The organism is Brachybacterium sp. NPDC056505 (genome assembly GCF_042794925.1).
Taxonomy (GTDB): domain Bacteria; phylum Actinomycetota; class Actinomycetes; order Actinomycetales; family Dermabacteraceae; genus Brachybacterium; species Brachybacterium kimchii.
Map to the genome: position 1 here is coordinate 1 of NZ_JBHTSV010000022.1, position 55,703 is coordinate 55,703.

53 protein-coding genes are annotated in these 55,703 nt (G+C 71.6%); 32 read left to right on the top strand and 21 right to left on the bottom strand.

Annotated features, from left to right (window positions below; genetic code table 11):
- Positions 1-270 precede the first annotated feature (270 nt).
- From ACFQ53_RS11585 to ACFQ53_RS11600, 4 genes are all read left to right on the top strand, one after another.
- Positions 271-1,410, top strand: a complete 1,140-nt coding sequence (locus ACFQ53_RS11585; protein ID WP_377859879.1) for a trans-sulfuration enzyme family protein — start codon at positions 271-273, stop codon at positions 1,408-1,410.
- 70 nt (positions 1,411-1,480) lie between these two features.
- Positions 1,481-2,365 carry a transporter substrate-binding domain-containing protein gene (locus ACFQ53_RS11590; RefSeq protein WP_377859776.1) on the top strand — a complete coding sequence of 295 codons (885 nt, stop codon included), beginning with the start codon at positions 1,481-1,483 and terminating at the stop codon, positions 2,363-2,365.
- 9 nt (positions 2,366-2,374) lie between these two features.
- Complete coding sequence (locus tag ACFQ53_RS11595) at positions 2,375-3,040, top strand: amino acid ABC transporter permease (protein ID WP_249478834.1); 666 nt, start codon at positions 2,375-2,377, stop codon at positions 3,038-3,040.
- On the top strand, positions 3,024-3,821 hold the full coding sequence (locus ACFQ53_RS11600; RefSeq protein ID WP_377859779.1) for an amino acid ABC transporter ATP-binding protein: 798 nt from the start codon (positions 3,024-3,026) through the stop codon (positions 3,819-3,821). Before ACFQ53_RS11595 ends, ACFQ53_RS11600 begins: the two co-directional genes overlap by 17 nt.
- Before the next feature lie 43 nt (positions 3,822-3,864).
- Here the strand turns inward: ACFQ53_RS11600 and ACFQ53_RS11605 are convergent, their stop codons facing one another.
- Complete coding sequence (locus tag ACFQ53_RS11605; protein WP_377859781.1) at positions 3,865-4,338, bottom strand: GNAT family N-acetyltransferase; 474 nt, start codon at positions 4,336-4,338, stop codon at positions 3,865-3,867.
- 40 nt (positions 4,339-4,378) lie between these two features.
- Positions 4,379-4,933: a hypothetical protein gene (locus tag ACFQ53_RS11610; RefSeq protein ID WP_377859783.1), complete on the bottom strand. Its 555-nt coding sequence runs from the start codon at positions 4,931-4,933 to the stop codon at positions 4,379-4,381.
- 235 nt (positions 4,934-5,168) lie between these two features.
- Here ACFQ53_RS11610 and ACFQ53_RS11615 point away from each other — a divergent pair, with 235 nt between their 5' ends.
- A complete protein-coding gene (locus ACFQ53_RS11615; RefSeq protein WP_377859785.1) occupies positions 5,169-6,071 on the top strand; it encodes a Bax inhibitor-1/YccA family protein in 903 nt (300 codons plus the stop codon).
- Between the two features lie 79 nt (positions 6,072-6,150).
- Positions 6,151-7,635 carry a cardiolipin synthase gene (gene cls / locus ACFQ53_RS11620; RefSeq protein WP_377859787.1) on the top strand — a complete coding sequence of 495 codons (1,485 nt, stop codon included), beginning with the start codon at positions 6,151-6,153 and terminating at the stop codon, positions 7,633-7,635.
- 16 nt (positions 7,636-7,651) lie between these two features.
- On the opposite strand, the gene ACFQ53_RS11625 is transcribed toward cls, so the two are convergent.
- From ACFQ53_RS11625 to ACFQ53_RS11635, 3 genes are all read right to left on the bottom strand, one after another.
- Positions 7,652-8,449 carry a hypothetical protein gene (locus ACFQ53_RS11625; RefSeq protein ID WP_377859789.1) on the bottom strand — a complete coding sequence of 266 codons (798 nt, stop codon included), beginning with the start codon at positions 8,447-8,449 and terminating at the stop codon, positions 7,652-7,654.
- Positions 8,450-8,465: 16 nt separating this feature from the next.
- Positions 8,466-9,392 (bottom strand): hypothetical protein, encoded by a 927-nt coding sequence (locus tag ACFQ53_RS11630; RefSeq protein ID WP_377859791.1) that lies wholly within the window; start codon positions 9,390-9,392, stop codon positions 8,466-8,468.
- Between the two features lie 83 nt (positions 9,393-9,475).
- Positions 9,476-10,726, bottom strand: coding sequence for a glycoside hydrolase family 3 N-terminal domain-containing protein (locus ACFQ53_RS11635; RefSeq protein WP_377859793.1), 1,251 nt, complete (start codon positions 10,724-10,726; stop codon positions 9,476-9,478).
- 57 nt (positions 10,727-10,783) lie between these two features.
- Here ACFQ53_RS11635 and ACFQ53_RS11640 point away from each other — a divergent pair, with 57 nt between their 5' ends.
- The 5 genes from ACFQ53_RS11640 to ACFQ53_RS11660 all read left to right on the top strand — a co-directional run bounded on the left by ACFQ53_RS11640 (position 10,784) and on the right by ACFQ53_RS11660 (position 16,898).
- Complete coding sequence (locus tag ACFQ53_RS11640; RefSeq protein WP_377859795.1) at positions 10,784-11,371, top strand: hypothetical protein; 588 nt, start codon at positions 10,784-10,786, stop codon at positions 11,369-11,371.
- On the top strand, positions 11,368-13,626 hold the full coding sequence (locus ACFQ53_RS11645) for a prolyl oligopeptidase family protein (protein WP_377859797.1): 2,259 nt from the start codon (positions 11,368-11,370) through the stop codon (positions 13,624-13,626). The genes ACFQ53_RS11640 and ACFQ53_RS11645 overlap by 4 nt, the downstream gene beginning before the upstream one ends.
- The gene (locus tag ACFQ53_RS11650) at positions 13,626-14,993 is read left to right on the top strand and encodes an alpha/beta fold hydrolase (protein WP_377859799.1); all 1,368 of its coding nucleotides are present in this window, start codon (positions 13,626-13,628) and stop codon (positions 14,991-14,993) included. Before ACFQ53_RS11645 ends, ACFQ53_RS11650 begins: the two co-directional genes overlap by 1 nt.
- Positions 14,994-15,740: 747 nt before the next feature.
- On the top strand, positions 15,741-16,028 hold the full coding sequence (locus tag ACFQ53_RS11655; RefSeq protein WP_377859801.1) for a hypothetical protein: 288 nt from the start codon (positions 15,741-15,743) through the stop codon (positions 16,026-16,028).
- A gap of 66 nt (positions 16,029-16,094) precedes the next feature.
- Positions 16,095-16,898: a hypothetical protein gene (locus tag ACFQ53_RS11660; protein ID WP_377859803.1), complete on the top strand. Its 804-nt coding sequence runs from the start codon at positions 16,095-16,097 to the stop codon at positions 16,896-16,898.
- 426 nt (positions 16,899-17,324) lie between these two features.
- Here the strand turns inward: ACFQ53_RS11660 and ACFQ53_RS11665 are convergent, their stop codons facing one another.
- Positions 17,325-18,788, bottom strand: a complete 1,464-nt coding sequence (locus ACFQ53_RS11665) for a DUF2079 domain-containing protein (RefSeq protein WP_377859805.1) — start codon at positions 18,786-18,788, stop codon at positions 17,325-17,327.
- A 155-nt stretch (positions 18,789-18,943) separates the two neighbouring features.
- On the opposite strand from ACFQ53_RS11665, the gene ACFQ53_RS11670 reads away from it, so the two are divergent.
- Positions 18,944-19,780, top strand: coding sequence for an ABC transporter ATP-binding protein (locus ACFQ53_RS11670; protein ID WP_377859807.1), 837 nt, complete (start codon positions 18,944-18,946; stop codon positions 19,778-19,780).
- Positions 19,781-19,808: 28 nt separating this feature from the next.
- On the opposite strand, the gene ACFQ53_RS11675 is transcribed toward ACFQ53_RS11670, so the two are convergent.
- Positions 19,809-20,387, bottom strand: coding sequence for an LURP-one-related/scramblase family protein (locus ACFQ53_RS11675; RefSeq protein WP_377859809.1), 579 nt, complete (start codon positions 20,385-20,387; stop codon positions 19,809-19,811).
- A gap of 41 nt (positions 20,388-20,428) precedes the next feature.
- On the opposite strand from ACFQ53_RS11675, the gene ACFQ53_RS11680 reads away from it, so the two are divergent.
- Positions 20,429-20,938: an arsenic metallochaperone ArsD family protein gene (locus ACFQ53_RS11680; RefSeq protein ID WP_377859812.1), complete on the top strand. Its 510-nt coding sequence runs from the start codon at positions 20,429-20,431 to the stop codon at positions 20,936-20,938.
- On the opposite strand, the gene msrA is transcribed toward ACFQ53_RS11680, so the two are convergent.
- The 9 genes from msrA to ACFQ53_RS11725 are packed head-to-tail and all read right to left on the bottom strand — an operon-like array spanning position 20,939 to position 28,368.
- Positions 20,939-21,622 carry a peptide-methionine (S)-S-oxide reductase MsrA gene (msrA, locus tag ACFQ53_RS11685; RefSeq protein ID WP_377859814.1) on the bottom strand — a complete coding sequence of 228 codons (684 nt, stop codon included), beginning with the start codon at positions 21,620-21,622 and terminating at the stop codon, positions 20,939-20,941.
- 20 nt (positions 21,623-21,642) lie between these two features.
- Positions 21,643-22,203 carry a hypothetical protein gene (locus ACFQ53_RS11690; RefSeq protein WP_377859816.1) on the bottom strand — a complete coding sequence of 187 codons (561 nt, stop codon included), beginning with the start codon at positions 22,201-22,203 and terminating at the stop codon, positions 21,643-21,645.
- Positions 22,203-23,549 (bottom strand): DUF58 domain-containing protein, encoded by a 1,347-nt coding sequence (locus tag ACFQ53_RS11695; protein WP_377859818.1) that lies wholly within the window; start codon positions 23,547-23,549, stop codon positions 22,203-22,205. Before ACFQ53_RS11695 ends, ACFQ53_RS11690 begins: the two co-directional genes overlap by 1 nt.
- Complete coding sequence (locus ACFQ53_RS11700; protein WP_377859820.1) at positions 23,546-24,559, bottom strand: AAA family ATPase; 1,014 nt, start codon at positions 24,557-24,559, stop codon at positions 23,546-23,548. Before ACFQ53_RS11700 ends, ACFQ53_RS11695 begins: the two co-directional genes overlap by 4 nt.
- On the bottom strand, positions 24,556-25,068 hold the full coding sequence (locus ACFQ53_RS11705) for a hypothetical protein (RefSeq protein WP_377859822.1): 513 nt from the start codon (positions 25,066-25,068) through the stop codon (positions 24,556-24,558). The genes ACFQ53_RS11700 and ACFQ53_RS11705 overlap by 4 nt, the downstream gene beginning before the upstream one ends.
- Complete coding sequence (locus ACFQ53_RS11710; protein WP_377859824.1) at positions 25,065-25,781, bottom strand: DUF4129 domain-containing protein; 717 nt, start codon at positions 25,779-25,781, stop codon at positions 25,065-25,067. The genes ACFQ53_RS11705 and ACFQ53_RS11710 overlap by 4 nt, the downstream gene beginning before the upstream one ends.
- 5 nt (positions 25,782-25,786) lie before the next feature.
- Positions 25,787-27,061: an SAM-dependent methyltransferase gene (locus ACFQ53_RS11715; RefSeq protein WP_377859827.1), complete on the bottom strand. Its 1,275-nt coding sequence runs from the start codon at positions 27,059-27,061 to the stop codon at positions 25,787-25,789.
- Entirely contained in the window at positions 27,058-28,038 is a 981-nt protein-coding gene (locus tag ACFQ53_RS11720; protein ID WP_377859829.1) for a zinc-binding alcohol dehydrogenase family protein, read from the bottom strand. The genes ACFQ53_RS11715 and ACFQ53_RS11720 overlap by 4 nt, the downstream gene beginning before the upstream one ends.
- Positions 28,039-28,053: 15 nt before the next feature.
- Entirely contained in the window at positions 28,054-28,368 is a 315-nt protein-coding gene (locus ACFQ53_RS11725) for a hypothetical protein (RefSeq protein WP_377859831.1), read from the bottom strand.
- Positions 28,369-28,616: 248 nt separating this feature from the next.
- Here ACFQ53_RS11725 and ACFQ53_RS11730 point away from each other — a divergent pair, with 248 nt between their 5' ends.
- The 10 genes from ACFQ53_RS11730 (at position 28,617) to ACFQ53_RS11775 (ending at position 40,369) form a co-directional block, all read left to right on the top strand.
- A complete protein-coding gene (locus ACFQ53_RS11730; RefSeq protein WP_377859833.1) occupies positions 28,617-29,603 on the top strand; it encodes an ABC transporter permease in 987 nt (328 codons plus the stop codon).
- Between the two features lie 7 nt (positions 29,604-29,610).
- The gene (locus ACFQ53_RS11735) at positions 29,611-30,615 is read left to right on the top strand and encodes an ABC transporter permease (RefSeq protein WP_377859835.1); all 1,005 of its coding nucleotides are present in this window, start codon (positions 29,611-29,613) and stop codon (positions 30,613-30,615) included.
- A 14-nt stretch (positions 30,616-30,629) separates the two neighbouring features.
- On the top strand, positions 30,630-32,396 hold the full coding sequence (locus ACFQ53_RS11740) for an ABC transporter ATP-binding protein (RefSeq protein WP_377859837.1): 1,767 nt from the start codon (positions 30,630-30,632) through the stop codon (positions 32,394-32,396).
- A 211-nt stretch (positions 32,397-32,607) separates the two neighbouring features.
- Positions 32,608-34,326: an ABC transporter family substrate-binding protein gene (locus ACFQ53_RS11745; protein WP_377859839.1), complete on the top strand. Its 1,719-nt coding sequence runs from the start codon at positions 32,608-32,610 to the stop codon at positions 34,324-34,326.
- A gap of 263 nt (positions 34,327-34,589) precedes the next feature.
- Complete coding sequence (locus tag ACFQ53_RS11750) at positions 34,590-35,498, top strand: metallophosphoesterase family protein (protein ID WP_377859841.1); 909 nt, start codon at positions 34,590-34,592, stop codon at positions 35,496-35,498.
- Between the two features lie 258 nt (positions 35,499-35,756).
- On the top strand, positions 35,757-36,053 hold the full coding sequence (gene groES, locus ACFQ53_RS11755) for a co-chaperone GroES (RefSeq protein ID WP_152351674.1): 297 nt from the start codon (positions 35,757-35,759) through the stop codon (positions 36,051-36,053).
- Positions 36,054-36,056: 3 nt separating this feature from the next.
- Positions 36,057-37,646, top strand: a complete 1,590-nt coding sequence (groL, locus tag ACFQ53_RS11760; protein ID WP_249478865.1) for a chaperonin GroEL — start codon at positions 36,057-36,059, stop codon at positions 37,644-37,646.
- Between the two features lie 259 nt (positions 37,647-37,905).
- A complete protein-coding gene (locus tag ACFQ53_RS11765) occupies positions 37,906-38,592 on the top strand; it encodes a hypothetical protein (RefSeq protein ID WP_377859844.1) in 687 nt (228 codons plus the stop codon).
- Positions 38,592-39,575 (top strand): pseudouridine synthase, encoded by a 984-nt coding sequence (locus ACFQ53_RS11770; RefSeq protein WP_377859846.1) that lies wholly within the window; start codon positions 38,592-38,594, stop codon positions 39,573-39,575. The genes ACFQ53_RS11765 and ACFQ53_RS11770 overlap by 1 nt, the downstream gene beginning before the upstream one ends.
- On the top strand, positions 39,572-40,369 hold the full coding sequence (locus ACFQ53_RS11775; RefSeq protein WP_377859848.1) for a hypothetical protein: 798 nt from the start codon (positions 39,572-39,574) through the stop codon (positions 40,367-40,369). Before ACFQ53_RS11770 ends, ACFQ53_RS11775 begins: the two co-directional genes overlap by 4 nt.
- A 16-nt stretch (positions 40,370-40,385) precedes the next feature.
- Here ACFQ53_RS11775 and ACFQ53_RS11780 read toward each other — a convergent pair whose 3' ends face one another.
- Entirely contained in the window at positions 40,386-40,994 is a 609-nt protein-coding gene (locus tag ACFQ53_RS11780) for a TetR/AcrR family transcriptional regulator (RefSeq protein ID WP_377859850.1), read from the bottom strand.
- A 76-nt stretch (positions 40,995-41,070) separates the two neighbouring features.
- Here ACFQ53_RS11780 and ACFQ53_RS11785 point away from each other — a divergent pair, with 76 nt between their 5' ends.
- From ACFQ53_RS11785 to guaB, 3 genes are all read left to right on the top strand, one after another.
- Positions 41,071-42,198, top strand: coding sequence for an ABC transporter permease (locus ACFQ53_RS11785; protein ID WP_377859852.1), 1,128 nt, complete (start codon positions 41,071-41,073; stop codon positions 42,196-42,198).
- Complete coding sequence (locus ACFQ53_RS11790; protein WP_377859854.1) at positions 42,195-43,397, top strand: hypothetical protein; 1,203 nt, start codon at positions 42,195-42,197, stop codon at positions 43,395-43,397. The genes ACFQ53_RS11785 and ACFQ53_RS11790 overlap by 4 nt, the downstream gene beginning before the upstream one ends.
- 103 nt (positions 43,398-43,500) lie before the next feature.
- Entirely contained in the window at positions 43,501-45,000 is a 1,500-nt protein-coding gene (gene guaB / locus ACFQ53_RS11795; RefSeq protein ID WP_377859856.1) for an IMP dehydrogenase, read from the top strand.
- Between the two features lie 37 nt (positions 45,001-45,037).
- Here the strand turns inward: guaB and ACFQ53_RS11800 are convergent, their stop codons facing one another.
- On the bottom strand, positions 45,038-45,463 hold the full coding sequence (locus tag ACFQ53_RS11800) for a VOC family protein (protein WP_377859858.1): 426 nt from the start codon (positions 45,461-45,463) through the stop codon (positions 45,038-45,040).
- 119 nt (positions 45,464-45,582) lie between these two features.
- Between ACFQ53_RS11800 and ACFQ53_RS11805 the strand changes: the two genes are divergently transcribed.
- From ACFQ53_RS11805 to ACFQ53_RS11815, 3 genes are all read left to right on the top strand, one after another.
- Positions 45,583-46,290, top strand: a complete 708-nt coding sequence (locus ACFQ53_RS11805; protein ID WP_377859860.1) for an exonuclease domain-containing protein — start codon at positions 45,583-45,585, stop codon at positions 46,288-46,290.
- Positions 46,291-46,315: 25 nt separating this feature from the next.
- A complete protein-coding gene (locus ACFQ53_RS11810; protein ID WP_377859863.1) occupies positions 46,316-47,425 on the top strand; it encodes a GuaB3 family IMP dehydrogenase-related protein in 1,110 nt (369 codons plus the stop codon).
- Between the two features lie 182 nt (positions 47,426-47,607).
- A complete protein-coding gene (locus tag ACFQ53_RS11815) occupies positions 47,608-48,258 on the top strand; it encodes a heme oxygenase (biliverdin-producing) (RefSeq protein WP_377859865.1) in 651 nt (216 codons plus the stop codon).
- A gap of 57 nt (positions 48,259-48,315) precedes the next feature.
- Here ACFQ53_RS11815 and ACFQ53_RS11820 read toward each other — a convergent pair whose 3' ends face one another.
- From ACFQ53_RS11820 to pta, 3 genes are read right to left on the bottom strand one after another with little or no spacing between them, the layout of a single operon-like run.
- Positions 48,316-48,951: a hypothetical protein gene (locus tag ACFQ53_RS11820; RefSeq protein WP_377859867.1), complete on the bottom strand. Its 636-nt coding sequence runs from the start codon at positions 48,949-48,951 to the stop codon at positions 48,316-48,318.
- 54 nt (positions 48,952-49,005) lie between these two features.
- Positions 49,006-50,283: an acetate kinase gene (locus tag ACFQ53_RS11825; protein ID WP_377859869.1), complete on the bottom strand. Its 1,278-nt coding sequence runs from the start codon at positions 50,281-50,283 to the stop codon at positions 49,006-49,008.
- Positions 50,280-52,439, bottom strand: a complete 2,160-nt coding sequence (gene pta / locus ACFQ53_RS11830) for a phosphate acetyltransferase (RefSeq protein WP_377859871.1) — start codon at positions 52,437-52,439, stop codon at positions 50,280-50,282. Before pta ends, ACFQ53_RS11825 begins: the two co-directional genes overlap by 4 nt.
- A 118-nt stretch (positions 52,440-52,557) precedes the next feature.
- On the opposite strand from pta, the gene ACFQ53_RS11835 reads away from it, so the two are divergent.
- The 3 genes from ACFQ53_RS11835 to guaA are packed head-to-tail and all read left to right on the top strand — an operon-like array spanning position 52,558 to position 55,552.
- Positions 52,558-53,484, top strand: coding sequence for an SURF1 family protein (locus ACFQ53_RS11835; RefSeq protein ID WP_377859873.1), 927 nt, complete (start codon positions 52,558-52,560; stop codon positions 53,482-53,484).
- A complete protein-coding gene (locus tag ACFQ53_RS11840; RefSeq protein WP_377859875.1) occupies positions 53,459-53,950 on the top strand; it encodes a DUF3817 domain-containing protein in 492 nt (163 codons plus the stop codon). Before ACFQ53_RS11835 ends, ACFQ53_RS11840 begins: the two co-directional genes overlap by 26 nt.
- A gap of 9 nt (positions 53,951-53,959) precedes the next feature.
- The gene (gene guaA / locus ACFQ53_RS11845) at positions 53,960-55,552 is read left to right on the top strand and encodes a glutamine-hydrolyzing GMP synthase (protein WP_377859877.1); all 1,593 of its coding nucleotides are present in this window, start codon (positions 53,960-53,962) and stop codon (positions 55,550-55,552) included.
- Positions 55,553-55,703 lie beyond the last annotated feature (151 nt).

The window sequence follows — 55,703 nt, forward strand, 5'->3', positions numbered from 1 at the left end:
CTCTCTGCCTTATTTGGCAGAGAGCGCCGCTATATGCCGCTGCGTGACATCGATCCGCCGCCTCGTCCCTCTCCGCCCCCGCCCCGCCCCCGGGCCCGGTGCTGCGCGGCGGTGCCACGCAGCCGCCCTTCTGACCCGGGACCGGGCCGCACGACGTAATCCCCCTAACTCCCGTTATGGCAGTCAAAACGTACGGCTCTAGGATGGGCGCATGCGTCGCCCCGCCGTCCTGGCGTGGCGCCCGTCGCCCCGTCCCAGGAGGTTTCCGTGGTGCACATCCAGACCGTCGCCGTCCAGGCGCTGCGCGAGAACGAGCAGGAGCACGGGGCCGTCGTCCCGCCCGTCCACCTCGCCTCGACCTTCGAGCTGGACCCGGCGACGTCCGACGGCACCTTCTCCTACCAGCGCGGAGGGAACCCCACGCGCGCCCAGCTCGAGCAGGTGCTCTCCGCGATCGAGGGTGGCGGCCGCGCCTTCGCCTTCGCGACCGGCATGGCGGCGACGTCCGCGGCCTTCTCCCTGCTCGGCGCGGGTGACGAGGTCATCCTCTCGGCGAGCGTCTACGGCGGCACGTACCGCCTGGTCACCGAGTACTTCCCGCATCAGGGCCTCGGCCACCGCTTCGTGGACGACCTCGGCGAGCTCGACGACGATTCCTTCACCGGGAGCACGCGCATGGTGTTCATCGAGACCCCCGCGAACCCGACCCTGCGCGTGACCGACCTGCGCCGCATCGTCGAGCTCGCCCATGCCCACGGCGCCCTCGTGGTCGTCGACAACACCTTCATGACCCCGGTCCTGCAGCGCCCGCTGGACCTGGGCGCCGATCTCGTCGTGCAGTCGGCCACGAAGTACCTCGCCGGCCACTCCGACCTCCTCGCAGGCGTGGCCACCACGCGCGACGACTCCCTGGCCGATCGGATCGGCCTGGCCCAGAAGGCCTACGGCGCCGTGCTCTCGCCCTTCGACTCCTACCGCCTCATCCAGGACGTGAAGACGCTTCCGCTGCGCCTCGAGCGCCAGCAGGCGAGCGCGGTCGCGATCGCCGAGCACCTGCGCGGCCACGACGCGATCGCCGCCGTCCTCACCCCCGGATCGCACAGCGCGGAGGAGGCCGCCATCCAAGCCTCGCAGGCCACGGGCCCTGGCGCGGTGCTCTCCTTCGAGCTCGATCCCGCCGTGGACCGGGTGCGGTTCCTGGAGGCGCTGCAGATCCCCGCCTTCGCGGTGAGCCTCGGCGGCGTCGAGTCCCTCATCTGCCACCCCGCGTCCATGACCCACGAGGCCATGACGGCGGAGGCCCGCGAGGTCGCCGGCATCAGCGACGAGCTGCTGCGCCTGTCCGTGGGCATCGAGGACGTCCGCGACCTCATCGCCGATCTCGACCAGGCCCTCGCCGCCGCCCGCTGAGCGTCGGCCGCTCGCACGCCCCGTCCATTCGCCCCATCGCATCTTCCCCGCGCTGACCAGGAGGTCCGCCATGAACCGTCCGCTCCCGCCCCGCACCCTCCATCCGACCCTCACCACGCGACGCACCCTGCTCACCGCCGGCGGCGGCCTGGGCCTGGCCGCTCTGCTCGCCGCCTGCGGCCCCTCGCAGACCCGCGGGGAGGACGGCTCGGTCTCCTCCGACGGCGGCGGGAAGGCGGCCGACGAGGACCTGCTCGAGCGCATCCAGTCCGGCAAGTCCATCCGCATCGGTCTCGAGGGCACCTACCGCCCCTACGCGTACCACGACGACAAGGGCGACCTGGTCGGCTTCGAGAAGGACATCGCCGACCAGATCGCGAAGGGCCTCGGCGCGACGGCGAAGTACGTCGAGACCGAGTGGGACTCGCTCATCGCGGGCCTGGACGTCGACAAGTTCGACATCGTCGTCAACAACGTGGGCATCACGCCCGAGCGCGAGAAGTCGTACCTGTTCTCCGAGCCCTACGCCCGCTCCATCGGCCGCGTCGCGGTGCCCGAGGACTCGAAGATCGAGTCCTTCGATGATCTGAAGGGCAGGCGCGCCGCCCAGTCCGCGACCAGCAACTGGGCCGCCCAGATGGAGAAGCTCGGCGCCGAGATCGTGCCCGTCCAGGGCTTTGCCGAGGCCATCGAGCTGCTCACCCAGGGCCGCGTCGACGCGACCGGCAACGACCTGGTCTCCTTCCAGACGTACCATAAGGAGAACCCCGACAAGAAGTTCCGCCTCCTGGAGGACGAGCTCCCGGACGACACCGAGGTCGGGGTCATCATGCCCAAGGGCCAGGAGCCGCTGCAGAAGAAGATCGACGAGGTCCTCGACGGCATGAAGTCCGACGGGTCCCTGAAGAAGATCTTCGAGAAGTGGGTGGGCCAGGACCTCACCCCGAAGAGCTGATCGAGCACCATGGACACGCTCCAGATGTGGGCCGACAACCTCCCGCGGCTGCTGCTCGCGGCCCTCGAGGTCACGGTCCCGCTCTCGCTCATCTCCTTCGCGATCGCCATGGTGCTCGCGGTGATCACCGCGCTGGGGAGGCTGTACCTCCCCGGTCCGCTGAAGGTGATCCCGTGGCTGTACGTGTGGATCTTCCGCGGCACCCCGATGGTGGTGCAGCTGTTCATCGTCTTCTTCGGGCTGCCGAACCTCGGCATCGTGCTGCCCGCGATGACCGCCGCCGTGGTCACTCTCGCGCTCAACACGGGCGCCTACGCCTCGGAGGCCGTGCGCGCCTCGATCCTCTCGATCCCGCGCGGCCAGTTCGAGGCGGCCCAGACGCTGAACCTCTCGCGGCGCACCACGTTCTCCAAGGTGGTCGCGCCGCAGGCGTTCCGCATCGCCCTGCCTCCGCTCATGAACGACTTCATCGACCTGGTGAAGGGCACGAGCCTCGTCTTCGCGATCACGATCACCGACCTCTTCCAGGTGGGCCGCCAGATCGCGGCGGCGAACTTCCAGCCGATGGCGATGTACACGCTGGTCGCGCTCATCTACCTGGTGATCGTCTCTGTGCTGAGCCTGCTCCAGATGGTCCTCGAGAAGAAGGTGTCCGCCCATGTCCGCACCAGCTGAGAACGAGTCGGCCGGGAAGCGCGGCCCCTCGCTGCTGGAGTCGCTGCGCCTGCGCGGCGTCCGCAAGACCTTCGGCTCCCTCACGGCGCTCGACGACGTGGACCTCGACATCCCGCGCCGCGGCACCACGGTGCTGCTGGGCCCCTCGGGGTCGGGCAAGTCGACCCTGCTGCGCTGCATCAACCTGCTCGAGCGGCCCGACGCGGGCTCGATCGACTTCGGCGACGGACCGCTCCGACTGGGCGGGCGCCTGAGCGCGCGCACCGTGCGCTCGGTCCGCTCCCGCTCGACCATGGTGTTCCAGCAGTTCAATCTGTTCCCGCACCTCACGGCCCTGGGCAACGTGACCCTCGCGCCGATCCACACGGAGGGCGTGCCGAAGGCGAAGGCGGAGGCGCGGGGCCGGGAGCTGCTGGAGAAGGTGGGGCTCGGCGCCAAGGCCGACGACTATCCGGACCGGCTCTCGGGCGGGCAGCAGCAGCGCGTCGCGATCGCGCGGGCGCTCGCCATGGAGCCCGACGTGCTCCTCTTCGACGAGCCCACCTCGGCGCTCGATCCGGAGCTCGCGGCGGAGGTCGTCGCCGTGCTCGCCGACCTCGCCCGCGAGGACCGCACGCTCGTGGTCGTCACCCACTCGCTCGCGTTCGCCCAGCGCGTGGCCGACAAGGTCGTGTTCCTCGAGGACGGGAAGGTCCTGCTCGACGGCCCGCCGAAGGACTTCTTCGAGAGCGAGGACGCCCGGCTGCGGCGCTTCCGGGAGATGGTCAGCTCGGCGGTGTGAGCCGCGGGCCGTCGCCCTCGTCGCCGCCGTCGTCGCGGTCCCTTCACAGCTCGAGCTTGTATCCCTCGTGGCTCGCGCGGTAGCCCAGGCGGTCGTAGAACCGATGCGCGTCGACGCGGCTCTTGTCGGTGGTGAGCTCCGCGAGGGCCGCCCCGTGGTGGCGGCCGTACTCGTGGGCCCAGGCGAAGAGGGCCGTCCCGAGACCGCGCCCCCTGGTCGCGCCGGCCAGTCGCACCGCCTCGATCTGCAGGCGGGTGGAGCCCCGTCGGGACAGACCCGGGACCAGGGTGAGCTGGAGTGTCCCGCAGACACCGCCGGAGGCGTCCTCGACCACGGCGAGGAACTGCCGCGGGTCGGCGTCGATCTCCGCGAACGCCGCGAGATACGGGGCGAGGTCCTCCTGCTCGCGTCCGGAGCCGATCATGTCGTCGGCCAGCAGGACGACGAGCGCCGGCACGTCCTCGGCCTCCGCGCGGCGCACGGTGAAGGTCTCTCCTGCGGCATCGATCGTGTCCATGCGCACAGCGTGCCAGACCCTCGACCGGAGGTGCCCCGGTTCAGCCGCGGATGCGGCCGTCCCGGCTCGTCGCCCTCTCGATGCGCCGACGATGGGCGCGGCGCCGACGCGCGCCGCCCACGACCCGCACGAGCATGCGCCGCGCACCGGTGAGGGAGTCCGCGACGAGGGCGACGCCCGTCGTCGAGACCAGAGAGATGAGGAAGACACCGCCCGCCGTGCCCAGCAGGCCCAGGTGGGCGGCCAGTGTCCACGCGCCCGCCGCCGTGCCCGCGCCCGTGACGAGCTCGCGCAGCGAGAGCGAGCGCACGGCGTGCTCGGTGCGCTCGGAGCGATCCGCGGCGCGCTCCGGCCGTCGGGCCACGTCCGACCCCGGCCCGGCGGAGGAGTCCCCGCCCTGCATCTGCGACCCCAGGTCCAGCGCCCTGGTGTCGATCGCGCGCAGGCGGGAGGTCGCCGTCGCGGTCCGACGGGGGCGGTGGCGGGCGGGCACTGCGGGCTGCGACGTGGAATCCGTGGAGGAAGACGCCGCGGAAGGAGACGTGGACGCGGACGTGCGCGTCGGCAGCGGGGTCTCGAGGGTGGCGGTCGGCATGGGATCCACCCTCGCGTGCGCGCGGCGTGCGCGGGCGGAGGAGCGGTGGATCGTTCGTGAAGGAATCGCAACACCGGCGCGATCGCCCCGTGCACGCCTCCTGTCGGCGCGGAGCGAACATCCATCCCGCGCCCAGGCGCGGGCCCTCGCCGCCCGGTAGGCTGGGCGGAAGCGTCCCCGGGCCTCCTCGCCTGCGTCGGACGTCCCGGCCATCACGCACTATCGGAGGAGCGCCATGGCACACCACAACATCGTCTTCGGCAAGGACAAGGCCCTCGCGCAGGGCCAGGGCCAGTACGCCCCCTCGCAGGACTTCAGGAGCGACTTCCCCGCGACGGGGCAGGGGACGCAGCAGACCCAGCAGGCGCAGCAGGCGCCGGGCCAGCAGGCACCGGACCTCGAGTCCCTCTACGCGCGCCCCGCCGCGACCGGCCACGACACCGGCCGCATGACCATGCGCGACGCCCTCAACGCGATCACCGCGACGCTCGGCGTCACGATCGTGCTCGGCGTCGTCTTCTGCCTGCTGCCCGTCGCCCTCGGCGTCGTCGGCGGCGCCGAGGGCGAGGACCTGGGGTACAAGATCACGATCGGCGCCATGGTCGTCGGCTTCCTCGGCGGCTTCGTCCTGGCCATGGTGAACTCCTTCAAGAAGAAGCCCTCGGCGGCGCTCGTGCTCGCCTACGCGGCGCTCGAGGGAGCGGCCCTGGGCGGATTCAGCGCCATGATGGAGCGGGTCTACCCGGGCATCGCCCTGCAGGCCGTGCTCGGGACGCTCGCGGTCGCCACCACGGTGCTGGTGCTGTTCCGCATCGGCGTGCTGCGCACCTCTCCGGTGCTCACCAAGATCTTCGCGGTCGCGATGGTCGCCTACCTGCTGTTCTGCCTGGTCAACATCGGGCTCATGCTGGTCACGGGCACCGACCTGCGCAGCGGCCTGCTCGGCCTCGTGATCGGCGCGCTCGCCGTCGTCATGGCGGCCTACTCCCTGGTCATGGACTTCGAGGACGTCCAGCGCGGCGTGCGCGCCGGGGTGGACCGCAGCTACGCCTGGCGCTGCGCCTTCGGCATCACCGTGACGCTCGTGTGGATGTACATCGAGATCCTGCGGATCCTCTCGATCCTGCGCAACAACTGACGATCTGAGGGGCGGACGGGTCGGGCCGGCGGCCCGGCCCGACCCGCCGACCCGGCCCGTCGGCCCACGAGGAGAGCGTGTGGAGACCTGGACCTGGCTCGTCGAGCACATCGTGCTCGTCGCGCCGTACGTCGCCCTCGTCCTCGACGTCATCCTGCGTGTGACCGCGGTGCTCGTGGTCCCGCGCAACCGCCGCCCCGCGAGCGCCTTCGCGTGGCTGCTGGCGATCATGGTCTTCCCGCTCGTCGGCTTCCCGCTGTTCCTGCTGCTGGGCAACACGCAGCTGCCCCGCAAGCGGCGCCGGAAGCAGGTCGTGGTCAACCGCCTCATGAAGGTGCGCGCGCACGACATCCCCGACAGCGACCTCGACGAGGACAGCCCGAGCTGGCTGCAGTCCGCCGTCGCCCTCAACCGCGAGCTCGGCGCGTACCCGCTGACGGGCAACAACTCCGCGGACCTCGAGATCGAGTACGAGGCATCGATCCGGCGCATGGCCGAGGACATCCGCACGGCGCGCGAGACCGTCCACGTGCTCTTCTACATCGCCGGCCTCGACGAGACCACGCGCCCCTTCTTCGACGCCGTCGCCGAGGCCGCCGACCGCGGCGTGAAGGTGCGCTTCCTCTACGACCACTACGGGTCCATGAAGTACTGGAGCGTCTACCGGCCGATGCGGCGCCTGCTGGACACCCACGGCATCGAGCACTACCCGATGATGCCGATCAAGCCGCTGCGCGACGGCGCCCTGCAGCGACCCGACCTGCGCAACCATCGCAAGCTGCTGATCGTCGACGGCGAGGTCGGCTGGATGGGCAGCCAGAACCTCATCGACTCGGCCTACGCGAGCGCGAAGGGCGCGCGCGAGGGCGTGCGCTGGCAGGAGACGATGATCCGCCTGCGCGGCCCGATCGTCTCCGAGGTCAACCTGCTGTTCGGGACCGACTGGTACCTCGAGTCCGGCGAGTCGATCCCCGAGGACCAGGTGGTCCGTCCCTCCCCGGACACCTCCGGGACCTACGAGTGCCAGATCGTGCCCAGCGGACCCGGCTTCGTGCTCGAGAACAACCTGCTGCTGTTCAACCAGCTCTTCTACAGCGCCGAGAAGCGCATCACCGCCGTCAGCCCGTACTTCGTGCCCGACGAGTCGATGCTGTACGCCCTGGTCACGGCCGCCAAGCGCGGCGTCGAGGTCGAGCTGTTCGTCTCCGAGAAGGGCGATCAGTTCCTCGTCGACCACGCCCAGTGCTCCTATTACACGGCGCTCCTCGAGGCCGGCGTGCGCATCCAGCGCTACGAGGCGCCGAAGATCCTGCACGCCAAGCACGTCACGGTCGACGACTCGGTGACGGTGCTGGGCTCCTCCAACATGGACATCCGCTCGTTCCTGCTGGACATGGAGAGCTCGCTCATGGTGGGTGGCACGGACTTCATGGAGAAGATGCACGAGGTGGAGGACGTCTACCGCTCGCGCAGCCGCGAGCTCACCCTCGAGGAGTGGCGCACCCGCCCCTTCTGGAAGCAGATCCTGGACAACACCTGCCGCCTGGCCTCCGCGATCGTCTGATCCCGATCCCTATCCTCTAGCCGACCCCGGCGAGGGAGTCCTCGGCCTCCTGTGCGGCCTTCACGTGCTCGTCGATGTCGATCGCGGCCTCCGAGGCGAAGAAGCTCGGCCCCTCGGGCGTGTCCACGACGATCATCGTGATCTTCTCGCCCGTCACCTTCTCGAGGTCGGACTGGCCGAACATCAGGTCCCCGGTGGTCCTGAAGCCCTCCATGCCGTCGATCGTGACCTTGGTGGTGCTGCGGTGCTCGAGCGTGCGCTGCGAGGTCCCGCCCCAGACCCCGCTGTTGGACAGCAGGCAGTCCATGAGGCGTCCGGAGGCCACCTCGGCGCCGGGGTACTCCACGCCGTCCTGCCACCGCAGCTTCCCGACGGTGATCGTGGAGTACCAGTTGCGCTCGACCGTGGCCAGCGCCATCTGGGTGTCCTCGCTGAAGGGCAGGGGCGTGGACGTCTGCCGCTGGTCGAAGCCGTCGGGCGCGGTGAACTCGAGGCCGCCGCCGCGCAGCGTGCTGCCCGAGTTCTGAGAGGTCCGCTTCGACTCGTCCGGGCTGTTCCAGCAGCGCTCGGGCTCCACGGAGGCCGAGGCGCTCGGGCTCTGCGAGCCGCCGCCGTCCGAGGAGCCGGCCGACGGGCTCGGCGACGGGTCGTCCGAGCCGCCGATCGCCGCCCGCACCCCGAGCGTCCCGCCCACGATGAGCACGAGCACTGCGAGGAAGGAGATCGCCCCCACGGTGACGGCGCGGCGCGACGAGGACGGGCCGGGCGGGGTCGAGGAGGACGGGGTCGAGGAGGGAGAGGACGACGGGTGCACGGGGCGGCTCCGGGGATCAGACGACCTTGAGGCTCTTGATGATCTGGTCGAGGGCTTCGGCGTGCTCGGGGACGTCGGCGGCGACGTCGGAGGCGACGGCCTGCGGGCCGTCGTCGGTGTCGACCACGATCGCGGTGACGATCGAGGCGCTCGTGTCCTGGAGCTGCGAGGGGTCCTCGAAATGATAGGTGGCCTGCACGATCCATGCGTCGTGGCCGTCCACAGTTGTCTCCTCGCTGCGGTAGTCGGTGACGGTCGGGTTCTCGCCGAACTCGGCGAGCACGCCGGCGGTGGTCGCGTAGCACTGGAAGATCGCGATCGCGGCCTTCTCGTCGCCCGGGTACTTCCCCTCGGACTCCGGCCACTCGACGCTGCCCACGTTCACGACGCTGTACCAGTTGTTCTCGACCAGGCGGCCGTACCCGTTCACGTTCGTCATGTACGGCAGGGCCTGGTCCGACCAGGGGTACGTCCAGCCGTCGGGCCGCGTGTACTCGAGGTGGCCCCCGCGGACGGTGCGCCCCGAGCTGCTCACGTCACCGCTGGAGCCGTCGGGGATCGAGCAGTCGGTGGTCGGCTTCTGCGTGAAGATCGGCGGGGGAGGGGCGAGGTCGGGATCCTTCGGATCGGGGACGTACTCGCCCTCGCCCGAGCTGCTGCGGGAGGCTGCGGCGGTCGGCGTGTGCGAGTCGTCCCCGGTCATCTGCTTGAAGACCGTCTGCGAGAGGATCAGCGCGATCACGGCGATGAGCACCACGGCGCAGACGATCACGGTGATGACGATGACGCGGGCACGGGAGCGGCCGGTCTCGTCGGGCCGCGCGTAGGGAGCGGAGACGTCCCGGCCCTGGGCGGAGTAGTCGGGCAGGGACTCGCGCTGCGAGGAGTCGGAGAGGTCGGGCAGGGAAGGGGTGTCCTCCTCCGGTCCCGGGCTCCCCGCCATGTGTGCTCCTCACGCTGCTGTGGTCCGCCGCAGGGATTCTCCCACAGCGGCCCGGCCCCGCACCGTGTCCGCCCAAGGACGGCTCAGGCCCCGTCGACGCCGCGGGACCGCTTGACGCGCAGCATCCGCGCCGCGGACTCGCGCACCCGGCGCTCGGCCTTCTCGGAGTCCTGCGCCCAGGCGACGATCGCGTCCACGAGGTCGCCGACGAGCGACGGGTCCGCGGTGAGCACCACGTCGCCCCCCGCCTCGAGGAGCCGGGTCGCGCGCTCGCCGAGCGGCACGTCCTGCACGGCCGCCGCGCTGCCCACGTCGTCGGAGACCACGAGCCCGTCGAATCCCAGCCTCCCGCGCAGCACGTCCGTCACGATCGCCGAGGAGAACATCGCGGGGCTGCCCGGATCCATCCGCGGGTACAGGGCGCTCGAGAGCATGACCATGTCGGCGCCGGCCTCGATGCCCGCGCGGAACGGCTCGAGGAAGGGGTCGTCCGCATCCGTCGTCTCGTCGGTGATGCCCGTCGCCGAGAAGTCGGTGTTCCCGCGCACCCGGCCCAGGCCGGGGAAGTGCTTGAGCGCGGAGGCGGTGTCCTGCGCGTCGAGCGCCTCGACGGCCGCGACCACGCAGTCGGAGACCGCGTCCGGATCGGTCCCGAAGCCGCGGTCGATCTTCCCGATGGGCGCGTTCGCCCGTCCCAGCTCCGGGTCGACGGTGTCGGCGACCGGCGCGAGGGCCGCGTGCAGGCCGAGGGCGTGCAGGTCCTCGCCGATGCTCCCGAACGCCGCGGTGACGGCGTCGGTCCCCTCGGCCCCGAGATCCGCGGCCGACGCGGTCCTGCGCGCGGCGTCCCCGCGGAGCATGCGGATCTGCCCGCCCTCCTGGTCCACGCTCAGCAGCGGGGCGACGCCTCCGTCGGCCACCTCCCCGTCGATGCCCTCGACCACGGAGCGCACGGCCGCGGCGCTGTCCCAGGTCCCCAGCAGGAAGAAGCCGCCGATGCCGAGCTCGGCGGTCAGCGAGCGCTTCGGGCTGGTGCCGGCGGGGATGCCCGCGAGCACGAGCTGCGCCGCCGCCTGCTGGATCGTGAGGTCCTGGGCGCGCTGCTCCGCGGGATCGGCCGTGGGCGACGGGGAGGCGGGGGAGGACGAGCCGGAACCACCGTCGGACGCGGAGCCGCCGTCGGACGCCGCGCCGCCGTCGGACCCTCCGGACCCGCTCGCGCCGCCGTCGGACGAGCCACCGCCGGAGCCCCCGCTCCCGGTGCACGCGGAGAGCGCGGCGACCGGGGGGAGCAGCACGAGCGGGGGAAGCAGCAGAGCGGTGCGTCGACGCATGCCATCGAGTCTGCCACGGCCGCCCGACGCACCCCGCCCGGCCGCTACTGTGGGGCCATGACCGACGAGGACGCCCGCCCCGCGCCCCCGCGGGCGCGCGCGATCGAGAACGCCACCGGCGTGCCCTTCGACGTCTGGACCGCGCGTCTCGAGGACGCCGGCGGTCGCGGCATGGACCACGCCGCTCTGGCCCGCACGATCCACGAGCGCTGGAACATCGAGGACTGGTGGGCCCAGGGCATCGCGATCGCCTTCGAGCAGTCGATCGGCCGCCGCGACGTGGGTCAGACCAGCACCGGCGACTTCGCCGTGAGCGCCTCGCGCACCGTGCCGAGCGCGCCCGACGCGGTGCTCGAGGCCTGGGACGCCTTCCAGGATGCCGCTCGCCGGGCGCGGCTCGGCCTCGGCGAGGTGCGGACGAGCAGCACGGAGGCCTGGCGCTACTGGCGTGTCGATGGGCCGGACGGCAGCCGCGTCAGCGTGAACCTGCGTGCGAAGGACGACGGCGCCGCGGGCGGCGCGCCCCGCAGCATCCTCGCGATCGAGCACAAGGGACTCGCCGACGCCGACGCCCGCGAGGCATGGAAGACCACCTGGAAGCACGTCCTGGACGCATTCGTCGCCACTCTCGAGGAGACCCGATGACCGCATCACTGCCCAGCCCCGAGACCGGCGACGACCCCTGGCTCTGGCTCGAGGACGTCACGGGCGAGGAGGCCCTCGCGCACGTGCGCGAGCGCAACGCCCGCGCCGAGGCCGAGATCGACGCGATCGCCGACCCCCGCGCCGGAGGGGCCGTCGATGGTGCCGCCGACGGCTCCCTCAGCGAGCACCTGCGCTCGAACATCCTCACGATCCTCGACGCGAGCGACCGCATCCCGATGGTCGTCAAGCGCGGAGAGTTCCTGTACAACCTGTGGACCGACGCCGAGCACGAGCGCGGCCTCTGGCGCCGCACCACCCTCGAGAGCTATCGCACCGACGACCCCGCATGGGACGTGCTGCTGGACGTCGACGCCCTGGGCCGCGAGGAGGGCGAGAACTGGGTGTGGCACGGCGCGCAGCTGCTCCGGCCCGCGGACGGCGAGCCGTACAGGCTGGCGCTGGTCTCCCTCTCACGCGGCGGCTCGGACGCCGACGTCACCCGCGAGTTCGACCTCGAGGAGCGACGCTTCGTGCCCGAGTCCGAGGGCGGATTCGTGCGGCCCGAGGCCAAGGGCGACGTGCACTGGATCGACGCGGACACCGTCTGGGCGTCGACCGACTTCGGGGAGGGCACGCTCACCACCTCCGGCTACGCGCGCCAGGCGCGGATCTGGACGCGCGGCACCGCGCTCTCCGACGCCGAGCTGGTCTTCGAGGCCGACGAGCGGGACATGGCCGTCTTCGCCTCCCACGACCAGACCCCCGGCTGGGAGCGCGACTGGATCGTGCAGATGCACGCCTTCTACGACACGACGCTCAGGATCGTCGACCGGGCGGGCGGCGCCGACGGGGCCGACGGGACTGAGGGGGTGGGACCCTCGCTGACCGTCGTCCCCGTCCCCCGGGACATGGAGGCCAACGCCCACCGCGACCTCGCGATCCTGCTCCCGCGCAGCGACTGGCAGGTCGGCGAGGACACCTTCGCGGCCGGCTCGCTCCTCGTCGCCGACGCCGACACCCTGCTCGCGAGCGCCCCGGAGGGGCCGTCGGCCTCGGACCTCCACGTGCTCTTCGAGCCGACGCCCAGCACCTCGCTCGCCGACCTCACCATCACCCGCGGCACCCTCGTGCTCACGATCCTCGAGGACGTCGTGCACCGCCTCGAGGTCCACCACCGCACCGAGGACGGCGCCTGGGTGCGCAGCGACCTCTATCCCGAGCTCACCGGGGCGATCGACGTGCGCGCGGTCGACGCCGACGAGTCCGACGAGATCTGGGTGACCGTCACCGACTTCCTCACCCCCACCACCCTGCTGCTGGGCGACCTCGGCGAGGTGCCCGACGGAGGCGAGCCGAGCGACCTCGAGATCGTGAAGGCCTCGCCCGCGCGCTTCGACGCGAGCGGCCTCGAGGTCACCCAGCACTTCGCGAGCAGCGAGGACGGCACCCGCGTGCCGTACTTCCAGATCGGGAGGACCGAGGCCGGCGGGTCCGAGGAGGCCCCGGGCGGAGCGCCCGCCGGCCCCGCCCCGACCCTGCTCTACGGGTACGGCGGCTTCGAGATCTCGATGACCCCCGCCTACCTCGGCACGATCGGCAAGGCATGGCTGGAGCGCGGCGGCACCTACGTGGTCGCGAACATACGCGGCGGCGGCGAGTACGGACCGGCCTGGCACCAGGCCGCCCTCAAGGAGCATCGCCACCGCGCCTACGAGGACTTCGCGGCCGTCGCGCGCGATCTCGTCGAGCGCGGCGTCACCGACCGCGACCATCTCGCCGTGCGCGGCGGCTCCAACGGCGGACTGCTCACGGGCAACATGCTCACCCAGTACCCCGAGCTGTTCGGGGCCGTCATCATCCAGGTGCCGCTGCTGGACATGAAGCGCTACTCGCACCTGCTCGCCGGCGCCTCCTGGATGGCCGAGTACGGCGACCCCGACACCTCGGACTGGGAGTTCATCCGCACCTTCAGCCCCTACCACCTGCTCGCCGAGGGCACCGAGTACCCGCCCGTCTTCCTGCTCACCTCCACGCGGGACGACCGCGTGCACCCGGGCCACGCGCGCAAGATGACCGCCGCGCTCGAATCGCTCGGGGCCGACGTCCGCTCGTGGGAGAACATCGAGGGCGGCCACGGCGGCGCCGCCACGAACGAGCAGGCCGCGCGCATGAACGCGCTCATGTACGCCTTCCTGTGGGGGCGGATCGGGGCCGACGGGGGCCGGGCGCGCGCCGTCGGGGGCGCTGGAGCCTGATGCGCTCGGTCCCCGAGCTCCTCCGCCGCACCGGTCAGGACGAGCTGCTCACGGTCCGCAACGACCTGATGACCGTGCAGCGGGAGATCTCGGCCGACGACCGCCGACTGTTCCCGCTGCGCTACGCCCGGGTGAACCCTCCGCGCACCGGCCGCCGCGCCGCCGCGGTGCACCGCGACCTCGCCACACCCGTGGTGACCGTGGTGCCCGACGGGCCGGGCGGCGCCTCCGTCGTCCCCTACGACCTGCTGCGACGCTCCCTCGCCTCCCGCGGGCTCGACGTCATCATGCCCGAGCACCGCGGCGTCGGCCTCTCCCGCCTGGACTCCGAGGGGCATGACCTGCCGCCCCACGCGATGGACATCGACGAGGCCGTCGAGGACCTGCGCGCGGCGCTCGATCATGCGCTCGTGGGCCGCACCGTGCTCTACGGCTGCGGCTACGGCGCCTACCTCGCGCTCACCTTCGCCGTCCGCCACCCCGAGCGAGTGGGCGCCCTGGTGCTCGACTCCCCGCTGCTCGCCCCCGACGACGAGCTGATCTCCCAGCGCGCCTTCCGCGCGCGCTACTGGGAGGGGACCGACCCGCGCACCGACACCATCGCCAGCACCCTGCGCCGCCTCGACGACCAGGCCGTGATCGATGCCCGCCGCGCGGGCCCGGTCATCCTCGCCGTCCACGAGTACGGCGGCACCGGGGACGTCCGCGAGCTCGTGGACCAGCTCGCGGTGGGCCGCGGGCAGCTGACCTGGACGAGCGTCTGGCAGGCCCTCACCCAGGAATGGCTCCAGTCCACGCGCTACGTGAGCGAGCCCGATCTGGTGGCCCGCATCGCCCACACGCAGCTCGGCATCGGCGCCCATGCCGACGGCGGGCCTCTGGACCCGCTCCTGATCTCCGGTGAGCAGGCACGTCAGGTCCCCTCGCCGAGCACGCGCTCCCTCGCCCCCGACCTGCGCGCCCTCGCCTCCGGCGTCACCGCGCCCACGCTCGTGCTGAGCGGCGAGGACGACCTCGTGACCCCTCCGCAGATCGCCCGCGAGGCCGCCGATCTCATCCCCGGCGCGCACCTCCTGAGCGTGCCCGGCACCGGCCACGGGATCCTCGACTCGCACTCGCAGCTCGCCCAGATCGCTATGTGGTGGAGCGCCGCAGGGGTGGGCGGCGACCTCCTGGAGCATCGCGAGCGCCTCGCCGCGCTCAAGCCCACACCCACCAGCCAGGTTCTCGCCCACGGCCTGCGCCTCGCGCTCGCCGCCGAGCGCTACTCGCCCTGGCGCATGCGCCTCGAGAGCGCCCGCGCGCGGCGTGCCGAGGCCCAGTTCGATCCGTCCTCGGGGAAGGCCGCGCGGGGGCCGCGGTTGTAGCCGTGGAGGAGTGACGGTCGCCGGGCCGGTCGCCGGGAGTGGCGACGGTCGCGGGGAGTACGTCTGGGGTTGCTGGGGCGGAGCCGGACGCAAGGCGGAACGTAGGTGCGCTGACCACGGCGCTCTCGATTCAGGTGTCCCCTTCGGCGTGCGCCCCTGGGGCCCGTGCACTGGGGCCGGCCCGCGCATGACCATGTGATTCGAGCGATCCGGGTGGTGGCCGTGACGATCGCCGGCGATCGTCGGCAGCTGAGTGCGGTGATCACGTGCCGTGGTGCCGTGGTGCCGTGGTGCGGTGCCCCCATGCCTGCTGCCGGGCTGCTCGTCACGGAGCGACGTCGCTCAGCATCGGGGTGGGACATTCAAGGCGTGGGGTGTGGGTGAGTGGTGTTTGTGGTGGGTGTGTTTGTGGAGAAGTGGGGGTTGTGGAGGAACGGATAAAGTTTTCCACAGATTCTTCGAGGCATCTTGTGATGTCCGTTTCGTCGGGTATTCTTGGGGTATAGAACTTCTGGTCCGATGGAGGGGAGGGGGGGAATCGTGCTCACGAATGGTGATGGGCTCGGTGGTGGCGATGATTCCCTCGCGCCTGAACATGATGAGTTTGTGTCGGAATCCGCGACCGCTGAGTACGCGTCTGATTGTTCGGGGTCGGGGTCGGGGTCGGGTCGTCCTCCGAAGGTGGCGTATGGTCCGCGTCCGGGGAGGCCTCTGTCGCGGGAGACTCTGGCTGAGCGGACGTTCGCGGTGGAGGGTCCGGATCTGTCGGAGGAGCTCGAGGGGATTTGGGATCTCGCGGTCCGGGAGTCGCAGTTGGCGGCGGAGTTGATGCGGCGTCTCGCGCCGTTGTGGGTGGGGCGGGATGCGGTGGGTGCGCTGGCGCATGAGGGTGATGTGGAGGATGCGCAGGCTGCGGTGGCGCTGCGCACGACGACCACGGTGTCTTATGGGCAGATCCGTGACGCCCACGAGGCCCTGACGTTGTTCCCGTTGTTGTTCGCGCGGGTGGAGGCGGGGGAGTTGCCGGTCGAGTGACTGCGTCGGGTGATCCACCGGTCCCGTGACCTTCCGGAGGAGGACCGGAGGGGTTTGGATCGGGTGATGGGTGGTTGGGAGTTCGGGGTGACTCCGGAGACGTTCCGGCGCCTGTTGGGCGAGTTGATCACCTGGTTCACGTCGTTGCTGGAGTTGTCGCCGGTGGAGCGTGCGCAGAAGCGTCGGCATATCGCGGCCCCGGTGGTGGGTGTGGATGGGACGGCGTCGTTGACGGTGACGGGTCCGGTCCCGGAGATCCTCGCGTTCGCCCAGTCCCTGGATGCCGCGGCGGAGACGTTGCAGGCTGCCCAGCGTCACGCCCTCGACGATGACGAAGAGGTTCCGTTCGATGAGGACGGGGCCGTGCGGGCGTCGGGGAAGACGATGACTCGTGGCCGCCTGCGGTATGAGGCGTTGCTGCGGGGTGAGGTGAACACGGACGGGCGCGAGGTGGCGGCGGCGCGGTTCGCGATCCTGGTGACGATCCCGTTCCTGACCCTGCTCGGCCAGAGCGAGGCGCCGGCACTGCTCGAGGGGGAGCATCCGATCCCCGCGGACATGGCACGCGAGTTGGCGGGAGACTGCCCGGAGTGGATGCGGATCCTGACCGATCCCGTCACGGGTGCTTTTCTGCCGTTGCCGCCGGAGCGGTATCGCCCGAGTGCGCAGATGGTGACTCATTTGCGGCTGCGGGGTCCGGAGTGTTCCGTTCCGGGGTGTGGGCGGGCGAGTTGTCGTGGGGTGGAGGTGGATCATATTGAGGAATTCGATCATGATCATCCCGGGCGGGGCGGGGCGGGGTGGGGTGACGGAGATCGAGAATCTTCATGTGTTGTGCTGGTCGCATCATCAGGTGAAGACCGCCCGTGATATCGACCCGGTCAGACTCCGCGACGACGGCAGTGAATCCGGTGAGGGTGTGGGACGCGGAATGCGGGACCTGTATGGCGGGAGTCCGTCGAGCCCAGTGGACCCGGGCATCCCTGTGTCCCGCACGCGGGGTCGCACGCACTGGTCCCTCGGGGGAGCGGTCGAGCTGACCGTGGAGGACGAGGGCGATCTGATGACTCCGCTCATCGTCCGCGAGCTCGAGACCGCCTGGCACCAACACCTCACCACCACCGCACACGCGCCAGATCTTCCGGTCAATGCCGCCCCGCCCAGACCGTCGGCCCCGACCACGAGAACGACCTGCGACCCGCCCTTCTGAGGGGCTCAGCGCGAGGGGGCCCGGGGCCAGCGCGACATCGACGCCGCGGTACAAGGACGCCCGCGATGTCACCGGCCATGTCCCGTCTACGCCACGCCTGGCTGGCACGCGACCTCGAAGCCGTCCTGCGCGTACCTGCTCTCGAACGCCGTGCCGTAGTTGCCGCTCGCCCAGCTCGCGGCGTCGCCCGGGTCCTGGCCGCCCCACGAGAACGCCTCCCGATCCACGAGCACGCACTCCGGCACGCGCGTGTTCGTGCCATGCACCCACTGCACGTCGTCCGACGGCACCACCCGAGCCATCAGCGTGATGTCCGACGCGACCACCACACCACGGGGCACCGCAGCCAGTGCCCCTTCGGCCGCAGCCGACCGCGCGCTCGGCTCCCACGCGCTCTCCCGCGTGAGGTTCGCGAGCGGCATGGCCGAGCCGAGCATCAGCGTCACCGCCGCGCTCGCCCCGACCGCGGTCCACCGCACCAGCCCACGCGCCGGACGGCGACCGCGGCGACGAGACGCCCGCGGCTGCGACTCGACCGGATCCCGCCGGTCCCGCCGATCCCCGAGCGCATCCAGCATCGCCGCCAGCGCGATCGGCATCAGCACCGCGTTGTAGTGCCAGTACCAGCCCCAGTAGAACTCGACGTTCCCCGCGAAGCGCCAGGCCAGCGTCGGCAGCATCGCCAGGATGAGGGGGGAGGGCGCGCCGATCACCCCCGCGGCGAGCAGCAGCATGAGCACCGTCAGCCACTTCTCCGCCGGCCCCAGCACATCCAGCGGCGACCCCAGGTTCCCGCCGTAGTCGTAGTGCCCGGCAGGGTTCAGCAGCGGCAGGATCACGAACGTCGACAGCACGAACCAGAGCGCGCCCCAGGCCGCGAGCGCCAGGCCGGCCCGTCGGACCCGCGGATCGCGCACCGCGATCACCAGCCCCAGCACCACCACCGTGAGGCCCAGATCCTCCTTCACCAGGACCAGCGTTGCCGCCCAGGCGATCGCCGCCGGCATCCGCCCCCGCACCAGGGCGCTCAGCGAGAACGAGAGCAGAGGCACCGCGAAGGCGATCTCGTGGAACTGGACGTCGGCCGCGGCCTGCAGACCGAAGCCGAACAGGTACGCCGCCCCCGCGATCAGTCCCGCGGCCCAGCCCAGGCGGTCGATGGCGAGGCGCGTGAGCGGCACCGCCGAGACGCCGAACAGCACGGCCTGCGTCCACAGCAGCGCGAGCGGCGAGGGCCACGCGGCCCAGATCGGGCCCAGAAGCACCAGGATCGGATGGAAGTGATCGCCCAGGAGGTTGAAGCCGTCGCCCTTGATCGGCACGATCGGCGCGCGCAGCTCCGAGTACGCCCGCGCGAGCTGCGAGAAGATCGCCAGATCCCACGAGCTCGCCTCGAGCCCGCGCCACTGCTGGACCCCGCGCAGCCCGTAGGCCGCGGCGCCGAGGGCGCCCAGCAGCAGCGCTGCGACGAGGCGTGCGGGGCGGCGCGCCGGGCGGTCACTCGGGGCAGGGGCCAGGTCGCTCGGGGCCGGGTCGGGGCTGCGGGTCACCGTGCGAGCGTAACGGCCGACGTCGGACGCCCGCCGTGTGATCCGCGCCCGTCCGTCGGGCCCGCACGGACCATCGACTGCCCGCCCGGTTAGGCTGTCCTTCGCGCCCGTCCTCACCCGTCCGAGTCCGGGGCGCACGAGAGGAGGGCGACGCCATGTCCGCCGCACCCGCATCCGCCGCCGCATCCGCCGCGCCCGTCGACGCCGACGCATCCGCCGACGCGCCCCTGCGCGCCGTCGACGTCACCCTCGGGTACGGCGAGCACACCGTCAGCAGCGGCCTGGACGTCGGGATCCCCGAGGGCTCCTTCACGGTGATCATCGGCCCGAACGCCTGCGGCAAGTCGACCCTGCTGCGCTCCCTCTCGCGTCTCCTCCAGCCCACGAGCGGCTCCGTCGTGCTCGACGGCAAGGACATCCACGACTTCTCCTCGAAGCAGGTCGCCCGGCGCCTGGGACTGCTCCCGCAGACCTCCGTGAGCCCGCCCGGGATCACCGTCCGCGACCTCGTCGCGCGCGGCCGCTACCCGCATCGCGGCCTGCTCTCGCAGTGGTCATCGGCCGACGACGAGGCCGTCCAGCGCGCCCTCGCCGCCACCGGCACCACCGGGCTCGCCCACCGGCTGGTCGACGAGCTCTCCGGCGGGCAGCGCCAGCGCGTGTGGATCTCGCTCGTGCTCGCCCAGGAGACCCCGCTGCTGCTGCTCGACGAGCCGACGACGTTCCTGGACATCACCCACCAGCTCGAGGTGCTGAACCTGTGCCGGGAGCTGCACGCCACGGGGGAGTACACGCTGGCCGCCGTGCTGCACGACCTCAACCTCGCCTTCCGCTTCGCGACGCACCTCATCGTCATGAAGGGCGGCGAGGTCGTCGCGCAGGGGGCCCCGCAGGACGTGGTCACCTCCGAGCTCATCGAGGAGGTCTACGGCATCGGCAACCTGTGCGTCGAGGACCCGGTGACGGGCCGGCCGATGATCGTCCCGACCTGAGCGGGTCCTCCCACACCGGAGAGCGGACTCAGCCGTTGTTCTCCTGCTTCCTGCGGATCAGGTCCAGCGTGATGGTGCCGCCGATGATCGCGAGCCGCAGATCCGGGGGCACCGAGGGCTCGATGGCGAGCACGTAGCGGCTGTGCCCCAGGATGCCGCGGCCGATGCCGGCCCAGCTGCGGGCGACCGTCGCGGCGACCGCTCCCTGCATCGCGAAATGGAAGTCGAAGCCGAGCACGTTGCCTGAGAGCTCGAGGACGCGGCCGTCGGCGAGGGTGAGATCGACCTTCGTGCGCAGCATCGAGAAGCGCTTCCGCACCGCGGCGACCTCCGCGCCGTCGGGGCTGCTCAGCTCGAAGCGGTCGAAGCCGATGCCCACCGGGTCCTGGACGTGCAGCAGCGGGGTGCCGTCGGCGTCGGACACGTCGAGGGACCTGCTGCCCGCGACCAGCCGCGAGAGCCCGCCGCCGGTCGTCGTGACATGGCCGACGGCCTGCTGTCCGGAGGCGTCGAGGATGTCGAAGTCGTTGGACATGAACCCGGTGATCTGCTGCATCACCAGGGCGTCGTGGGAGAGGAGCGCGGGCTTGGCGGCGGAGGAGTCCATGACGGGAGTCTGCCAGGCATGCGCCGACTACGGTGGTGGACATGACTGACGCGGATGCCGTCCCCGAGCAGGCGCCTCTCGACATCTTCCTGCCCTCCCCGCCGCCCGACGCCGAGGCGCAGGAGACGTTCCTCGACGAGGCCGCGGCGCTCGCCCTGGACGGCCAGCCGATCACCGTCTACCTGCAGGACGAGGACGCCTGGGCGTTCGAGGAGTGCGAGCCCGTGCGCTCGCTGCTCGAGTCCGCCGGGGACGGCGTGCTGCCGGTGACGCTCCTGGGCCTGGACATCGTGGTCAGCTCCGTCTACCCGACCTCGGCGCAGATGCAGCGCTTCGCCGCGGAGGGCGGGGCTCCCCGCGAGAGGCGCAGCGCCGCTGCCTCGGCCTGCGGACCCGTCGGCGAGGGCGCCGCCCCCATTCCCCGGAAGGCCGGGGGATTCGCGGCGCAGCTCATGGGCGCCGCCCCTGCGCCGAACCTGCCGGCGGGCGGACCGGACATCGGCCGACGCCGGAATCTCATGGGCGGGGACACCGGCGAGGGTCTGCCCTGATCAGCCCAGTGAGCAGGCCACCCCGTTGAAGCCGTGGTTGCAGTACCCGCCGGGGTTCTTCGCGAGGTACTGCTGGTGCTCGGGCTCGGCCGGGTAGTACCGGCCGTTCCCTGCCTCGGCGAGGGGCAGCAGCTCGGTGGTGATCGCCCCGCGCCCGGCGGCGTCCAGGGCCTCCTGGTAGCGGCGGGCGGAGTCCCGCACGATCTCGCCCTGATGGGGCGTCGTCCAGTAGACGGCCGAGCGGTACTCGGTGCCCACGTCGTTGCCCTGGCGCATGGCCGTGGTCGGGTCGTGCTGCTGCCAGAACTCCTCGAGCAGGCGGCGCAGCACGGCGTTGCGCTCCTCCTGCGTCGAGCCCTGGATGACGACGCGCACGGCCTCGGTGTGACCGGTCTTCGCGGAGAAGACCTCCTCGTAGGTGGGGTGCGGCGTGAAGCCCCCGGCGTAGCCGGACGAGGTCGTCCACACCCCGGGGATCTGCCAGGCGATGCGCTCGATGCCCCAGAAGCAGCCGCCCGCGAGGATGATCTCCTCGGCATCGGGCGGGGTGTCGAGCATGTCCGTGCCGAGGACGGCGTGCTCACGGGCGAGCGGGTAGGGGGAGCGGTCGCGGCCGGGCAGGGCGTCCTCGGGGGCGACCATGTCCTTCTTGTGGGCGTTCAGCATGTCCATGATCTGCCACATGCGCGCCACGCTACGCCGGCTCAGCGGCCCCGGCGCGGGGATGTGCCGTGGGGCACGAGCAGCAGGGCGACCAGGGCGATCATTGCGAGGATCCCGAGCACCATCGTCCAAGCGGGGGTGCTCGTCCCCGCGAGGGGGAGGACCACGGCGAGGCCCGAGGAGAGGGCGAGCAGGGCTGCCGCCGCGGCCCATCGCACGGTGGTGATGAGGGCACGACGGCCGATCGTCCCGTGCGCGGGGACGATCGCGGCGAGCGACCAGCACACGTGGGTGACCAGGACCAGCACGGCGACGCCGCCGAGCACCGGGACGTCGGCGGACGCGCATGCCGCGACGACCGCTCCGGCCAGGGCGAGCGCTCCGATCGAAGCGTCCGGGCGGATGCTCTGGACCAGTCCGCCGACGAGCACCGCCGCCGAGGTGAGCGCCGCGAGCACCCCGTCCAGGGGGCGCCCGCCGCACGCGAGGAGCTGGGCGGCGACGAGCGAGAGCGCGGCGAGCAGACGCAGCGACCACTGGGCGCGCGAGACGTGGCCGAGGTCGGCGAGGAGCTGGGCGATCGACTCGAGGGTGCTGCGCATCAGGTCCTCCTCATCCGCGGGGCGCTCGCGGCGCGGGAGAGCGAGAGCAGGACCGGGGCGAGGGATCCGGGTCCCTCCCATGCGGTCACGGGGACTCCCTGCTCGCGCAGCGCCCGCACGGTGGACTCCCGCAGCAGGCGCCGCAGCGTCCACGCCTCCGACCAGTAGCGCTGGGGATCGCGGGCCGTCCCGGCGCCCGGCGCGGAGAAGGGGTCGCCGACGCTCGGCGGCAGGGTGTCCACCACGATGACGTCCGCGCCGCGGGCGCGCAGCTCGCCGATCTGGGCGACCACCCGATCGTCGAGCAGCGGCGAGCACACCACCACGAGCGTCGAGCCGCGCAGGGCGCCGACCTTCTGCACCCGTGTGACGGGCCCGGACGTGCGGCGCGCGCGGGCGAGGGTGTCCACGATGATCCGCAGCTGCCGCGGCCCCGTGCCCGCGCGGAGGGTGCCGATCCTGCTGCCCAGGTCGTGCAGGCCCACGCGGTCGCCGATCCCCAGGTAGTGGCGGGAGACGGCCGCGATCGCGCGCACCGTGAGGTCCAGGCTGGTCTCCGCGGTGGCCTCGAGGCCGGGTGCGACCAGGTCCTGGAGGGTGTCGGCGACCACGAGCACGTCGGTGTCGCGCTCGGCGAACGTCGCGTTGGTGTGGAGGGTCCCGGTGCGCGAGGTCACGCGCCAGTTGATGCGGTGCAGGCGGTCCCCGCGCTGGAAGGGACGCACGTCGGCGAGGGCCGTGCCCTGCCCGCGTCGGGCCGAGAGGTGCACCCCCGCCACGCCGATCGGGGCCGGCAGGTTCGGCGGCGCCTCGAGCAGCGAGGAGTCGGGCGAGACCTGCAGCAGCACGGGGTCGAGCCGGCACTGGGTGCGGTGGGCGCCCAGGGGATCGGCGAGCACGACGTGGACCGGGCCGATCTCGTACCGGCCCCAGCGGCGGGCGGTGACGGTGAGCGGGACGCTGCCGGCGTCGGCCCGCGAGCCGAGCGGCGGGGTGAGGGAGGCGTGCGCCGGCAGCGGCACGGTGACGCCGAGCAGGGATCCGCTCGACCCCGACTTCGAGGCTTCCGGGGCGCCCGGGGCATCCACGACGATCCGCACGGTCCCGCCCTCGGCGATCGAGCGCTCGGTGCTGCGCACGCGCACCGACGCGAGGTCCGCGCCCTCGGCCCCGCCGCGCGCGAGGCGCCGCACGACCGCGAGCACCGCCCAGGCCAGCAGCGGGAGGCCCAGCACGAGCAGCTCGGGCCGGCCCGCCATCACGGCGAGCACCGCGGGCAGCGTGCCCACCACGACCGCGCGCAGCAGCGCGGGCGTGGCGGCGGAGGGCGGGGGAGCGGAGGTCATGCCCGCTGGGGCTCCTGCTGGCCGTCCTGGTCCCGGTGCGCGGCGGGGACGGGCGTCTCGGCGAGCACGGCGTCGACGATCGAGGCCGCGGTCACCGACTGCAGCCAGAGCTCGGGCCGCACGATCACGCGGTGGTCGAGGGCGGCGTGGGCGAGGTCCTTGACGTCCTCGGGGAGCACGAAGGCGCGGCCGCGGATGACCGCGAGCGCCCGGGCGCAGATCACGAGGGCGAGGGTGCCGCGGGGCGAGGAGCCGACGAGCGCATGGGCGTGGCGGCGGGTGGCGCCGACCAGCGCGACGGCGTAGCGGCCGACGTCGTCGCTCACGTGCACGGACTCGACGGCGGCCTGCACGGCGAGCAGCTGCTCGGCGTCGATGACGCGCGGGACGCTCTGGTCCTCGGTGCGGCGCTCGAGGCGGCGGGCGAGCACGTCCCACTCCTCGTCGGCGCTCGGGTAGCCGAAGGACAGCCGCAGCAGGAACCGGTCCAGCTGGGCCTCGGGCAGCGGGTAGGTGCCCTCGTGCTCGACGGGGTTGGCGGTGGCGAGCACGTGGAAGGGGCGGGGCAGCGGACGGGTCGTGCCCTCGACGGTCACCTGCCTCTCCTGCATGGCCTCGAGGAGGGCGGACTGGGTCTTCGGCGGGGTGCGGTTGATCTCGTCGGCCAGCAGCAGGCCCGTGAACACGGGGCCGGGCCGGAACACGAAATCGCCAGTGCGCTGGTCGAACACCTCGGCGCCGGTGAGGTCCGCCGGCAGCAGGTCCGGGGTGAACTGGGCGCGCGTGAACGGCAGGCCGAGCGCCCGGGCGAGGGAGCGGGCGGCGAGGGTCTTGCCGAGGCCCGGCAGGTCCTCGAGCAGCACGTGCCCGCCGGCGAGGACGCCGGCGAGCACGGACTCGAGCACCTCGCGCTTGCCGACCACGGCGGTCTCGACCGCGTCGAGCACGCGTGCGGCGATCGCGGAGGCCTCGCGAGGATCCACGGGGAGTGTCTGATCGGCCTGTGTCAACGGTCCTCCTGGGGTGAGAGTGCGCGCAGCCAGCGCTGCAGGGCGGGGCGGGTGACGGCCGGGACGGAGCCGGTGCCGGGCTCCTCGCAGGCCCGCAGGAAACGGCGCAGGTCCTCGGGCAGCGGCGGTGCCTGCCCGGTGTGATCGGCGCGGTCGCGGTGGTCGCGCTCGGCGGCGGCCAGCGCGAGCATGCGCCCGAGCGAGCGCCCGGTCATGCGCCGACGTGGCCCGGCGCCGTGCATCATCTCCTCGAGCCGGCGCACGGTGACGTCGGCGGCGTAGGGGCTGACAGCCTCCGGGTCGTCGTCCAGCAGAGGGGTCTCGAGGGCGTCGGCGACCGCGAGCTCGGGGGAGATCAGCCAGGAGACGAGGGCTATCACGAGGGTCACCGCGAGCGGCAGCCACGGGTGCAGGAAGTGCCCGAAGATCCCGAGCACGCCCATGAGCACGGCGGTCGCGCACACGGCGAGGGCGAGGCGCACCAGCAGGGAGCGCAGGACGCGGCTCATCGGGCGGTCACCTCCTGCAGCCGGTCCGCGAGGCGCTCGAGCGCGCGGCGGGCACTGGACCGGGTGCCCTCGTCGAACGCCTCGGCGTCGGCCGCGCGGTCGTCGAACAGGGCGCGCCCGTAGAGGCCGGCGAGGATCCGCAGGTCCGAGTCCGGGAGATCGATGTCCCGCAGCACGGTGACCACGTACTCGGTGGTGGTCTGCTCGGGCCGACGGACGATCCCGGCCTCGGCGATCCCGCGCTCGAGGGCGAGCCAGGCGTCGATGATCGCGTCGCGCGGAGTGGCCGCGTACTCGAGGGACTCCCGGGCGCGGGCCAGGGCGCGGTGGGCGTCCTCGACCTCGAGGAGCTCGGCCTCCGCGTCACCCGCCTCCGCCTCGGGCCGACGGGCGCTGCGCAGCATCCGGGCCCGTCTCAGCACCCAGATCACGAGCACGAGCACGGCGATGCCGGCGAGGATGGCGAGCACCAGGAGGACGGTCGCGGCGAGATGCCCGGAACCGGGGTCCGGGGGCGCCGGCGGTGTCTGCGAGGCCTGCGTGGGCGGGGGCGCGGTCTCGGCCTCGCGGTCCACGTCGATGTCGAAGAACCAGCCCCTGCCCTCGAGCACGGGCCCCAGCACCCGGCCCGCCCCGAGCACGACGCACACGAGCGCCACGAGGGCGATCAGGGAGGTCGCGGCCGCGGCGCTGCGGGGCGGGAGTGGGTGCATGCGGATCAGTCTCCCGGCGGCCTGGGGTGCGGGGAGGCGACGATGACGTGCTGCTCGCCGGCGATCCGGGTGAGGACGAGCGTGGCGCGCTCCTCGCCGAAGCGGCGCGGGCGCAGCTTCCTGCGCAGCTCGTCGGGCTCGACGGCGGTGCCGCGCTTCTTGATCTCGAGGATCCCCAGCCGGTGCTCGCGCAGATAGGAGGAGAGGCGCTTGAGGGAGAAGGGCATCACGTCGCGCACGCTGTAGCCGGAGGCGAAGGGCGTCGAGATCCGCTGGTCGCTCGTGAGATAGGCGATCGTGGGGTCGAGGGTGCGGGCGTCGAGATCGCGGGCGACCTCTCCCAGCAGGCCCGCGCGGATGACGGCGCCGTCGGGCTCGTACAGGTGCGCGCCCAGGTCACCGGTGTGCGGGTCGGCCTCGGGGGTGCCGCGGGGCGCGAGGCGGCGCGCGCCCCCGCGGTCGATGACGAGCGCGCTGCGCTGGGTGCCCTCGGACGCGAGCGGGCCGAACCAGCAGGTCGCCTCGAGGACCTGGCCGTGCCAGGACAGCCACTGGGTCTCGGTGTCCGCGGGCAGGGCGTCGTGGTCGATGCCCGGGCCGAGCTTCGCTCCGAGAGCGCCGTTCTCGTGGGCCCCGCCGCGGCCGGTTCCGGCCTGCCCGAGGCGGCGGGCGAGGTCCACCACGGTCGAGAGCGGGGGCGAGTACTCCTCGGGGTCGCGCAGGCGCACGCTCCCGGAGGCGCGGCCCGCCGCCGGCCGACGGCGGGCGGGGTCCAGCCAGATGCCCTCGGTGCGGGCGGGGTCGTGGTCCTGCGCCTGGCCGAGCTCGGCGCGGGCGCCCTCGAAGGGCATGAGGTTCACGGTGGCCACGGCGACGGTGGTCGGGTCGCGGTCGACGGCGAGCACCTCGAGGTCCAGGGCCGCGGCGGCCATCGCGTCCCCGCCGATCCCGCAGCCGAGGTCCGCGAGCGAGGAGATGCCGGCGTCGCGGAAACGCCGTGCGTGCAGCGCGGCGATCGGCAGGCGCGTGGCCTGCTCGAGACCGTCGGCCGTGAAGAGCATGCGATCCGCGAACTCGCCGAACTTGTCGCGGCCCTTCGCGCGCAGCTTCGCCTGGGTGAGCACCGCGGCGACGAGCTCCGGGGCGTGCCCGGCCTCGCGCAGGCGCGCGCCGAGACGGAGCGCCTCGCGCTCGTCGTAGGGCGGCAGGGACTGCAGAAGCTTCCAGCCGGAGGGCTCGAGAACCTGCTCGAGCCCCTGGGTCCCGGGGCCCTCGGTCACGCGGTCTTCCTGAGGTCCAGGACGATCTTGCCGCGCGTGTGGCCGTCCTCGAGCATGCGGTGCCCCTCGGCGATCTGCGCGGGGGCGAGGACGGTGCTGACCTCGACGTCCAGGGTGCCGTCCGCGACGGCATCGGCGAGCGCGGCCAGGCGCTGGGGGCTCGGGGCCATCTTCGTGACGCGCGCATCGATGCCGCGCTCGCGGGCCGGGGCGACGTCGGCGAGGCTCGGCAGGGCGACGATCCTGCCGCCGGGCGCGAGATGATCGAGGCTCGGCACGAACGTGTCGAAGTAGTGGGCGTCGATGATGCGGTCGACGCCGCGGCCCTCCGTCGCAGTGTCGATCGCCTGCTCCCAGTCCTCGGTGTCGTAGGCGATGGGCCGCGCGCCGAGGTCCCGCAGGCGCTGCGCGTTCGCGGAGCGGCCCGTCGCCCAGACCGTCGGGGCTCCGGCGCGCAGGGCGAGCGGGACGAGCATCTGGCCGACGCCGCCGCTGCCGCCGTGGACGAGCAGCGTCATGCCGGGCGCGAGCTCGGCGTCGTCCTCGAGGGCGGTGAGCGCGGTGGAGCCCGCGAGCGCGAGGCCCGCGAAGACGGGCAGCTGGGCCGCGGGGACGCCGTCGGGGACGGGGGAGAGGTCGGCGGCGGGGATCGCGACCTGCTCGGCATAGGTGCCGCGCATGTCGCCGAGGTCGCGGACGCCGAACACGCGGGTCTCGACGGGCATGCCCAGGGCGTCCAGGTCCACGCCCTCGCCGGCCCCGAGGACCTCGCCCACCATCTCGCGGCCCAGCACGGCGGGCAGGGTGAGCGCGGAGGCGCGGCCGGAGGAGCCGTCGCGCAGCTTGTAGTCGAGGGGATTGAGCCCAGCGAAGGCGACGCGGACGAGGACCTCGCCGGGGGCGGGCTGCGGGGCGGGGGCGTCCTCGAGGCGGAGCACGTCGGGATCGCCGAACGCGGGAAGGGTGATCTGGCGCATGGGATCCATTGTGGATCAGGGGGCCCCGTCGTTGCGGCGAAGCATCGACTCCGTCGCGGATTTCCGGGCTTCGCGGGCGTCCCGGACGATGCGCCGCTCGCGCATCAGGCTGCGGATGCGCGTTCCCAGCAGCATGATTCCTGCACCGAAGGCGAGACCCAGGGAGAGCGCCGCGATCCACGGGCTGTAGAAGTATCCGGCGACCGGGACGAGCACGAGGGCGAGGAGGCCGACGGGCCAGGCCCCGATGCCTCGGTGTCCCAGCAGGTCGGAGAGGACGATCGCGGCGACGACGCCGGCCACGAGCACGAGCACATGGACCGCTGTCATGACAGGAGCATAACGATTCGGGTACACCGGACCCGTACTGTGCACGGGATCACCGATCCACGCCACTATGGTGGGGCCGAGCGCCGCTGAGGCGCTGAGCAGCGGTCGCCCGAGTGGGGGTCGGTGACCCGCACGGCACAGGTGCCGTGCCCCTTCTCGAGCACGGAGCCCGTGCTGCGCGACGGCCGGCCCCATGGGCAGTGAAAGGAATTGCTGGCAGATGACGACGCACGTCCCGAGGAGCATCCGTGGTTAGGTTCATCTCGATACGGGTGCTCACGTACGTGATCCTCGTGTTCCTGGCGACGAGCTTCGCCTACCTGCTGGCGGCGTCGCTCATGCACCCCGAAGAGGTGCTGTACCCGCCGATCGCGACGAAACCCATCCCCGAGGCCACTGCCGACGCATACCTCAACGTCCGCAACATCAACCCGGACGTCCCCGTCTTCCAGCGGTACGCCAATTGGCTGGGCGGCCTCGTGCGCGGCGATCTGGGCGTCACCACGGGCACCAACAAGGATCTGAGTCCCGTGCTCGAGGTTCTCAAGCAGAGGATCCCGATCAGCCTTCGACTCGTGGTGCTCGGGACCGTGATCGGCACCGTCTTGGGCGTCGCCGTCGGGATGCTCACTGCAGTGCGTCGCCACTCGCTCGGCGACCGCGGAGCGACGCTGCTGTCCTTCGTGATCGTCTCCCTCCCGACGCCTGTCGTCATCCTGGTGGTCCAGCAGATCAACCAGGCGATCCAGAACCGCACGGGCTTCGGGCTTCCGGCGATCAATCCGGTCAACCCGCTGCTGCACGGCTGGGACGCGTTCCTCTATGAATCCAAGGCGATCGTGATGCCCACGATCGTGCTCGCGATCTTCGCCGCCGCGAGCTATTCGCGGTACATGAAGGTGACCACGCTCGATGTGCTGGGCAGCGATTACCTGCGCACGGCCCGCGCCAAGGGCCTGACGCGCGGCAAGGCGATGAACCGCCACGGACTGCGGATGGCGCTGATCCCCATGGGCCAGTACTTCGCCTTCGCGGTGGGCAGCGCCTTCACGGGCTCTCTCTTCGTGGAGCTGATGTTCAACTGGCAGGGCGTGGGGCGCTATGCGGTCTCGGCCGTGGGCATCGCGGATATCAACGGCACGGCCGGCGTCGTGCTCTACACCGGCATTCTGACTCTGCTCTCCGCGACGTTCGCGGACTTCCTGCAGGGCATTCTCGACCCGAGGATCAGGTGATCGCACGATGACGAATCCTTCGGACATGCGCGGCACGGACGACGCCGCCGCTCTGCAGGTCGAGACCGACCACCGGGCGAACTCGGTGCTCGAGGGGATGCCGCCCAGCGAGGCCGAGCCGCCCGAGGGTGATGCGCGGTCGCTCGAATCCATCGGCCGCGGCGAGCTGCTGCGCCGGCGGTTCCTGCGCAACCCCGGTGCTCTGATCGGCATGGTGGTGGTGCTTCTGCTGATCCTCGGCGCGATCTTCGCCCCGATGGCCTACCAGTACGAACCCTTCGAGCGGGACCTCCGCAATGCGCTCACGGGCCCTTCGCAATACCACTGGTTCGGTGTCGACGAGAACGGCTACGACATCTTCGCGCGCACCATGGTGGGCCTGCGGATCTCGCTCGTCATCGGTGCGGGCACCGCGCTCCTGACCACGGTGCTCGCCCTGATCGTGGGCACCGTCGCCGGGTATGTGAGCTACAAGGGCCGCTGGGGCGCCTTCGTCGACGGCGCGCTGGTGAACCTCATCAACCTGTTCCTGGTGATCCCGTCACTGCTGCTGCTGATGCTGTTCAGCCCGGTGCTCCAGCAGGCGAGCTGGCTGTGGCTGATCCCGCTGCTCGCGGTCTTCTCGTGGATGCTGACCGCCCGTGTGCTGCGGGCGATGACGCAGCAACTGGTGCGCACCGAGTATGTGGAGGCCTCGCGCTTCATGGGCGTGAACCCGGTGACGACGATCGTGCGGCACATCATCCCGAACATCGCCAGCTGGATCATCATCGACACCACGCTGGGCGTGAGCGCCGCGATCCTCGGGGAGACCGGCCTGTCGTTCATCGGCTTCGGCATCCAGTACCCCAACGTCTCGCTGGGCACAGTGCTGCAGGCATACAACATCGCCGCCCCCTGGACCTGGATTCCGCCGGCCATGGTGCTGGCAGCCCTCGTCATCTCCGTCAATCTGATGGGCGAAGCGCTGCGCGACGCCCTCGACCCGACCAGCGGCTCGAGCCGGGTCTGAGAGGAACAGCAGCAATGAGCGATCCCATCCTGACCGTCACGGACCTCAGCGTCGGCTTCGAGACCGAGGCGGGCCATGTCCAGGCCGTGCAGAACCTCAGCTACGAGGTCCGCCCCGGCGAGGCCCTGGCCATCGTCGGGGAGTCCGGGTCCGGCAAGTCCGTGAGCTCGCTGGCCGTCATGGGCCTGCTTCCCGGCTCCGCCCAGATCACCGGCGACATCGAGCTGATGGGCAAGAAGATCTTCATGATGAACGATCGCGAGCTCTCCCAGCTGCGCGGTGACACCATCTCGATGGTCTTCCAGGACCCGCTCTCGGCGCTGACCCCCGTCTTCACCGTGGGCGACCAGATCTCCGAAGTGGTGCGCATCCATCACCCGGACGTCAGCAAGCAGAAGGCGGCCGATCGCGCGATCGAGCTGTTGGAGTCTGTGGGAATCCCGGAGCCCCAGCGCCGGTCACAGCAGTATCCGCACGAGTTCTCGGGCGGCATGCGCCAGAGGGTCATGATCGCGATGGCGATCGCCAACGAGCCCGAGCTGATCATCGCCGACGAGCCCACCACCGCCTTGGACGTCACCATCCAGGCCCAGGTGATGGAGCTGCTGAAGTCCGCGCAGGAGATGCTGGGCGCGGCCACCATCCTCATCACGCATGACATGGGCGTGGTCGCGGGCTTCGCGGATCGCGTGCTCGTGATGAAGGACGCGCAGATGGTCGAGACCGGAGATGTCGAACAGATCTTCTACGAGCCGCGCGAGGAGTACACGCGGAACCTCCTCTCGGCCGTCCCGCGGATCGATCAGGGCGCCCAGGGCGGGAGCGTGGCCGGAGCGGCGATGCGGAAGGTCGCGGAGGTCGCCACCTCGGAGGACTCCCGTCCGCGGGAGGCCCGACCCGTCGTGCTCGAGGTCGAGGACCTCCACCGCATCTACCCGATCACCAAGGGCGCCGTGGTGCGCCGCAAGGTGGGCGAGCAGCGCGCGGTCGACGGCATCTCCTTCGACATCCGCGAGGGCGAATGCATGGCCCTGGTGGGGGAGTCGGGCTGCGGCAAGACCACCACTCTCATGGAGATCATGCAGCTGCGCACCCCGCAGCAGGGCGAGATCCGCATCGACGGACGGCCCACGGGTTCGCTCAGCCGAAAGGAGCGGGCGAAGCTGCGCTCCGAGGTCACCCTGGTCTTCCAGGATCCGATGGCCTCGTTGGATCCCCGCATGCCCATCGGCGACATCCTCAAGGAGCCCATGCGGGTGCAGGGGTACAGCACGAAGAAGATGAACGAGCGGGTGGACTGGCTGCTCAAGACCGTCGAGCTGAAGCCTGAGCACGCCTCGCGCTTTCCCACGGAGTTCTCCGGCGGCCAGCGGCAGCGCGTGGGCGTGGCCCGCGCCCTCGCCTGCGATCCGAAGCTCATCATCCTCGACGAGCCGACGTCGGCCCTGGACGTGACGGTGCAGGCGGGCGTGCTCGCGCTGCTCGCAGACCTCAAGACCCGCCTGGGCGTGTCCTACCTCTTCGTCTCGCACGATCTCTCGGTGGTCCGCCACATCTCCGACCGCATCTCCGTGATGAGCAAGGGGCAGATCGTCGAGTCCGGGCCGACGGAGCGCGTCTTCGACGATCCGCAGCACGACTACACCAAGGAGCTGCTGGCCGCCGTGCCGATCCCGGATCCCCGAGTCGCGCGCACGCGCAGTCGGAACGTGATCGATGCCCAGGCGTTCCAGGGGCAGGGCCACGGCGGCGTCGGGACCGGGAGCCTGTCGACCTCGTGAGGACCATCCGCGCCTGGATGGTGCCCCGCGTGTAGAACGTTGCGAATGGATAACACCCTGCTCAGATGGACGACGTTGTGACCTACCGTTCGTATGCTGGTCACACCTTGTGCACCACGTCACGTTGGCCATCGGAGGTCGGAACGGGCGCCGAGGGGGATTCGAGAAGCCGCCCCGAAAGGATCGGGGTGCGCGCATGAAGGAGAGACATATGCGATTCACGCGGCGTTCCATGCTCGGCGCGACAGCGCTGTCCGTGACGGGTGTGGCCCTCGTGGGCTGCAGCCAGGACAACGGCCAGGGCGGAGGGTCCGGTGGGAGCGGCGATGGCGAGGCCATTGCGGCTGACTCCAATGACATGAACCCGAAGGATCGCAGCGAGCTGGGCGAGGGCGGCGCGCTGCGTCTGTCCAACAACGCGTTCCCCGCGAACTGGAACTCCTTCCACGTCGACGGAGCGGAGGCGAACACCTCGGAGATGATGGCGCTCGTGTACCCCTCCCTCATCAAGGCCGATGCCAAGGGTGAGGTCGCCGCGAATCCGCAGTACACCAAGCGCATCGAGCTCACTTCTGAGGACCCGCAGGTCGTGGAGGTGGAGCTGAACCCCGACATGAAGTGGTCGGACGGCACCCCGATCGACTTCAAGTCGATCGAGAATGTGATCACGATCCAGAGCGGCAAGGACGAGGAGTACCAGGTCGCGTCGACCGAGGGGTACACGCTCATCGACAAGGTCGAGCAGGGTGACAGCGAGCTGATCGCCAAGATCACCTTCAAGGAGAAGTACGCGGACTGGATGGGTCTGATCTCCGTCATGCCGGATTCCCTCGCGGAGTCCGCGAAGGCGTACAACGAGGGATGGCTCAAGGAGCCGAAGGTCACCGCCGGTCCCTTCAAGGTGGGCAAGATCGATGCGGCGAACAAGACGGTCCTGTTGGAGCCGGATGACAACTGGTGGGGAGACAAGCCGCTCCTCGACCAGGTCCTCTTCACGACCATCGAAGACCCCTCCGCCTCGGCGACCTCCTTCCAGAACGGTCAGCTCGACGCGCTCAACACCACGGTCCCTGCCCAGTACTCCGTCGTGAAGCCGATGATCGGCAACGGCGCGACCCTGCGGAAGTCCGCCGGACCGGACTGGACCCACCTGACCCTGAACGGATCGAAGGGCCGCCCGCTGTCGGACCAGAAGGTGCGCCAGGCCTTCTTCCGGGCCATCGATCGCGAGGAGGTCTTCCTCTCGGTGAACTCCACGATGCCGTACCCGAAGAACCCCGAGCAGCTCAACAACCGCCTCCTCATGACGAACCAGGAGGGGTACAAGGACAACTCGGGGGATTACGGCAAGTACGATCCCGACGCGGCCAAGAAGCTGCTCGAGGAAGCGGGCTACAAGCTCGAGGGCGAGAAGGCCATGAAGGACGGCAAGCAGCTCGAGCTGACGTACGTCTACAACGACGGCTCGAAGACCAATGAAGCCGTGGTGCCCGTGGTTCAGGAGCAGCTCAAGGCTGTGGGTATCAACATGAAGGTGCAGAAGGTCCCGCCGACAGATCTCTTCTCGAAGTACATCGGCGCCCAGGAGTTCGACATCACGCTGTTCGGCTGGATCGGCAACCCGTTCCTCTCCAGCGGCGACTCGATCTGGAAGACCAAGGGCGGTCAGAACTTCGGAAAGATCGGTAACGACGCGACCGACAAGGTCATCGATCAGGCCGCCGTCGAGACCGACCACGCCAAGCGCCTCGACCTCATCAACCAGGCCGATGCAGGACTGTGGGAGCTGGCCGGCACGCTCCCGCTGTGGCAGTCGTACGACTTCTACGTCCAGAACGACGACCTGGCGAACTTCGGTGCCAAGGGCTTCGCCGACATCGATTGGACCCTCGTCGGCTACGTGAAGGATTCCGACAAGCTCAAGGGCTGATCGCGCTCCTCGCCCAGGGCCGTCCCGCAACCGTGCGGGGCGGCCCTGCGTCGTGTGCGGCGCCGGGGCGTACGAAGGTGTCCCCAACAGAGGAGAGCGGAGTACATGCGCGCGCTGATCGCCACGGGCCGCGCGCTCGATCACCTGGGTGAGCGCGGGCCTCGCCCTCGCCGGACTCATGTACCTCGCCCTCGGGGTGCTCGGGCGCCACGGGTGAGCCACGACGGGCCCGCTCCGTCGGCCTCCCCTCGTAGGCTGGCGCCATGCGCATCCTGCAGCTGACGGACACCCACCTCTACGGGGACCCCGCCTCCCGCCACTACGACCGCATCGACACCGCCGCCGCCCTGCGGGCGGTCCTCGCGCGCGTGCGCGGGATCGAGGATGTGGACGTCGTGGTCCACACGGGCGACGCCTCGGACGACGGCAGCGTCGCGAGCTACCGCCTGCTGCACGAGCTCCTCGACCCCTTTGCCGCATCGCTCAGTGCGCCGCTCGTGGTGACGATGGGCAACCACGACGTGCCCGCCGCATACGCCGAGGTCGCGGGCCCCGGAGACCACGGGGGTCCCTGGCAGGACCGGGTTCACGCGCTGCCCCGCGGCGGGCGCGTGATCATCCTGGACTCGAGCGTCCCGGGCGCCGGCTACGGGCACCTCGACCCCGAGCAGCTGGAGTGGCTGCGGGAGGTCCTCGCCGCACCGGCCGCCAGTGGTGCGCCCGCCGGGGGAGTCTCCGCCGAGGGAGAGGCGGACGGGCCGACGGTCCTCGCGATCCACCACCCGCCGCTCGTCGGCGCGACGCCACTGCTGCGGGGCCTGGACCTCGACGGCCTCGACGCGCTCGCCGACGCCCTCGCGGGGAGCGACGTGCGCGCGATCCTGTCCGGCCACTACCACCACCCGATGACGGGGAGCATCGCCGGCATCCCCGTGCTCGTCGGCCCCGGTATCACCAACGTCGTCGACCCTCTCGCCGCCGGCGGCGTCGAGCGGGCCGGGGCGCGCTCGGGCGCGCAGCTCGTGGAGATCGACGCCCCCGGAGCCCCGGGCGTACGCGCCACGAGCGCCGAGTGGGCCAGCGGCGGCGACACCCGCGAGGATCCCGAGCGGCCCGTCTACGAGTTCGGGCCCGACGTCGTCGCGCAGATCCTCGGCGCCGCCGGGCGCTGAGCCCGCTCCGTGCCGGCCCGCCGCCGCCCCCGGCCGACCTCGCTCTCGGCCCACGGCGAACAGCCGTCCCGAGGGTTAGCACTCGTGTTGCGCGAGTGCCAGAGCGGGTTCTAGAGTGGCGTCGTTGGCAGTCATCGGCCGAGAGTGCCAGATGGCCGCCGCGACCGGGTTCCCCCGGGTCGGCACCGCGACGACGACCAGGACCGGGAACCCGTCCAGAACTCACGTCGAGTCTTAGAACACGAAGGAGTGAGCCGCATGTCGGTCTCCATCAAGCCCCTCGAGGATCGCGTCGTCGTCCAGCCCACCGAGGCTGAGCAGACCACCGCGTCCGGTCTCGTCATCCCGGACACCGCCCAGGAGAAGCCCCAGGAGGGCACCGTCGTCGCCGTCGGCGAGGGCCGTTTCGACGACAAGGGCCAGCGCATCCCGCTGGACGTCAAGGTCGGCGACAAGGTCGTCTACTCGAAGTACGGCGGCACCGAGCTGAAGTACTCCGGCGAGGAGTACCTGATCCTGGGCTCCCGCGACATCCTCGCGATCGTCGAGGCCTGATCCATGGCCAAGGAGATCATCTACGACGAGGAAGCGCGCCGCGCCCTCGAGCGCGGGGTCGACAAGCTCGCCGACACCGTCAAGGTGACGCTCGGCCCCAAGGGCCGCAACGTCGTCCTCGACAAGAAGTGGGGCGCGCCCACCATCACGAACGATGGTGTGACCATCGCCCGCGAGGTCGAGCTCGAGGATCCCTACGAGAACCTCGGCGCGCAGCTCGCGAAGGAGGTGTCCACCAAGACGAACGACGTCGCCGGTGACGGCACCACCACCGCGACCGTGCTCGCCCAGGCGCTCGTGCACGAGGGCCTGCGCAACGTCGCCTCCGGCGCCGCTCCCTCCGCGCTCAAGCGCGGCATGGAGTCCGCGGTCGAGGCCGTCTCCGCGCAGCTCGGCGAGGTCGCCATCGAGATCGAGGGCAAGGACCAGATCGCCGACGTCGCCGCCATCTCGAGCCAGGACCGCGAGATCGGCGAGCTGCTCGCCGAGGCCTTCGACAAGGTCGGCAAGGACGGCGTCATCACCGTGGAGGAGTCCTCCACCACGGCGATGGAGCTGGACTTCACCGAGGGCATGCAGTTCGACAAGGGCTACATCTCCCCGCACTTCGTGACCGACGCGGACCGCCAGGAGGTCGTCCTCGAGGACGCCTACGTCCTGCTCAACCAGGGGAAGATCTCGGCCGTGGCCGACATCCTCCCGCTGCTCGAGAAGGTCGTCGAGTCCGGCAAGCCGCTGTTCATCATCTCGGAGGACGTCGACGGCGAGGCCCTGTCCACGCTCGTCGTGAACAAGCTGCGCGGCGCCTTCAAGGGCGCGGCCGTGAAGGCCCCGGCCTTCGGCGACCGCCGCAAGGCCATGCTCCAGGACATCGCGGTGCTCACCGGCGCCCAGGTCGTCACCCCCGATCTCGGCCTGGACCTCAAGTCCGTGGGCACCGAGGTGCTGGGCCACGCCGGCCGTGTCGTCGTCACCAAGGACACCACCACCATCGTGGGCGGTGCCGGTGACGACCAGGCGGTCGCGGACCGGGTCGCGCAGATCCGCTCCGAGATCGAGGCCACCGACTCCGACTGGGACCGCGAGAAGCTCCAGGAGCGCCTCGCGAAGCTCGCCGGCGGCGTGTCCGTCATCAAGGTGGGCGCCCACACGGAGGTCGAGCTCAAGGAGAAGAAGATGCGCATCGAGGACGCGGTCTCCGCGACTCGTGCGGCCATCGAGGAGGGCATCGTGGCGGGCGGCGGCAGCGCGCTCGTGCAGGCGTCCTCCGTCCTCTCCGAGCAGCTGGGCCTGGCGGGCGACGAGGCCGTCGGCGCACGCGCCGTCGCCAAGGCGCTCGTCGAGCCGCTGCGTTGGATCGCCGAGAACGCGGGCCTTGAGGGCTACGTCGTCGTCGAGAAGGTCAAGGACGCCGAGGTCGGCCACGGCCTCGACGCCGCGACCGGCGAGTACGTCGACCTCGTGAAGGCCGGCATCATCGACCCGGTGAAGGTCACCCGCAGCGCCCTGCGCAACGCGGCCTCCATCGCCGCGCTGGTGCTGACCACCGAGACCCTCGTGGTCGAGAAGAAGGACGAGGACGAGGACGACTGAGTCCCCTCCCGCCCCTCGAGCGCGGCGCCCCGTCGGAGTCCCTCCGGCGGGGCGCCGCGCTGTCCGGGGCCGGGCGATCACCGGTCCGGGAGGAGCCGTCCCCGGGCGGTGCGCGACGCGATGCGGAGTGCTCCCAGGGACGGGGGAGCGGGACCCTAGAATCAGAACCCGTCGGCGCGTCGGCAGAGCACCCCAGCATGCCGTCGCCACGCACGCATCATGCACGCCGCAGGCACGGAGCAGGAACGAAGGGAGCGCCGTGGACCCCATCAGCTCGGACGCCCCCGAGGCGATGCCCGAGCGCGTCTACGGGCCCGCCGCGAGCGGCGTCGTCGGCACCCTCATCACCGCAGCGCTCTGCGCCGGCGTGCTCGAGTTCCTCGTGCTCACGAGCTTCCTGGGCCAGCACCTGTGGCACGACGCGCGCCTCGGCCACGACGCCGTCTTCACCCTCCCGCTGCTGATCTGGGTGATCGTGCTGCTGGTGACCATCGGGTGGGCCCTGCGCACCCTCACCATCTGGCTGCAGGTCGACGAGCACGGCTTCCGCCTGCGCGGCCTGTGCCGCCGCACCCGCACCGCGGACTGGGACGAGGTGGGCAGCGTGGTCGCGATCCGCGACATCAGGCGCCCCGGCCGTGCCGCCGAGTTGCTCGACTCCGGATCCATGTTCGACGCCCTCGAGCTGCTGCGGCCCGACGGCACGCGCCTCGCCGTCGTCTCCGGCCGCGTGTTCGGCCCCCGCGCCCAGCTCGAGACGCTGCGCCGCGCCCGCGGCGCCGGAGTGCCCATCGAGCAGATCGAGTCCATCGGCGTCGAGGAGCTGCGCCGCACCCACCGCGACTGGATCTCCCTCGCCGAGGCCCACCCGAACCTCCTGCTCGCGATGCTCGTGCTCTTCTACATCGCCCACAACGCGGTGACCTTCGCGATCTGGGGCCTGTGATGGGCCGCGCCGCCCGGCGCCGGGCGCGCCGCGCAGCGCCGCCCCTGCCCCAGCGGGACGGGCTGGATCCCGTGCGCTGGAAGGTCGGGCCGGCGGACGGGGCCGATGCGCCGCACGCCCTCGACGCCCTGGCGGCCCGCTTCCCCGCGCTGCTCGATCCCGCGGCCACGGCGCTCGCCTCCCGCTTCGACGCGGGCGACGTGGTGAGGGCCGACGGCCGGGCGTGGTCGGCGTCCGATCCCGTCGGGCCCGGCGACGAGCTCTGGTTCCACCGCGAACTGCGGGACGAGGAGATCGACGGCCCGGACCCGCGGGTCCTGCTGCACGACGACCATCTGCTCGTCGTCGACAAGCCGCACGACATGGCGACGATGCCGCGCGGGGCCCATGTGCTCGCGAGCGCCCTGATCCGTCTGCGCCGCGCGACGGGCATCGAGACCCTCGCCCCGCTGCACCGCCTGGACCGCCGCACCGCGGGCGTGCTCGCCTTCGGCATCGTCCCGGCCGAGCGCGCCGCTTACCAGGGGCTCTTCGCCCGCGGGGAGGTGCGCAAGACCTACCTCGCGCGGGTCGAGGCGAGCGGAACCGTGCAGATCCCGCGGGGTGCGGGCGAGCGCTTCACGATGCGCGACCGGCTCGAGAAGACCCACGGACAGCTGCAGACGCGCGTCGTCCCCGGAGAGCCGAACGCCCTCACCGAGGGGAAGGTGCTCCGGGCGGCGGGCGCCGAGGTGAGCCCCGCGGTGGGCGGCGCCGGGGCGCGAGGCGAGAGCCTCGTGCTGCGTCTGCACCCGCGCACCGGCCGCACCCACCAGCTGCGCGCCCAGCTCGCCCATCGCGGCGCCCCGATGGCAGGCGACGACCTCTACCCGCACGCCGTCCCCGCGACCGCGCCCCTCGCCCTGCTCTCCCAGGAGCTCGCCTTCACGGACCCCGTGACGGGCCGGGACCGCGCGTTCGGCAGCGAGCAGGAGCTTCCATGAGCGCGACCCCCGGCCCCGCCGCCGAGCCCCGGCCCCGCTGCACGCGCCGCGGGCTGCTCGTCGTCGGCCCGACCCTGGGCGCCCGATACCTGCCCGGGGCGCTCATCGGTCTGCCGCTGCTCGCACTGCTGCTGGGCGCGTTCCCCGCCGCCGGCATCCAGGCGTGGAGGTTCGGGCGACTGCGGGCGGGGGAGGACGACCTGCTGGTGCGGCTGCTCGCGCCCGGCATCGTGCAGTACCTCGTGGGTGTGCTCGCGGTGTGGGCGCTCGTCGCCCTGTGGGCGCTCGTGCCGCTGATCATCGTGCACCGCACCGTCCTCCTCGATGCCGAGAGCGGGACGCTGCGCCGGGTCCGCGGGCTGCGCACGGCAGGGGTGCGGGCGGGCGCGGACGTGGTGCGCATCGAGGCCGACGCCGTCCGTGGCGGGATCGGCGTGATCGCCTTCGCCGACGGCGAGGAGTGGGTGGTCCCCGAGTCCGGCTGGGACGGGGCCTCCTTCGACGGCTTCCGCGCACTGCAGGAGAGCGCCGGTCTGCCCGTGCAGCCGCCCCGCGCGGTGCTCGTCGCCGCGCACCGCCGAGCCCACTGCATCGAGCGTGACCGGGAATCCGCCGCCAGGATCGGCATGCCCTGGGAACAGGCGTACGAGGACGATCCCGCGGCCTTCCTCGCCGAGTTCGACCGCCGCCGGCGGGTCCTCGGCGGCAAGGAGCCCGCCCGGCCCGGCGACCTCACGCGCGCCGCCGCGACCGAGGCCGAGCGCGGTCCGGGGAGCGATCGCCGGGAGACGTGATCCGGGCGGGGCGTGCTCAGGGCCGCAGCGGGCTCAGCACCGCGCCCATGGCCTCGCGCACGACGGCCGCCTCCTCAGGGGACTCCATGGCCCCGTCGGCGCGGAGATAGCGCGTGCCGAGCACGGCCATCAGCCCGCCGACGGCGAACTCGATCCGGCGGCGCTGGGAGGGATCGAGGTCGACGGGCTCGGCGCCGATCACGCTGCGGGTCACGCGCTCGCACAGCCAGTCGAAGACGACCGAGCGTGCGCGGGGGAGCGCCTCGCGCGCATCGAGCGCGGGCGACGCCTCGATCTCGCCCTGCCTCAGGCGCTCGAGGATGTGCTCGAGCGGGTCCTCGTCCGGGGCCTCCTGCATGAATCTCCGCTCGCCCGCCTCGAGGCGATCGCGCACCACGGACGCGTAGACGTCGTCGATGTCCGCGAAGTGCTGGTAGAAGGTGGGCCGCGAGATCCCCGCGGCCTTGCACAGCTGGGAGATCGAGATCGTCTCGAGGCCCTGCTCGCGCGAGAGCGCCTCGAAGGCGTCCTTCACCGCGGTCCGCGAGCGCAGCACGCGCGCATCCTCGACGGCGCGGCCCGCCTCGCCCCGGCCCGTGGGTGCGGGCCCCTCGCTGCTGTCCATCGCCCCAGGCTACCAGCGCGTGACGACATTCACTTACAGTTGTCAAGCAGAGTGACGACTGTAAAAAATCGCCCTCATGTCCATGCCATCACTCGCGGGCGCCGCTCGACGCGCCCCGCTGCCCATGATCCTCATGGCGATGCTCTTCCCGGTCTTCATGGCCTTCGCCTACCCCGGCTCGTACCTCTCGGCGATGCTCGAGCCCGCTCCCGACCACATGCAGCTCGCGGTCGTCGAGAGCACGAAGGACGCTCCGCAGATCGCCCAGCAGCTGCAGGCCGAGGGAGGGGACGCCGTCGACGTCACCACCGTGGCCGACAGTGCCGCGGCGAAGACCGCCGTCACCGACCTCGAGGCCCGCGCCGCCTACGACCCCTCGAACGGCAGCCTCTACGTCGCCTCCGCCGGCGGCGCCCAGGCCACGAGCGCGGCGCAGAGCATCTTCGAGGAGGTCGCCCAGAAGACCGACCAGACCCTCCACGTCAAGGACCTGCGCGGGACCACCGCCGCCGACTCCACCGGCACCGGCTTCATGTACATGCTCACCGCGTGCCTCGTGGCCGGCTACGTCACCGCCACCATGCTCACGAGCCTCGCCCGCGGCGTCCGCCTGCCCGTGAAGCTCGCCGTGCAGGTGCTCATGTCCGTGGTCGCCGGTGTGCTCACCGCGGGAGTCTGCTTCGGCTTCTACGGCGTCTACGACCACCACCTCGTCGGCGCCGCGCTCATCGGCGGCTCCCTGTTCCTCACCGCCTCCGTCGTCCAACTGGGATTCGCGGGTCTGCTCGGTCAGGCGTCGACGCTCGTCGGGATCAGCCTCTTCGTGATCCTCGGGGTGCCCGCCTCGGGAGTCGCCGCCACACCCGACATGCTCCCCGGGTTCTTCCGCGTCCTGCATCGCCTGCTTCCCTCGGGCGCGGGTGGCGAGCTGCTTCGGCGGGTCCTCTACTTCGACGCCCACGGCATCGGCACCTGGGTGCTGCTCCTGGTCACCTGGCTGCTCGTGGGCGCGGGCCTGGTCTGGCTGGGCACCCTGCGCTCGCCGTCGGCCGATCCGGCCACGAGCGTCGTCACCGAGGAGCGCGAGCACCTGCGCGCGCACCCGGAGGGCGGCATGTTCACCGCGTACGACGAGGCGGAGGACCCGACCGAGCACGCGCCCCAGGCGCCCCGCCATCGCGCCCCCGAGGAGGGACTGGCATGAACGAGACAGGCACCCACGAGGCCCCCGAGAACGGGGAGCCCAGGAACGAGGCACCGATGGGCGACCGCGCCCAGGACAGCACGCCCCCGCGCGGCACCCTGCTGGAACGGCTCTCCTCCGCGCCGGCCGCCTCGGCCATCGGCGCGATGAGCGACCCGACCAAGAAGCCCGGGCCGCCGGTCGATCGGAAGCTCACGACACGGCGCATGCTCACGGTCGGCATGCTCCTCCCGCTGTTCATGCTCTTCGTGATGCCGGTGGTCATGACCGGCATGACCACCCACAGCTCGCCGCGGCACATGGAGGTCGCGGTGATCGGCTCCGCCTCCGAGACCGACGACCTCGTCACGAACCTCCAGGACTCCTCGGGGAACTCCTTCGACGTCACGCGCGTGGCCTCGGTCGACGCGGCGAAGACGCAGATCGCCGAGCACGACCTGCGCGGGGCCTACGACCCGGAGAAGGGCGTCGTCTACTACGCCGGCGCGAACGGACGACAGGTCACCGGGGCCGTCACGAGCTTCTTCGACAAGGTCGCCCAGCAGCAGGACCAGAAGCCGACGGAGCGCGACGTCGTCCCGCTCGAGGACCACGACCCGTCGGGCACGGCAGCCCTGTACCTCTCCCTCGGGACCATCCTGGGGGGCTTCATGACGGGCATCATCCTGAGCCTCATGCCCACGGGGTCGAAGGTCCGCCTGGCGCTGGGGATCGTGATGCCCGCGGTGTTCGCCACCGGGATGATCGTCTACGGCTGGGCGGTCTTCGGGATTTTCAGCGGCGTCGCGATCATGCCCTGGGTGATGCTCTTCCTGCTGAGCCTCACGGCCTGCGCCGTGACCAGCGGGCTCATGCTGAGCATGGGGCCCGGGGCGATGCCGATCGCGATCCTGCTGATCCCCCTGCTCGGCATGTCGAGCTCCGGGGTCGCCGCGCCCCTCGACATGATCGGCGGCTTCTACCGGGGCATGCACACATGGATCTTCTCCGCACAGGGGATCTCCGGCGTGCGCGACGCCCTCTACTTCGACGACGCCTCCCTCACGGTGCCGGTGCTCGTGCTGCTCGCCTGGATGCTGGGCGGCGTCCTGCTCGCGGCACTGGGAACCCTCCGGCAGAAGCGGCGGCACCTCTTCGCCATGCTCACCGAGCAGGAGGAGACGAGCACCGCGCTCGCCGTCGCCGCCGCGGCGGCCTGAGCGCACGGCGCGCGCCGCACCGCATCGGCAGGGCGCAGGGCGTGGCCCGTCCCACGTCCCAGCGCCCTGCCGGTGCCCCCGGAACCCCGAGTAGCATCGGTGCATGACGAGTGCGGACCCCTTCGGTTTTGTCGGCCTGACCTATGACGACGTCCTGCTGCTGCCGGGCGAGACGGATGTGATCCCCTCCGAGGTGGACACCTCGAGTCGGCTCACCCGCGAGATCACCCTGCGCGTGCCTCTCGCGAGCGCCGCCATGGACACCGTCACCGAGTCGCGGATGGCGATCGCGATGGCCCGCCACGGCGGCATCGGCATCCTCCACCGCAACCTCTCGATCGAGGACCAGGCCCACCAGGTCGACCTCGTCAAGCGCACCCAGACCGGCCGCATCTCCAACCCGGTCACCATCGGCCCCGACGCGACGCTCGAGCAGTTCGACGAGATCTGCGGCCAGTACCGCGTCTCCGGCCTCCCCGTGGTCGACGCCGACGAGCGCCTGCTGGGCATCTGCACCAACCGCGACCTGCGCTTCATCCCCGTCGCCGACTGGGCGGGCACCCGCGTGCGCGACGTGATGACCACTGAGCTGTTCACCGCGCCCAGCGACGTCTCCCAGGAGGAGGCGACCGCCCGGCTGCGCCGCAACAAGCGCGAGCGCCTCCCGCTCGTCGACGCCGAGGGCCGCCTGACCGGCCTCATCACCGTCAAGGACTTCGTGAAGTCCGAGCAGTTCCCCGACGCCTCGAAGGACGCCCAGGGTCGACTGCTGGTCGGCGCCGGCGTCGGCTTCTTCGGCGACTCCCTCGAGCGTGCGGGCGCCCTCACCGAGGCCGGGGTCGACGTGCTCGTCGTCGACACCGCGAACGGCCACGCGCGCCTCGCTCTCGAGATGATCCGTCGCATCAAGAGCGACCCCGCCTTCGCCGGCGTCCAGGTCATCGGCGGCAACGTCGCCACCCGCCCGGGCGCGCAGGCGCTCGTCGACGCGGGGGCCGACGCGGTCAAGGTCGGCATCGGCCCCGGCTCCATCTGCACCACGCGCGTGGTTGCGGGCGTCGGCGTCCCCCAGGTCACCGCGATCCACGAGGCCTCCAAGGCCACGAAGCCCGCGGGCGTCCCGCTGATCGGCGACGGCGGCCTGCAGTACTCGGGCGACATCGCCAAGGCGCTCGTCGCGGGCGCGGACACCGTCATGCTGGGCTCGCTGCTGGCCGGCACCGAGGAGTCCCCGGGCGAGATCGTGCTGGTGGGCGGCAAGCAGTTCAAGTCCTACCGGGGCATGGGCTCGCTCGGCGCGATGGCCTCGCGCGGCAAGAAGTCCTTCTCGAAGGACCGCTACTTCCAGGCCGACGTCGAGAGCGACGACAAGATCGTCCCCGAGGGCATCGAGGGGCGCGTCTCCTACCGCGGCAAGCTCGGCACCGTGCTGCACCAGCTCGCGGGCGGCCTGCACCAGTCCATGTTCTACGTGGGCGCGAACACCGTGGGCGAGCTCAAGGAGCGCGGCCAGTTCGTGCGCATCACCCCGGCCGGTCTCAAGGAGTCCCACCCCCACGACATGGCCGCGATCATGGAGGCGCCGAACTACTCGGCGCACTGAGCCCGGCCGGCCGACCGACCAGTCGGTCGCCGATCGACTACTCGGCGCGGGAGGCGGGGTCCGTCTCGCCGCTGTGCTCGTAGCCGATCAGCCAGAGCACGCCGAAGCGGTCCCGGACCTGCCCGTCGGACGCTCCCCACGGTCGCCGCTGCAGATCCTCGACGACCTCGCCGTCGGCCGCGAGATGCGCGAACCACGTGCGCAGGGTCGTGGGGTCAGCGGCGCCCAGCAGGGCGAGCATGAGGCCCTCGAGCCGCAGCGGGGCGTCGCCCGCGGAGTCCGAGGCGTACAGCGCGACCGGGCCGCGCAGCTGCGCGTGGGCGATGGCGTCGCCCGGCAGGTCCTCGCGGCCCATCTCGGCGGCCGTGTGCGCGCTGAGCTCGCCGCCGAAGACCCCCTGGTAGAACTCCAGGGCCTCGCGGGCGGTGCCGGGGAAGTGCAGGTAGGGCGCAGGAGCGTTCATGCGGACCGACCCTACGCCTCGCGCCCGTCCTCCCCACACCCGTCCTCCCCACATACCTGTCGTCCACAGCCCCGCCGGCGCGGTCTCGGACGTCGGGGAGCGCGCATAGGGTGGTCGCCATGAGCATCCCCTGGACGCAGGCCCCGCTGCTGGGCTTCGACACCGAGACCACCGGGACCGACGTCGCGCAGGACCGCATCGTCACCGCGGCACTCGTCCACTCCGCCGGTCCGGGGCGCGAGAACGAGACCATCGCGACCTGGCTGATCGACCCGGGAGTCGAGATCCCCGAGCCCGCCCGGAAGGTGCACGGCATCTCCACCGAGCACGCGCGCGAGCACGGCATGCAGCCCGCGCCTGCGCTCGAGGAGGTCGCGAGCATGCTGGCCGAGGCGCTCGCGAAGGAGGTCCCGCTCATCGCCTTCAACGGCAGCTTCGACCTCCAGATCCTCGAGAACGAGCTGCGTCGTCTGGGGCTGCCCACCCTCGCCGAGCGACTCGGGCACGACGTCGCCCCGATGCTCGACCCGCTGGTCATCGACCGCGGCGTGGACCGCTTCCGCAAGGGCAAGCGCACCCTGAGCGCCCTCATGGAGCACTACGGCGTGGTCACCGACGGCAGGCTGCACACGGCCGATGTGGACGTCTCCGGCACGCTCGACGTGCTGCGCGCCCAGGTCGCCGCCTTCCCGCAGCTGGGCGGGACGACCCTCGCCGAGCTGCACCAGCAGCAGATCGCCTGGCACCTGGACTGGGCGAAGAACTTCAACGAGTTCCTGCAGAAGAAGGGCAAGACGCCCGACGTGCCGCTGAGCTGGCCGCTGTGAGGAGCCCCGGTAGACTGTCATGGTGATGAGCGAGATCGAGATCGGCCGGAACAAGCGGGGACGCCGCGGATACAGCTTCGACGACGTCGCGGTGGTGCCCTCCAGGCGCACCCGCGACCCCGAGGACGTCTCCACCGCCTGGCAGGTGGACGCCTACCACTTCGACATCCCGATCTTCTCGGCCCCCATGGACTCGGTGGTCTCCCCGGAGGTCGCGATCGCCCTGGGTCGCGCCGGTGGTCTGGGCGTGCTCGACCTCGAGGGCCTGTGGACCCGCTACGAGGACCCGACTCCCCAGCTGGACCGCATCACCTCGGCGAGCGAGGAGGAGGTCGTCGACGTCCTCCGCGAGGCCTACGAGGAGCCGATCAAGCCCGAGCTGATCACCGAGCGCATCCGCCAGCTGCGCGAGGCCGGGGTCACTGCCGCAGGCTCCCTCTCGCCGCAGCGCACGCAGGAGCACTGGCGCACCGTCGTCGACGCGGGCGTGGACCTCTTCTTCATCCGCGGCACGACCGTCTCTGCGGAGCACGTCTCCTCGGGGCGCGAGCCGCTGAACCTCAAGCGCTTCATCTACGAGCTGGACGTCCCCGTGATCGTGGGCGGCTGCGCGACCTACACCGCGGCCCTGCACCTCATGCGCACGGGCGCCGCGGGCGTGCTCGTCGGCTTCGGCGGAGGCGCCTCCCACACCACCCGCGAGACCCTCGGCATCCAGGTGCCTCTCGCGACCGCCGTGGCCGATGTGGCCGCCGCGCGCCGCGACTACATGGACGAGTCCGGCGGCCGCTACGTGCACGTCATCGCCGACGGCGGCCTGGGCCGCAGCGGCGACCTCGTCAAGGCGATCGCCTGCGGGGCCGACGGCCTGATGGTCGGCGCGGCCCTCGCGCGCGCCGAGGAGGCCCCCGGCCGCGGCTACCACTGGGGGAGCGAGGCGCACCACCCGACGCTGCCGCGCGGTCACCGCGTGGAGGTCAGCACCGTCGCCCCGCTGGACCAGATCCTCTTCGGCCCGGGCCTGAGCGCCGAGGGCACCACGAACCTCGTAGGCGCCCTGCGTCACGCCATGGCGACCACCGGCTACACGGAACTCAAGGAGTTCCAGCGCATCGAGGTCGTCACCACCCGCTGATCCCGGTCCCGAGGTGCCGGACGTCGGCGAACGCGTCGTCCCCGGCTGCGGCGCTATGGCACCTGGCACCCCGTCGAACCTGTCCAGCGGGTAAGGGTGCCCTTGCATCCGGTCGTCGCTCGTGGTCCACTTGTCCTGACGCCACGTCAGAACGAAGTGGCATGCGCCCCCGGGAGACGACGATGACCGCTCTGGACACCCCCGCCGCGCCCTTCGCCCAGCGTCTGCGCGACGCCACGCGCGCCGAGCACTCGGACGCCGAGAGCAAGGGCTTCATCACCGCGCTCATGGGCGGTGAGCTGGGGGAGCTCGACTACTGGCGCCTCCTGGGCCAGTACCTCCCGCTCTATGTCGCGCTCGAGGAGGCGATCGAGACGGCCGCAGCGCGCTCCGCGCTCGCCGCGTCGTTCCACGATCCGCGCCTCGCCCGTGCCGAGGCGATCCGCGCAGACCTCGCTGCGCGCTTCGGCGCCGCCCCCGTGGTCGACGGCGTCTCACTCACCGCGCCGCTGCCTGCGACCGCCGCCTATGCCGACCGGATCCGCAGCGCCTCCGTGCCCGCGCTGCTCGCGCACCATTACCTGCGCTACCTCGGCGACCTCTCGGGCGGACAGGCCATCGGCGCGCTCGTCGCTCGGCACTACGCCGTCCCGCGCGAGCAGCTGACCATGTGGGACTTCTCGGAGATCGACGCCCCCAAGCGCGTGAAGGACGCCTACCGCGCGCGCCTGGACGACATCACCGATCCCGCCGTGCAGGAGGAGTTCCTCGCCGAGGCGCGCGAGGGCTACCGGCTCGCCGGCGCCCTGTTCGCGGCGCTCGACCCGCGCTGATCCCCGTCGGCCGACAGGCTGATCCTGCCGGCCGACGGAACGGGCTCTCCACGGGGATCAGTACTGCGGGTAGCCCTGGAACTGCTGGTGCTGCTGCATGTGCTCGCGGATCTGCCGGGAGGAGCGCACGCGCGCGACGATGCCCCAGATGAGCAGGATCAGCGCGATGATGCCGAGCAGGATCGGGATGCCGAAGCCGACGCCCGCGGCGATCAGGACACCCGTCATCCCGACGTCCGCGACGGCCACGTCGCTCGCGCCCTCGCAGGAGACCTGCACGGTCTGGTCTCCCGAGACGTTGAACGTGCCCACGGCGGTGTATGAGGCGCCGTCGACGGTGGCCGTCATCCCTTCGCCCGAGGTGCTGTCCATGGAGGTGTCGCCGCCGGACACGGAGCACGTGGCCCCGTCGGCTTCCTCGGTGGGGACGTACACGTAGTACATGGACATGCCGGACGCCTTGACGCTCCCGCTCTCGGACCCGAGCGAGGTGGCATCCGCGTTCGTCACGACGACGACTGCCACGATGGCGAGGGCGACGAACGGCATCACGACCAGCCCGATGAGGTTCGCGACGATGCCGAGCGCGCCGAAGATGATGCGCTTCAGCCCGCGCTTCTTCGGGGGCGCCTGGTAGGCGGGCTCGGAGGGGTACGGGCTCGAGGGGCCGTAGGCAGGGGGCGGGACGGTCATGGTGACCCTTTCAGGAGGTGAGGAGAGGGGGAGGAGGATCGGGCGCGCGACGCGTCAGGCGCGCGCGACGGCGAGGGTCTGCTGGGCGATCTCGAGCTCCTCGTCGGTGGGGACGATGAGGACGCGCACGGGGGAGTCGTCGGTCGAGATCGTGCGGATGCCGGGTGCTCGCTCGGCGTTCCGCTCGCGGTCCAGGACGATGCCGAAGCTCTCGAGACCGGCGAGGGTGCGCTCGCGGACCTCGGGCACGTTCTCGCCGATGCCGGCGGTGAACGCGATGACGTCCAGCCCGCCGAGCGCGAAGGCGTAGGAGCCCAGGTACTTGCGCAGACGGTGCACGTAGACCTGCATGGCGAGCTCCGCGGTCTCGTCGCCGTTGCGGATCGCCTGGGTGATGTCGCGGAAGTCGCTCATGCCGCACAGGCCCTGCATGCCCGAGCGCTTGTTGAGCAGGGTGTCGATGTCCTCGACGCTCATGCCCGCGCTGCGGTGCAGGTGCACGAAGACGGCCGGGTCGATGTCGCCCGTGCGGGTGCCCATGACCAGGCCCTCGAGCGGGGTGAGGCCCATCGAGGTGTCGACAGGCGCGCCGTCGGCGACCGCGGAGGCGGAGGCGCCGTTGCCCAGGTGCAGCACGACCTGGCGGAGACCCGAGGCGTCCTTCCCCTCGGAGGTCAGCAGCTCGGTGACCTTCTTCGAGACGTACTGGTGGCTCGTGCCGTGGGCGCCGTAGCGGCGGATCCGGTACTCGTCCGCGACGCCCTTGTTCAGCGCGTAGGTGCGGGAGGCCGCGGGCAGGTCCGCGAAGAAGGCGGTGTCGAACACGGCCACGTGCGGGATGTCCGGGAGCATGCGCCGCGCCGCGTCGATGCCGTCGACGGCCGGCGGGTTGTGCAGCGGCGCGAGCGAGCTGAGGTCGGCGATCTGGTCGCGCACCCAGGAGTCGATCGGCGTGGGCGCGGAGAAGCGCGCCCCGCCCTGGACGACGCGGTGCCCGACGGCGACCACGTGCGCATCCTCGAGGGCCAGCCCCACCTGGTCGAACAGCTCCATGACGATCTGCATGGCCACCACGTGGTCCGGGACCTCGCCCTGATGCGCGCCGTACGCCTCGCCCGCGGTGACGCGGCCCATGCCCTGGTCCAGGCCGATGCGCTCGATGATGCCCGAGGCGAAGACCTCGCCCGCGAGCGGGTCGAGCAGCTGGAACTTCAGGGACGAGGAGCCCGAGTTCACCACGAGCACGGTCGAGGTGCCCGCGGACGGGGCGTCCGGGCCGAGCTCGGCGGCATCGGAGGAACCGGGAGCGTCGGGGGTGCTGGGGGTGCTCATGCGTCCTCCTGAGTGGGGGTCGTGCCGGCCTGGTCCGCGGCCTGCGCCTGGATCGCGGTGATCACGACCGTGTTGATGATGTCGTCCACGAGCGCTCCGCGGGAGAGGTCGTTGACCGGCTTGTTCAGGCCCTGCAGGACGGGGCCGATGGCGATCGCGCCCGCCGAGCGCTGCACCGCCTTGTAGGTGTTGTTGCCCGTGTTCAGGTCGGGGAAGACGAACACGGTCGCCCGGCCGGCGACGGCCGACTCCGGCAGCTTCGTCTTCGCGACGGAGGCGTCCACGGCCGCGTCGTACTGGATGGGCCCCTCCACGTCCAGGTCCGGGTGCTGAGAGCGGACCGCGGCGGTCGCCTCGCGGACCTTGTCGACGTCGGCGCCGGTGCCCGAGCTGCCCGTGGAGTAGGAGAGCATCGCGACGCGGGGGTCGACGCCGAACTGGCGGGCGGTCTCCGCGGACTGCACGGCGATGTCCGCGAGCTGCTCGGCCGTGGGGTCGGGGTTCACCGCGCAGTCGCCGTAGACGAGCACGCGGTCCTGAAGCGCCATGAGGAACACCGAGGAGACGATCTTCGCGCCCGGCTTGGTCTTGATGATCTCGAAGCTCGGGCGGATCGTGTGGGCCGTGGAGTGGACGGCGCCGGAGACCATGCCGTCCGCCGTGCCGAGCTGCACCATCATGGTGCCGAAGTAGGAGACGTCCTGGACCTTCTCCCGGGCCTGCTCGAGGGTCACGCCCTTCTTCGCGCGCAGACGCGCGTACTCGGCGGCGAATTGCTCCACGAGCTCCGGATCGTGCGGGGAGATCACGGTGGCCTCGGAGATGTCGTGGCCCAGCTGCGCGGCGCGCGAGCGGATCGTGGTCTCCTCGCCCAGCAGGACAAGGTCCGCGACGCCGCGGGCCAGGATGGCCGCGGCCGCCGCGAGGATCCGCGGCTCGTCGCCCTCGGGCAGCACGATCGTCTTCTTCTCGCCGCGTGCGCGCGCGAGCAGCTCGAACTCGAACATCATCGGGGTGACCACGTCGCTGCGGGTCACGTCCAGGGTCTCCAGCAGCTCCTCCATGGGCAGGTGCTCGGCGACCGCGCGGCGCGCCGCGTCGAGCTTCTGCGGGCTGTCGGCGGTGAGGCGGCCATGGGTGCCGGCGATCGCGACCGCGGCCTCGTAGGTCGAGTCCTCGGTGGCGATGATCGGAAGATCCTGCTGCACGCCCTCGATGAGGCGGGTGACCTCGCTCGGGATCTCGTAGCCGCCGGTCAGCACGATCGAGCTGAGGGCCGGGAAGGTGCCCGACTGCTGGGCGAGGAACAGCCCCGGCAGCAGGTCGTAGCGGTCGCCGGGGGCGATCACCGTGCAGTTCTCCGTGAGACGCCGCAGCACGTTGGGAAGGCTCATCGCCGCGACCAGGTTGCCCAGGGCCACGCGTCCCAGCCACTCGGGGTTGCCCTGGACCAGGGTGCCGCCGACCGCATCCTTGAGCGCCTGCACGGTGGGCGCCATGATCACCGGGTTCTCCGGGATCGCGGCGACGACCACGCCCGCGGGCAGTCGCGCGGCGACGGCCTCGCGGGTCGCCTCGAGCTGCTCGGGGTCGCTGCGGTTCGCGACGAGAGCGATCGGCATCGCGTGGTGGGAGGCGAACTCCTGCACGCTGACCTGCGCGAGCGCCGCGACCTGATCGGGCGTGCGGTCCAGTCCCGAGACCACGATGACGACGGGGGCCGAGAGGTTCGCGGCGACCTCGGCGTTGAAGGCGAGCTCGGTGGGGTTCGCCATGTCGTCGTAGTCGGAGCCGAGAACGACGAGCGCCGAATAGCGCTGGGCGAGCTCGTGGTACTTCGCGAGGATCTCCTCCTGCGCGGCGTCCGGATCCGCGAGGGCCCGGCGCGAGTCGACGCCGAGCGCCTCCTCGTAGCTCTGGTCGACGGCCGGATGGGACGTCAGCAGGTCGACCGAGTAGTCCCGATGCTCGCGGGTGTCCGCCGGCCTCGAGCCGTCGGCCCGGGGCCCCTCCGGCCCTGCGCTCTCGGCCTTGAAGACGGGTCGGAACACCCCGACTCGATCGGAGCGGGCGGCGAGGGCCTCGAGGAGACCGAGCGCGACGCTCGACTTCCCGGTCATGCCCTCCGGACTGGCGACATACACGCTGTGCGACACCCGACCAGGATAGGTGCACCTTCCCTCGGATCCCAGGGACCGGCGATCCTGGGGACGCGCGTCACGTCCGGGCCCGCGCTCCCGGCTCGCGCACGGGGGCGCCGCCTACCATGGTCGCGTGCTCCGCGTCGCCCTCCGTCCCCGGTTCCTGGGGCTGCTCGCCCTCATGGTGGTGGCGACGCTCGTCTGCGGCCTGCTGGCCACCTGGCAGTGGGACCGGGCGCACCGCGCACTCACCCAGCAGACCGGCGAGGACCGCACGCTGGGCCAGATCGCCGACGTGCTCGAGCCCGGCAAGGCCGTCACCAACGAGATCGCCGGCGGCATCGTCGACGCGAGCGGCACCTACGACCCCGACCAGCAGGTGCTCGTCCCCGGCCGCCGCATCGACGGCGAGGACGCCGTGATCGTGGTGACCGCCCTGCACGTGAAGACGGGGTCGGGGGCCGACGGCACGGCCGGCTCGGACGACGCCTTGCTGCCCGTCGCGCGCGGCTGGATCCCCGAGAAGCAGGTGACCGGCGACGACGGCGAGGTCGACCCCTCGCTCGCCCCCGCGCCGCCCACGGGCGAGGTGAGCGTGAACGGTCGGCTCGAGGCGAGCGAGGCCGCGACCAACGGGCTCGAGGACGGTGTCGCCCAGGAGATCGCGACCCCGCTGCTCATCAACGAGTGGGGCTCGCCGATGTACGCCGGGTACGTCGCCGTCGGCTCCTCGCAGGACGGACTGAACGGCCTGCCCAAGGCCGAGTCCCAGTTCTCCTCCGGACTGAACTGGCAGAACCTCGGCTACGCCCTGCAGTGGGTGCTGTTCGGCGGCTTCTTCCTCTACCTGTGGTGGCGCTCCGTGCGCACCGCTCATCTCGACGAGCTCGCCGAGAAGCGCGAGCAGATGCAGTCCCGGCTCGCGGGGGAGCAGCAGAGCCCTCCCGGAGAGCCCGCCAGCCCCGTCGGCCGCACCCCGGCCGACCAGACCGTCGGTCCCTCGCAGGCCGACCCGACAACCGAGGGAGAGACAGGTGCCGACTCCGCGCCCGCTCGATGAGGTGACCGCCCGCGCATCCTTCGCCCGCTTCCGCTGGGCCGCGATCGCGGAGGGCATCGCCCTGCTGATCCTCGTGGGGATCATGATCATGCGCTACGTCGTCTACGGCGGCGACCCGTGGTGGGACTCCACCTCGGATCTCTGGTCCACGATCAGCAGCCGCTGGTCGCCGATCCACGGCGTGATCTACATGATCTACGTGATCCTCGGCTTCGACATGTGGAACAAGATGCGCTGGAAGCTGCCGCGCATGGTGCTCATCATGTTCTTCGGCGTCATCCCCGTGCTCTCCTTCTTCGGGGAGCGCTTCCTGCACTCCTCGATGGAGGAGGACCTGCGGCGCCGGCCCACGCTCCAGGACACCGACGGCCAGGACGGCGCCGGCGCGGCCGGTTCGGCCGGCCCTGCTGGCACCGCACCCGATGGCACGGACACCCCGGGGCAGAGCCCCGCCGACGGAAAGTAGACTGATCCGGTGACAGATACCGACGCCCGACCCGTCCTCGTCGTCGACTTCGGCGCCCAGTACGCGCAGCTGATCGCGCGCCGCGTCCGCGAGGCCCAGGTCTACTCCGAGATCGTCCCGCACACCGCCTCGACCGCGGACATCCTCGCCAAGGAGCCCCGCGCGATCATCCTCTCCGGCGGGCCCTCCTCGGTCTACGCGGAGGGAGCCCCGGGCCTGGACCCCGCGCTGCTCGAGGCGGGCGTGCCCGTGCTCGGCCTGTGCTACGGGTTCCAGTCCATGGCCGCCGCTCTCGACGGGACCGTCGCCCCGACGGGCGTGCGCGAGTACGGCGCGACCCGCCTGGAGGCCGTGGACTCCGCGAGCGAGCTGCTGCGCGAGCAGGACACCGAGCAGAACGTGTGGATGAGCCACGGCGACTCCGTCACCGCCGCGCCCACCGGCTTCCGCGTCGTCGCGACGTCCTCGGCCTCGCCGGTCGCCGCCTTCGAGCACCCCGAGAAGCACCTCTACGGCGTGCAGTGGCACCCCGAGGTCGGCCACTCCGACCGCGGCCAGGAGGTCCTCGAGAACTTCCTCTACCGCGGCGCCGGGATCACCCCCGAGTGGACCACCGGCAGCGTCATCGAGGAGCAGGTCGAGCGGATCCGCGCCCAGATCGGCGAGGGCACCGCGATCTGCGCGCTCTCGGGCGGCGTGGACTCCGCGGTCGCCGCGGCCCTCGTCCAGAAGGCCATCGGGGATCGCCTCACCTGCGTGTACGTGGACCACGGGCTCATGCGCCTGAACGAGTCCGAGCAGATCGAGAAGGCCTTCGGCGAGTCCACCGGCGGCGCGAAGCTCATCGTGGTCGACGCCGAGGAGCAGTTCCTCTCCGCGCTCGCCGGGGTCACCGACCCCGAGAAGAAGCGCAAGATCATCGGCCGCGAGTTCATCCGCACCTTCGAGCGCGCCCAGGCGGACATCCTGCGCGAGCGCGGCGTCATCGACGCGGCGGGCCACGCCGAGGCGAAGGCGTTCCTGGTGCAGGGCACGCTCTACCCCGACGTCGTCGAGTCCGGCGGGGGCGAGGGCGCGGCGAACATCAAGAGCCACCACAACGTGGGCGGCCTGCCCGAGGATCTCTCCTTCGAGCTCGTCGAGCCCCTGCGCGCCCTGTTCAAGGACGAGGTGCGGGCCGTCGGCTCCGAGCTGGGTCTGCCCGACGGGATCGTCTGGCGTCAGCCCTTCCCCGGGCCCGGCCTGGGCATCCGCATCATCGGCGAGGTGACCAAGGACCGCCTGGACGTGCTGCGCCGGGCCGATGCCATCGCCCGCGAGGAGATGACCGCGGCCGGGCTCGACCGCGAGATCTGGCAGTGCCCCGTGGTGCTGCTGGCCGACGTTCGCTCCGTGGGAGTCCAGGGCGACGGCCGCACCTACGGCCACCCGATCGTGCTGCGCCCCGTGACCAGCGACGACGCCATGACCGCGGATTGGGCCAAGCTGCCCTACGAGGTGCTGGGCCGGATCTCCACCCGCATCACCAATGAGGTCGCGGAGATCAACCGCGTCACCCTCGACGTCACCAGCAAGCCGCCGGGGACGATCGAGTGGGAGTGACGGACCTGCCGGGCTGACCTGCGGGACCTTCCGTCGGGTCGACATGGCTCGTGGGTGCTGCACGACGCTCGGGAGGTGGCGCCGATGGCGGGACGACGCGGCGATCGTGTCGCGGACGGGCCTCTGGTGAGGAGCCACGGCATATATGCCG

What these genes read in the sequence shown, in the direction of transcription:
- ACFQ53_RS11590 (WP_377859776.1), top strand. Translation starts at nt 1,481, where the DNA reads ATGAACCGTCCGCTCCCGCCCCGCACCCTCCATCCGACCCTCACCACG.
- ACFQ53_RS11595 (WP_249478834.1), top strand. Translation starts at nt 2,375, where the DNA reads ATGGACACGCTCCAGATGTGGGCCGACAACCTCCCGCGGCTGCTGCTC.
- ACFQ53_RS11600 (WP_377859779.1), top strand. Translation starts at nt 3,024, where the DNA reads ATGTCCGCACCAGCTGAGAACGAGTCGGCCGGGAAGCGCGGCCCCTCG.
- ACFQ53_RS11605 (WP_377859781.1), bottom strand. Translation starts at nt 4,338, where the DNA reads ATGGACACGATCGATGCCGCAGGAGAGACCTTCACCGTGCGCCGCGCG.
- ACFQ53_RS11610 (WP_377859783.1), bottom strand. Translation starts at nt 4,933, where the DNA reads ATGCCGACCGCCACCCTCGAGACCCCGCTGCCGACGCGCACGTCCGCG.
- ACFQ53_RS11615 (WP_377859785.1), top strand. Translation starts at nt 5,169, where the DNA reads ATGGCACACCACAACATCGTCTTCGGCAAGGACAAGGCCCTCGCGCAG.
- ACFQ53_RS11630 (WP_377859791.1), bottom strand. Translation starts at nt 9,392, where the DNA reads ATGGCGGGGAGCCCGGGACCGGAGGAGGACACCCCTTCCCTGCCCGAC.
- ACFQ53_RS11635 (WP_377859793.1), bottom strand. Translation starts at nt 10,726, where the DNA reads ATGCGTCGACGCACCGCTCTGCTGCTTCCCCCGCTCGTGCTGCTCCCC.
- ACFQ53_RS11640 (WP_377859795.1), top strand. Translation starts at nt 10,784, where the DNA reads ATGACCGACGAGGACGCCCGCCCCGCGCCCCCGCGGGCGCGCGCGATC.
- ACFQ53_RS11645 (WP_377859797.1), top strand. Translation starts at nt 11,368, where the DNA reads ATGACCGCATCACTGCCCAGCCCCGAGACCGGCGACGACCCCTGGCTC.
- ACFQ53_RS11650 (WP_377859799.1), top strand. Translation starts at nt 13,626, where the DNA reads ATGCGCTCGGTCCCCGAGCTCCTCCGCCGCACCGGTCAGGACGAGCTG.
- ACFQ53_RS11660 (WP_377859803.1), top strand. Translation starts at nt 16,095, where the DNA reads ATGGGTGGTTGGGAGTTCGGGGTGACTCCGGAGACGTTCCGGCGCCTG.
- ACFQ53_RS11670 (WP_377859807.1), top strand. Translation starts at nt 18,944, where the DNA reads ATGTCCGCCGCACCCGCATCCGCCGCCGCATCCGCCGCGCCCGTCGAC.
- ACFQ53_RS11675 (WP_377859809.1), bottom strand. Translation starts at nt 20,387, where the DNA reads ATGGACTCCTCCGCCGCCAAGCCCGCGCTCCTCTCCCACGACGCCCTG.
- ACFQ53_RS11680 (WP_377859812.1), top strand. Translation starts at nt 20,429, where the DNA reads ATGACTGACGCGGATGCCGTCCCCGAGCAGGCGCCTCTCGACATCTTC.
- msrA (WP_377859814.1), bottom strand. Translation starts at nt 21,622, where the DNA reads ATGTGGCAGATCATGGACATGCTGAACGCCCACAAGAAGGACATGGTC.
- ACFQ53_RS11690 (WP_377859816.1), bottom strand. Translation starts at nt 22,203, where the DNA reads ATGCGCAGCACCCTCGAGTCGATCGCCCAGCTCCTCGCCGACCTCGGC.
- ACFQ53_RS11695 (WP_377859818.1), bottom strand. Translation starts at nt 23,549, where the DNA reads ATGACCTCCGCTCCCCCGCCCTCCGCCGCCACGCCCGCGCTGCTGCGC.
- ACFQ53_RS11705 (WP_377859822.1), bottom strand. Translation starts at nt 25,068, where the DNA reads ATGAGCCGCGTCCTGCGCTCCCTGCTGGTGCGCCTCGCCCTCGCCGTG.
- ACFQ53_RS11710 (WP_377859824.1), bottom strand. Translation starts at nt 25,781, where the DNA reads ATGCACCCACTCCCGCCCCGCAGCGCCGCGGCCGCGACCTCCCTGATC.
- ACFQ53_RS11720 (WP_377859829.1), bottom strand. Translation starts at nt 28,038, where the DNA reads ATGCGCCAGATCACCCTTCCCGCGTTCGGCGATCCCGACGTGCTCCGC.
- ACFQ53_RS11725 (WP_377859831.1), bottom strand. Translation starts at nt 28,368, where the DNA reads ATGACAGCGGTCCATGTGCTCGTGCTCGTGGCCGGCGTCGTCGCCGCG.
- ACFQ53_RS11735 (WP_377859835.1), top strand. Translation starts at nt 29,611, where the DNA reads ATGACGAATCCTTCGGACATGCGCGGCACGGACGACGCCGCCGCTCTG.
- ACFQ53_RS11740 (WP_377859837.1), top strand. Translation starts at nt 30,630, where the DNA reads ATGAGCGATCCCATCCTGACCGTCACGGACCTCAGCGTCGGCTTCGAG.
- ACFQ53_RS11745 (WP_377859839.1), top strand. Translation starts at nt 32,608, where the DNA reads ATGCGATTCACGCGGCGTTCCATGCTCGGCGCGACAGCGCTGTCCGTG.
- ACFQ53_RS11750 (WP_377859841.1), top strand. Translation starts at nt 34,590, where the DNA reads ATGCGCATCCTGCAGCTGACGGACACCCACCTCTACGGGGACCCCGCC.
- groES (WP_152351674.1), top strand. Translation starts at nt 35,757, where the DNA reads ATGTCGGTCTCCATCAAGCCCCTCGAGGATCGCGTCGTCGTCCAGCCC.
- groL (WP_249478865.1), top strand. Translation starts at nt 36,057, where the DNA reads ATGGCCAAGGAGATCATCTACGACGAGGAAGCGCGCCGCGCCCTCGAG.
- ACFQ53_RS11770 (WP_377859846.1), top strand. Translation starts at nt 38,592, where the DNA reads ATGGGCCGCGCCGCCCGGCGCCGGGCGCGCCGCGCAGCGCCGCCCCTG.
- ACFQ53_RS11775 (WP_377859848.1), top strand. Translation starts at nt 39,572, where the DNA reads ATGAGCGCGACCCCCGGCCCCGCCGCCGAGCCCCGGCCCCGCTGCACG.
- ACFQ53_RS11780 (WP_377859850.1), bottom strand. Translation starts at nt 40,994, where the DNA reads ATGGACAGCAGCGAGGGGCCCGCACCCACGGGCCGGGGCGAGGCGGGC.
- ACFQ53_RS11785 (WP_377859852.1), top strand. Translation starts at nt 41,071, where the DNA reads ATGTCCATGCCATCACTCGCGGGCGCCGCTCGACGCGCCCCGCTGCCC.
- ACFQ53_RS11790 (WP_377859854.1), top strand. Translation starts at nt 42,195, where the DNA reads ATGAACGAGACAGGCACCCACGAGGCCCCCGAGAACGGGGAGCCCAGG.
- guaB (WP_377859856.1), top strand. Translation starts at nt 43,501, where the DNA reads ATGACGAGTGCGGACCCCTTCGGTTTTGTCGGCCTGACCTATGACGAC.
- ACFQ53_RS11800 (WP_377859858.1), bottom strand. Translation starts at nt 45,463, where the DNA reads ATGAACGCTCCTGCGCCCTACCTGCACTTCCCCGGCACCGCCCGCGAG.
- ACFQ53_RS11805 (WP_377859860.1), top strand. Translation starts at nt 45,583, where the DNA reads ATGAGCATCCCCTGGACGCAGGCCCCGCTGCTGGGCTTCGACACCGAG.
- ACFQ53_RS11810 (WP_377859863.1), top strand. Translation starts at nt 46,316, where the DNA reads ATGAGCGAGATCGAGATCGGCCGGAACAAGCGGGGACGCCGCGGATAC.
- ACFQ53_RS11815 (WP_377859865.1), top strand. Translation starts at nt 47,608, where the DNA reads ATGACCGCTCTGGACACCCCCGCCGCGCCCTTCGCCCAGCGTCTGCGC.
- ACFQ53_RS11820 (WP_377859867.1), bottom strand. Translation starts at nt 48,951, where the DNA reads ATGACCGTCCCGCCCCCTGCCTACGGCCCCTCGAGCCCGTACCCCTCC.
- ACFQ53_RS11825 (WP_377859869.1), bottom strand. Translation starts at nt 50,283, where the DNA reads ATGAGCACCCCCAGCACCCCCGACGCTCCCGGTTCCTCCGATGCCGCC.